The organism is Streptomyces cavernae (assembly GCF_004023625.1).
Lineage (GTDB): Bacteria > Actinomycetota > Actinomycetes > Streptomycetales > Streptomycetaceae > Streptomyces > Streptomyces cavernae.
On sequence record NZ_RPDJ01000002.1, the window covers coordinates 1 to 57,671 of the forward strand.

At 71.1% G+C, this 57,671-nt stretch carries 47 protein-coding genes and 5 pseudogenes (1 of these 52 running past the window's edge); 20 read left to right on the forward strand and 32 right to left on the reverse strand.

What is annotated here, in order from left to right; translation table 11 throughout:
• On the forward strand, window positions 1-1,085 hold a 1,085-nt coding region (locus EF387_RS12540), incomplete at its 5' end, for an FG-GAP repeat domain-containing protein (RefSeq protein WP_162467126.1).
• Between the two features lie 59 nt (window positions 1,086-1,144).
• Here EF387_RS12540 and EF387_RS12545 read toward each other — a convergent pair.
• Window positions 1,145-1,564, reverse strand: a pseudogene (locus tag EF387_RS12545) (transposase); the annotation flags it as partial.
• Between the two features lie 1,050 nt (window positions 1,565-2,614).
• Window positions 2,615-3,133, reverse strand: coding sequence for an HAD domain-containing protein (locus EF387_RS12550; RefSeq protein WP_128376625.1), 519 nt, complete (start codon window positions 3,131-3,133; stop codon window positions 2,615-2,617).
• A gap of 676 nt (window positions 3,134-3,809) precedes the next feature.
• Between EF387_RS12550 and EF387_RS12560 the strand changes: the two are divergent.
• Both EF387_RS12560 and EF387_RS12565 read left to right on the forward strand, forming a co-directional pair.
• Window positions 3,810-4,286 (forward strand): annotated as a pseudogene (locus EF387_RS12560) (transposase); the annotation flags it as partial.
• Window positions 4,287-4,398: 112 nt separating this feature from the next.
• Window positions 4,399-5,292: a LysR family transcriptional regulator gene (locus tag EF387_RS12565; protein ID WP_128376626.1), complete on the forward strand. Its 894-nt coding sequence runs from the start codon at window positions 4,399-4,401 to the stop codon at window positions 5,290-5,292.
• Between the two features lie 215 nt (window positions 5,293-5,507).
• Here the strand turns inward: EF387_RS12565 and EF387_RS49980 are convergent, their stop codons facing one another.
• Window positions 5,508-5,684: a hypothetical protein gene (locus EF387_RS49980; protein WP_202918227.1), complete on the reverse strand. Its 177-nt coding sequence runs from the start codon at window positions 5,682-5,684 to the stop codon at window positions 5,508-5,510.
• A gap of 68 nt (window positions 5,685-5,752) precedes the next feature.
• On the opposite strand from EF387_RS49980, the pseudogene EF387_RS12575 reads away from it, so the two are divergent.
• The 5 genes and pseudogenes from EF387_RS12575 to EF387_RS12590 all read left to right on the forward strand — a co-directional run.
• A pseudogene (locus EF387_RS12575) lies at window positions 5,753-6,443 on the forward strand (IS5 family transposase); the annotation flags it as partial.
• A gap of 222 nt (window positions 6,444-6,665) precedes the next feature.
• Window positions 6,666-6,812: pseudogene (locus EF387_RS49985) on the forward strand (hypothetical protein); the annotation flags it as partial.
• 37 nt (window positions 6,813-6,849) lie between these two features.
• A complete protein-coding gene (locus tag EF387_RS47435) occupies window positions 6,850-7,365 on the forward strand; it encodes an IS630 family transposase (RefSeq protein ID WP_202918228.1) in 516 nt (171 codons plus the stop codon).
• The gene (locus EF387_RS47440) at window positions 7,362-7,586 is read left to right on the forward strand and encodes a hypothetical protein (RefSeq protein ID WP_202918229.1); all 225 of its coding nucleotides are present in this window, start codon (window positions 7,362-7,364) and stop codon (window positions 7,584-7,586) included. Before EF387_RS47435 ends, EF387_RS47440 begins: the two co-directional genes overlap by 4 nt.
• A gap of 327 nt (window positions 7,587-7,913) precedes the next feature.
• Window positions 7,914-8,240, forward strand: coding sequence for a GYD domain-containing protein (locus EF387_RS12590; RefSeq protein WP_128376629.1), 327 nt, complete (start codon window positions 7,914-7,916; stop codon window positions 8,238-8,240).
• Window positions 8,241-8,564: 324 nt separating this feature from the next.
• On the opposite strand, the gene EF387_RS49990 is transcribed toward EF387_RS12590, so the two are convergent.
• Complete coding sequence (locus tag EF387_RS49990) at window positions 8,565-8,981, reverse strand: DUF6602 domain-containing protein (protein WP_420802566.1); 417 nt, start codon at window positions 8,979-8,981, stop codon at window positions 8,565-8,567.
• 368 nt (window positions 8,982-9,349) lie between these two features.
• Between EF387_RS49990 and ettA the strand changes: the two genes are divergently transcribed.
• The 3 genes from ettA to EF387_RS12605 are packed head-to-tail and all read left to right on the forward strand — an operon-like array spanning window position 9,350 to window position 12,272.
• Window positions 9,350-11,014, forward strand: coding sequence for an energy-dependent translational throttle protein EttA (gene ettA / locus EF387_RS12595; RefSeq protein WP_128376630.1), 1,665 nt, complete (start codon window positions 9,350-9,352; stop codon window positions 11,012-11,014).
• 2 nt (window positions 11,015-11,016) lie between these two features.
• Window positions 11,017-11,478: an acyl-CoA thioesterase gene (locus EF387_RS12600; protein WP_128376631.1), complete on the forward strand. Its 462-nt coding sequence runs from the start codon at window positions 11,017-11,019 to the stop codon at window positions 11,476-11,478.
• Window positions 11,475-12,272 (forward strand): DUF8185 domain-containing protein, encoded by a 798-nt coding sequence (locus tag EF387_RS12605; RefSeq protein ID WP_238431485.1) that lies wholly within the window; start codon window positions 11,475-11,477, stop codon window positions 12,270-12,272. The genes EF387_RS12600 and EF387_RS12605 overlap by 4 nt, the downstream gene beginning before the upstream one ends.
• 141 nt (window positions 12,273-12,413) lie before the next feature.
• On the opposite strand, the gene EF387_RS12610 is transcribed toward EF387_RS12605, so the two are convergent.
• Together EF387_RS12610 and EF387_RS12615 are read right to left on the reverse strand one after the other, a co-directional pair.
• Window positions 12,414-13,151, reverse strand: a complete 738-nt coding sequence (locus tag EF387_RS12610) for a DUF1963 domain-containing protein (protein ID WP_128376632.1) — start codon at window positions 13,149-13,151, stop codon at window positions 12,414-12,416.
• A gap of 227 nt (window positions 13,152-13,378) precedes the next feature.
• Window positions 13,379-13,645: a hypothetical protein gene (locus EF387_RS12615; protein ID WP_128376633.1), complete on the reverse strand. Its 267-nt coding sequence runs from the start codon at window positions 13,643-13,645 to the stop codon at window positions 13,379-13,381.
• On the opposite strand from EF387_RS12615, the gene EF387_RS12620 reads away from it, so the two are divergent.
• Complete coding sequence (locus EF387_RS12620) at window positions 13,620-14,039, forward strand: hypothetical protein (RefSeq protein ID WP_128376634.1); 420 nt, start codon at window positions 13,620-13,622, stop codon at window positions 14,037-14,039. The two genes, EF387_RS12615 and EF387_RS12620, sit on opposite strands and share 26 nt — an antisense overlap.
• A 246-nt stretch (window positions 14,040-14,285) precedes the next feature.
• Here the strand turns inward: EF387_RS12620 and EF387_RS12625 are convergent, their stop codons facing one another.
• The 3 genes from EF387_RS12625 to EF387_RS12640 form a co-directional block, all read right to left on the reverse strand.
• The gene (locus tag EF387_RS12625; RefSeq protein WP_128376635.1) at window positions 14,286-15,290 is read right to left on the reverse strand and encodes an ABC transporter ATP-binding protein; all 1,005 of its coding nucleotides are present in this window, start codon (window positions 15,288-15,290) and stop codon (window positions 14,286-14,288) included.
• Window positions 15,291-15,390: 100 nt separating this feature from the next.
• Complete coding sequence (locus EF387_RS12630) at window positions 15,391-18,114, reverse strand: FtsX-like permease family protein (RefSeq protein ID WP_420802567.1); 2,724 nt, start codon at window positions 18,112-18,114, stop codon at window positions 15,391-15,393.
• 862 nt (window positions 18,115-18,976) lie between these two features.
• Window positions 18,977-22,360 (reverse strand): ABC transporter permease, encoded by a 3,384-nt coding sequence (locus tag EF387_RS12640; protein WP_128376636.1) that lies wholly within the window; start codon window positions 22,358-22,360, stop codon window positions 18,977-18,979.
• A 372-nt stretch (window positions 22,361-22,732) separates the two neighbouring features.
• Between EF387_RS12640 and EF387_RS12645 the strand changes: the two genes are divergently transcribed.
• Together EF387_RS12645 and EF387_RS12650 are read left to right on the forward strand one after the other, a co-directional pair.
• Complete coding sequence (locus EF387_RS12645) at window positions 22,733-23,137, forward strand: globin (protein ID WP_128376637.1); 405 nt, start codon at window positions 22,733-22,735, stop codon at window positions 23,135-23,137.
• A 207-nt stretch (window positions 23,138-23,344) separates the two neighbouring features.
• Window positions 23,345-24,316 carry a methyltransferase domain-containing protein gene (locus tag EF387_RS12650; RefSeq protein WP_128376638.1) on the forward strand — a complete coding sequence of 324 codons (972 nt, stop codon included), beginning with the start codon at window positions 23,345-23,347 and terminating at the stop codon, window positions 24,314-24,316.
• 69 nt (window positions 24,317-24,385) lie between these two features.
• Here the strand turns inward: EF387_RS12650 and EF387_RS12655 are convergent, their stop codons facing one another.
• From EF387_RS12655 to EF387_RS12720, 14 genes are all read right to left on the reverse strand, one after another.
• Window positions 24,386-25,417, reverse strand: a complete 1,032-nt coding sequence (locus tag EF387_RS12655) for an FHA domain-containing protein (RefSeq protein ID WP_128376639.1) — start codon at window positions 25,415-25,417, stop codon at window positions 24,386-24,388.
• 171 nt (window positions 25,418-25,588) lie between these two features.
• A complete protein-coding gene (locus EF387_RS12660; protein ID WP_128376640.1) occupies window positions 25,589-26,938 on the reverse strand; it encodes a vWA domain-containing protein in 1,350 nt (449 codons plus the stop codon).
• Window positions 26,939-27,110: 172 nt separating this feature from the next.
• Window positions 27,111-28,406: a protein phosphatase 2C domain-containing protein gene (locus EF387_RS12665; protein WP_128376641.1), complete on the reverse strand. Its 1,296-nt coding sequence runs from the start codon at window positions 28,404-28,406 to the stop codon at window positions 27,111-27,113.
• 4 nt (window positions 28,407-28,410) lie between these two features.
• Window positions 28,411-30,963, reverse strand: coding sequence for a serine/threonine-protein kinase (locus tag EF387_RS12670; RefSeq protein ID WP_202918230.1), 2,553 nt, complete (start codon window positions 30,961-30,963; stop codon window positions 28,411-28,413).
• Entirely contained in the window at window positions 30,960-32,279 is a 1,320-nt protein-coding gene (locus tag EF387_RS12675) for a hypothetical protein (protein WP_128376642.1), read from the reverse strand. Before EF387_RS12675 ends, EF387_RS12670 begins: the two co-directional genes overlap by 4 nt.
• Window positions 32,280-32,444: 165 nt before the next feature.
• A complete protein-coding gene (locus EF387_RS12680; protein WP_238431486.1) occupies window positions 32,445-33,458 on the reverse strand; it encodes a glutamate ABC transporter substrate-binding protein in 1,014 nt (337 codons plus the stop codon).
• A 14-nt stretch (window positions 33,459-33,472) separates the two neighbouring features.
• Window positions 33,473-34,960 (reverse strand): hypothetical protein, encoded by a 1,488-nt coding sequence (locus tag EF387_RS12685; RefSeq protein WP_238431487.1) that lies wholly within the window; start codon window positions 34,958-34,960, stop codon window positions 33,473-33,475.
• Between the two features lie 340 nt (window positions 34,961-35,300).
• The gene (locus EF387_RS12690) at window positions 35,301-36,311 is read right to left on the reverse strand and encodes an N-acetylglucosamine kinase (RefSeq protein ID WP_128376644.1); all 1,011 of its coding nucleotides are present in this window, start codon (window positions 36,309-36,311) and stop codon (window positions 35,301-35,303) included.
• A complete protein-coding gene (locus EF387_RS12695) occupies window positions 36,308-37,573 on the reverse strand; it encodes a 6-phospho-beta-glucosidase (protein ID WP_128376645.1) in 1,266 nt (421 codons plus the stop codon). The genes EF387_RS12690 and EF387_RS12695 overlap by 4 nt, the downstream gene beginning before the upstream one ends.
• A gap of 7 nt (window positions 37,574-37,580) precedes the next feature.
• Window positions 37,581-38,471, reverse strand: coding sequence for a carbohydrate ABC transporter permease (locus EF387_RS12700; RefSeq protein ID WP_128376646.1), 891 nt, complete (start codon window positions 38,469-38,471; stop codon window positions 37,581-37,583).
• Between the two features lie 2 nt (window positions 38,472-38,473).
• On the reverse strand, window positions 38,474-39,415 hold the full coding sequence (locus EF387_RS12705; protein WP_128376937.1) for a carbohydrate ABC transporter permease: 942 nt from the start codon (window positions 39,413-39,415) through the stop codon (window positions 38,474-38,476).
• A 28-nt stretch (window positions 39,416-39,443) separates the two neighbouring features.
• Complete coding sequence (locus EF387_RS12710) at window positions 39,444-40,784, reverse strand: ABC transporter substrate-binding protein (RefSeq protein ID WP_128376647.1); 1,341 nt, start codon at window positions 40,782-40,784, stop codon at window positions 39,444-39,446.
• Window positions 40,785-40,950: 166 nt separating this feature from the next.
• Complete coding sequence (locus EF387_RS12715; protein WP_128376648.1) at window positions 40,951-42,162, reverse strand: ROK family transcriptional regulator; 1,212 nt, start codon at window positions 42,160-42,162, stop codon at window positions 40,951-40,953.
• A gap of 450 nt (window positions 42,163-42,612) precedes the next feature.
• Window positions 42,613-43,233 carry a Uma2 family endonuclease gene (locus EF387_RS12720; RefSeq protein ID WP_128376649.1) on the reverse strand — a complete coding sequence of 207 codons (621 nt, stop codon included), beginning with the start codon at window positions 43,231-43,233 and terminating at the stop codon, window positions 42,613-42,615.
• A gap of 217 nt (window positions 43,234-43,450) precedes the next feature.
• Between EF387_RS12720 and EF387_RS12725 the strand changes: the two genes are divergently transcribed.
• Window positions 43,451-44,971 (forward strand): histidine kinase, encoded by a 1,521-nt coding sequence (locus EF387_RS12725; protein WP_128376650.1) that lies wholly within the window; start codon window positions 43,451-43,453, stop codon window positions 44,969-44,971.
• A gap of 52 nt (window positions 44,972-45,023) precedes the next feature.
• Window positions 45,024-45,704: a response regulator gene (locus EF387_RS48275; RefSeq protein WP_128376651.1), complete on the forward strand. Its 681-nt coding sequence runs from the start codon at window positions 45,024-45,026 to the stop codon at window positions 45,702-45,704.
• On the opposite strand, the pseudogene EF387_RS48280 reads toward EF387_RS48275, so the two are convergent.
• The 3 genes and pseudogenes from EF387_RS48280 to EF387_RS12745 all read right to left on the reverse strand — a co-directional run.
• Window positions 45,696-46,394, reverse strand: a pseudogene (locus EF387_RS48280) (phosphatase PAP2 family protein); the annotation flags it as partial. The gene EF387_RS48275 and the pseudogene EF387_RS48280 overlap by 9 nt on opposite strands.
• Before the next feature lie 211 nt (window positions 46,395-46,605).
• Window positions 46,606-47,166, reverse strand: coding sequence for a hypothetical protein (locus tag EF387_RS12740; RefSeq protein WP_128376653.1), 561 nt, complete (start codon window positions 47,164-47,166; stop codon window positions 46,606-46,608).
• A gap of 137 nt (window positions 47,167-47,303) precedes the next feature.
• Window positions 47,304-47,645: a hypothetical protein gene (locus tag EF387_RS12745; RefSeq protein WP_128376654.1), complete on the reverse strand. Its 342-nt coding sequence runs from the start codon at window positions 47,643-47,645 to the stop codon at window positions 47,304-47,306.
• A gap of 797 nt (window positions 47,646-48,442) precedes the next feature.
• Between EF387_RS12745 and EF387_RS12755 the strand changes: the two genes are divergently transcribed.
• Window positions 48,443-49,228 (forward strand): endonuclease/exonuclease/phosphatase family protein, encoded by a 786-nt coding sequence (locus EF387_RS12755; RefSeq protein WP_202918231.1) that lies wholly within the window; start codon window positions 48,443-48,445, stop codon window positions 49,226-49,228.
• Window positions 49,229-49,479: 251 nt separating this feature from the next.
• On the opposite strand, the gene EF387_RS12760 is transcribed toward EF387_RS12755, so the two are convergent.
• On the reverse strand, window positions 49,480-50,589 hold the full coding sequence (locus EF387_RS12760) for a mechanosensitive ion channel family protein (protein WP_128376657.1): 1,110 nt from the start codon (window positions 50,587-50,589) through the stop codon (window positions 49,480-49,482).
• 291 nt (window positions 50,590-50,880) lie between these two features.
• Between EF387_RS12760 and EF387_RS12765 the strand changes: the two genes are divergently transcribed.
• Window positions 50,881-51,417, forward strand: coding sequence for an HNH endonuclease (locus tag EF387_RS12765; RefSeq protein WP_128376658.1), 537 nt, complete (start codon window positions 50,881-50,883; stop codon window positions 51,415-51,417).
• 177 nt (window positions 51,418-51,594) lie between these two features.
• Here the strand turns inward: EF387_RS12765 and EF387_RS12770 are convergent, their stop codons facing one another.
• From EF387_RS12770 to EF387_RS12800, 5 genes are all read right to left on the reverse strand, one after another.
• A complete protein-coding gene (locus EF387_RS12770; RefSeq protein WP_128376659.1) occupies window positions 51,595-52,206 on the reverse strand; it encodes a hypothetical protein in 612 nt (203 codons plus the stop codon).
• The gene (locus tag EF387_RS12775; protein ID WP_128376660.1) at window positions 52,203-53,537 is read right to left on the reverse strand and encodes a hypothetical protein; all 1,335 of its coding nucleotides are present in this window, start codon (window positions 53,535-53,537) and stop codon (window positions 52,203-52,205) included. Before EF387_RS12775 ends, EF387_RS12770 begins: the two co-directional genes overlap by 4 nt.
• Window positions 53,534-54,310: an ATP-binding cassette domain-containing protein gene (locus tag EF387_RS12780; RefSeq protein WP_128376938.1), complete on the reverse strand. Its 777-nt coding sequence runs from the start codon at window positions 54,308-54,310 to the stop codon at window positions 53,534-53,536. Before EF387_RS12780 ends, EF387_RS12775 begins: the two co-directional genes overlap by 4 nt.
• Before the next feature lie 116 nt (window positions 54,311-54,426).
• On the reverse strand, window positions 54,427-55,038 hold the full coding sequence (locus tag EF387_RS12785) for a hypothetical protein (RefSeq protein ID WP_238431488.1): 612 nt from the start codon (window positions 55,036-55,038) through the stop codon (window positions 54,427-54,429).
• Between the two features lie 839 nt (window positions 55,039-55,877).
• Complete coding sequence (locus EF387_RS12800) at window positions 55,878-56,510, reverse strand: RNA polymerase sigma factor (protein WP_128376661.1); 633 nt, start codon at window positions 56,508-56,510, stop codon at window positions 55,878-55,880.
• A gap of 237 nt (window positions 56,511-56,747) precedes the next feature.
• Here EF387_RS12800 and EF387_RS12805 point away from each other — a divergent pair, with 237 nt between their 5' ends.
• Together EF387_RS12805 and malQ are read left to right on the forward strand one after the other, a co-directional pair.
• A complete protein-coding gene (locus EF387_RS12805) occupies window positions 56,748-57,029 on the forward strand; it encodes a hypothetical protein (protein WP_128376662.1) in 282 nt (93 codons plus the stop codon).
• Window positions 57,030-57,671 carry the start of a 4-alpha-glucanotransferase gene (gene malQ / locus EF387_RS12810; RefSeq protein WP_128376663.1) on the forward strand. Its footprint extends 1,560 nt past the window's final position, so only the first 642 of its 2,202 coding nucleotides appear in the window; the start codon lies at window positions 57,030-57,032; its stop codon lies beyond the right edge, outside the window.

Genomic DNA, 57,671 nt, shown 5'->3' on the forward strand with positions numbered 1-57,671 from the left:
TCAACGGCACCACCGAACTCGTCGCCATCAACTCCCGCTCCTGGCAGGGGGGATGCCTCGGCAACGATCCCGCCGAAACCCGCACCGGCGCCATCGACACCCGTGTCGACGACCTGGGCAGCTGGGTGGCCTCCACCGTTGCCGTCCCCCGCGTCACCGACCACACCGGTGACGGCAGGTCCGACGTCGCGTACCTGTACAACTCCGGGACCAACGCCGACGGCACCAACCGCACGGCCCTGTGGCTGCAGACCTCCACCGGCAGCGGCTTCAATGGGCTAGCGAAATCGTGGGACTCCGCCACTGATTCCTGGAACTGGAACCTCAGCAAGACGGTGTCCGGCGACTTCAACGGTGACGGCCTCGCCGACGTGGGCGTCCTCTACAAGTACGCCAACACCTCCGACGGACGTGGCCACACCGCGCTGTGGACCTTCACGTCCACCGGTACCGGATTCCACGCACCGGTAAAGGTGTGGGACTCCGGCACCGGCTCTTGGAGCTGGGACAGTTCTGCCCCGGTGTCCGGCGACTTCAATGGTGACGGCCTCGCCGACGTGGGCGTCCTCTACAAGTACGCCAACACCTCCGACGGACGTGGCCACACCGCGCTGTGGACCTTCACCTCCACCGGTACCGGCATCAGCGCGCCGGTCAGAAAGTGGGATTCCGGCGACGGTTCGTGGACCTGGGACAACTCCGCGCTGGTGGCGGGTGACTTCAACGGTGACGGCAAGTCCGACGTTGGCGTGCTGTACAAGTACGCCAACACCTCCGACGGACGTGGCCACACCGCGCTGTGGACCTTCACCTCCACCGGTACCGGCATCAGCGCGCCGGTCAGAAAGTGGGATTCCGGCGACGGTTCGTGGACCTGGGACAACTCCGCGCTGGTGGCGGGTGACTTCAACGGTGACGGCAAGTCCGACGTTGGCGTGCTGTACAAGTACGCCAACACCTCCGACGGACGTGGCCACACCGCGCTGTGGACCTTCACCTCCACCGGTACCGGCATCAGCGCACCGGTCAGAAAGTGGGATTCCGGCACCGGCTCCTGGACCTGGGACCGGACTAAGGTCGCCTGATCTCAGGTAGAGGTACTGGTCAAGTCCATGGGTCATGTCCCTTGGCGTGGTGTAGCTGATCATTCGGCGGTGCCGGGCAGGCAGGTGGTGTCGTCTGGATAGAGGCTGTCCATGCTCTCGATGGAGAGGTAGCGGCGGGGGAAGGCGATCCATTCGTCGTGCTCGACGAGGACGGCGGTGGCCAGGCGGGTGACGGCAGCGGTGTTCGGGAAGACCTGGACGACGTCGGAGCGTCGCTTGATCTCCCGGTTCAGCCGCTCCAGAGGGCTCGTCGACTGCATCTTCTTCCAGTGCTGGTGAGGGAAGTCCGCAAACGCGGTCAGGTCCTCCTTCGCGTCGAGGAGCATGTCTTTGACCTTGGGGAATTGTTCGCCGAGCATGTCCGCGACGGTGTCGAGGTGGGCCCGGACCGCTTCTGCGGTGGGCTGGGCGAAGAGAGCGCGGATGGTCGCAGCGATCATCTCCGCGGCTCCCTTCGGGAACGTCACTAGGCCTAGGGCATCGCCAGCCGGAAGCGCAAGGGCCGCAACGGCGGGCACGCGCCAGCCTCCACTGCAAGCGGCGCGACACCGTCGAACGCTGCATCCCCGCCGGTCGAAGGCGCATCGAAGGCCGGTCGATGAGACGCCGAGGGCGGGAAGAGGAGCAGGTCAACCGACGTGCGTCACTCGACCCGCCAAGCGCCTTCCAAGCGCTTGGCCGCAGGTTCGAGTCCTGCCGGGGGCGCCCAGTCTCCGCCCTCCTTCGGGAGGGCGTTTTTACTGTTCAGAGCGGGTACCGCTGGCCGCGACGAATCCCCAGCCCTCTCTTGACGATCAAGGCAGGACTTCCGGGGCTGTCCGGCTCGTGGGCGGCCGACGGAAGGCGGCGTGCGCCCGCCGGCGGCCCAGCCGCCCTCGCCGACGAGGTGCACTGAATCGTTGGGCGACGTCTTGATCGGCGGAGGCTTGGGGGCAGCTTTGGGGGCTGTCTTCGGATTGACGGCTTTGGGGGAGCGTTACAGGCAGCGTCGTCTCCAACGCCTGGGCCTGTGGAGCGCGCCTTCCAGCGATCGTCCTGGAGGGGTCTAGGAGACTCCGGAGCCGTTTCAGTACAGCAGCGAACTACCCACCGAATACGCCGACCTCGGTGGCCGCTACTTCATCGAGTGCACCGGCCGGGCCCGGCAGGCGCGGCGCCTCGTCAGCCAGCTCAAACAACTCGGCTACCACGTGATCAGTTTCCGTCTCATTCGACGCCGTTCACCGTCGTTCAGACGAGCCCCGGAGCCGCTCCCGCCGTGATGGCCGACCGACCATGAACACAGGTGAACGCCCCCACACCCAGCCCATCACCAATCAACGCAGTTGAAAGCGTGTTGGCATTGGAGTTGGGCCACGGCACGCGGAGGACGGCGACGCGTGATCGACTTGGATGTGGAGACCATCATCGCCAGCGGTATAGCCGTCCTGGGGACGCTGCTGGGTTCGAGGATCACCCTGGCGTTCCAGCAGCGCACCGCCGACAGGAGCCACCAGCTAAATCGGTGCTCACTTGGGCGCGAGGGCACGAAGCCAACCGGCGAGTGCGGAGAAGTCGGCGTCTTCCAGGCCTTTAGCCGGGTCTACGTGATGGAGCAGCGACGGTCCAGGGTGGCTGGCGGCGACCCACTGACGATCCATCGCACTGATCTCGTCGTCGACCCAGATAAACGGCTGGCCATTGGCCCGCTCGACAAGGGGGCGGGTCTTCCAGTGCAGGCCGCGCGGGCCTTCTTCAGCGCAGACGTCCGGCCACTCCACGACGGGCAGCTTCGGCAGTCCGATGCGTGGGGCGACAGTCTCGTTCGCCTCCTCCATCCAGGTCGAGGCCCATATGAGGTGGCAGCCCAGAGCCATGAGGCGTGCCCCGACGCCCGGGTCAAGCCGCGTCAGCAGCGGGTTCCCCTGATTGACAGGCGTCGAGGCGTGGGCCGTAGAGGCCTGTGGGTGAACGGACGACGACCCGAACGGGATGAGTGGACCGTCGACGTCGAGGAAGAGGAGGGGGCGCTCCGCCGCGCTTGTCATGGCGGCACGATAGCCCGGCGCTCAGACCTGCTGAGCTGAGTGGCAGCACATTGGCGCTGCGGCAGCGACAAAATGACTGGGCCGGGGGCGGTCGGTCCGAGAGGCGGAACTGAATCATCGTCAGCTGGGCGAGTTTGCGATCTCTGGTCTGTCAGATGAGGGTAAATCGGTATGCAGATTGAAGGAGGGGCGTATATCGGCTCATCCTTGGCGCCATGAGTCTTGTCTTCGCCTCCTCCGACGTGCCCGCCATGGGCGGCTACGCGCACGACCCTCGAGCGGCTGCGGGGTGCACCGACCTTCGACCAGGTCGCCGGGCGGATCGGGGCGATGCTCCAGGACAGGGCCCTGGTCGCTCACAACGCCCAGTTCGACTACGACTTCGTGGCCCACGAGTTCGCGCGTGCGCGGATGTGGCTGCCGGTGTCGCAGCGGCTGTCCCTTCGACGAGGAGTCGGCACCGCCGAAGGGAACCGTCGATCAGGCCCTCGCCGGCCGTCGTGCGGAAGCCGACCAGTGGCTTGCGGCCTCGCAGTACGGCCATGGCGACAGGCTGTCTCCGGCCCGGAGCGCCGAAGGAGCAGCACCGGTGGGGACCCGTGTCCTGTGCGGTGAGGCGGATGTCGACCCCGTACGGGGAAAGTGGAGCTGGATCGTGCCGGACGGCCTGTGGGAGATGGCCGAGCCGCTGATCCCGGAGCAACAAGCACGGCCGCAGGGCGGCGGAACGGCGAACACCCGGATGAGACGCTGTTCGCGGCCATCGTCTACGTGCTGGTCAGCGGATGCGCCTGGCGGTCCCTGCCATCGTGCTTCGGTGTCTCGAAGTCAACGGCCCACCGTCGTTTTCTGATCTGGTCCAGAGCTGGGGTGTGGGCCGGCTGCACGAAGCCGTGCTGACTCGGCTCGACGACGCGCGCCTGATCGATGTTTCCCGGGGGATCCTCGACTCCGCCCAGGTCCGGGCTCAAAGGGGCGCGAACACACGGGTCCGAGCCCCGTGGGCCGGGGCGGCCCGGATGCCGGGATGCACGTCCTGCGGGACGCGGAGGGACTGCCCCTGGTCGTCGGTGTCTCAGCCGCCGACACACACACCGGCGAGGGTCTGCACCCCATGGCGGTGGGTGAGGAGTGGCGCCTCGACCGACGCCGGTCCTGGCGAGAGCCCTCGCAGTGGCGATTGATTGAGCCCGATACCGAATTGGCGTTACTTTGAGACGACTGGTGGATAACTGAGTAGGGCGGGCCGAGCCCGAGGAGTCGTCGTGGAGCTGCGTCATCTCACGGCCTTCGTCGCCGTGGCCGAGGAACTGCACTTCGGCCGGGCGGCCAAGCGGCTGCACATGGCCCAGCCGCCGCTCAGTCAGCAGATCCGCCAGCTGGAGAAGGAACTGGGCGTCCAGCTCTTCGAGCGCAGTACTCGGTCCGTGCGGCTCACCAGTGCGGGGGAGTCCTTCCTCGCACCGGTGCGCAAGGTGCTGGACGATCTGGACATCGCCGTACGGGTGGCCAAGTCCGCCGGGCGCGGTGAATTCGGACGGGTGAGCGTGGGGTTCGCCGGAGCCTCCAGCCACTCGGCCATTCCCCGGCTCGCCCGGGCCGTGCGGGCGGCGCATCCAGGGATCGAGCTCGTCATGCACGGCCAGACCTACGCCAACCGTGCCCTCGACCTGGTGGTGGACGGCTCGCTCGACCTCGGCTTCGTCCGGCTGCCGGTGACGCAGCCGCTCGTCGACACGCGGGTCATCTACGAGGAGGAGCTGGTCTGCGCGCTGCCCGCGGACCACCGCCTGGCGGGAGAGAAACGGATCGACGTCGCCGATCTGGCGGGCGAGCCGTTCGTCAGCTTCCCCGCGAACGCGGGCTCGAGTCTGCGGGACGCCATGATCGACGTCTGCGAGGCGGCGGGGCACTATCCGCGCGTGGTGCAGGAGGCGCCGGACTCGTACACGATCCTGGCCATGGTGGCGACGGGGGTCGGCGTTACCCTCACGCTGTCCTCCGTGATGCACATCCAGCAGCCGGATCTGGTCTACCGGCCACTGCTGGGCGAGCCCATCGTCCTGCGAACCGCTCTGGCCTGGCGCAGGGACAACCCGTCGGCCGCGCTGCGCAGTGTGCTCGCGGTGTCCGAAGCGGTGCTGCCATCGCCGCGGTGATCGAGTCCGCAAGAACCCGTGCGGCGAGTTCGGCGGCGGCGGGGTCGGCCGACATACGGGCGCCGAGTGGGCCGGGCCGACACGCGGGGGCCGAGTGGGCCGGCCGACACGCGGGGGCCGAGTGGGCCATCCGACACGCAACCCCGCCGTGTGCACAGCGGGGTTGTCGCGTTTCTCGATGCGGACCGTCTCCTTTGTCCGGTGCGGACCGTCCCTCAGCCCATGAAGACCTGCTGCAGCAGATAGATGTTGATCCCGGAGATCAGCAGCGCCGCCACCCACCCCAGGAACGTGGTCACCGGCCGGTTCACCAGATCCCCCATCAGGTCTCTCCGGCGGCTGATCAGAACGAGCGGGATCAGGGCGAACGGGATGCCGAACGAGAGCACCACCTGGGAGAGCAGGCTTAGTCGAGGCTTAGTCGCCGTTTCCTTTGGCTTGATCGTTCGTTGAGCGGTGCATGACGGGTCTGATTGAGCGGTTGGTGCCGGATGAGTTATGGACGCTGTTCCGGCGGGTGGTGCCGCCGACGGAGGTCATACGTCCGCAGGGCGGCGGCCGACGGCGGGCGGGTGACCGCGAATGCCTGGCGGCGATCATCTTCGTAGCGACCTCGGGTTGTACTTGGCGGCAGTTGCCCCCGGTGTTCGGCCCGGCCTGGCCCACGGTCTACCGGCGCTTCGCGCAGTGGAGCCGGGACCGGGTCTGGGCCAGGCTCCACAGAGTCGTCCTCGACGAGCTCGGCGCCCGCGGCGAGCTGGACTGGTCGCGGTGCGCGATCGACTCCGTCAGCCTCAGGGCCGCAAAAGGGGGCCCCGACCGGACCGAATCCGACCGACCGCGGCAAGAGCGGATCGAAAATCCACCTGATCACGGACCGGAACGGTCTGCCCCTGTCGTTGGGCATCTCCGGCGCCAACCTGCACGACAGCCTTGGCCTGAAGCCACTGGTACGCGGGATACCGCCGATCCGCTCCCGGCGCGGCCCGCGTCGCCGGCGACCGGCCAAGCTCCACGCCGACAAGGGATACGACTACGACCACCTGCGCCGATGCCTCCGCAAGCGGGGCATCCGTCATCGCATCGCCCGCAAAGGCATCGAGTCCTCGCAGCGGCTGGGCCGCCACCGTTGGGTCGCCGAGCGGACAGTGTGTGGCCAGCAGGTGGTCGTTCTCGGTGGTGGCCTGCTTGCGGCCGGGGACGGTGAGTCCGGCCTCGCGCAGCGCGGTCCGTGTGTGGAAGCGCCCGTACCAGGTCACCGGCACCGGCCACACGTCGTCGTGCGCGATCATCGACAGCACACGAAGCCCGTTTCGGGATCGTCGAAGTACCCCACGGTGTCCGCCAGCCAGTTCGGTTCGACGAACTACGAAGTGATCGTCATCGACAACAACACCACGGACGAAAGCCTCTGGCGGCCCGTGGAAGAGCATTGCGCCCGGCTGGGACCGCGTTTCCGGTTCCTGCACGTGGAGGGGATTACCGGCGCGAAGGCCGGCGCGCTGAACTGGGCACGGCCCCACATCGACCCTCGCGCGGAAGTGGTGGGCGTGGTCGATGCCGACTACAGGCTGGCGCCGGTCATGTCGAACAGTTCTGAAGCCGCACCGCTCGGGCACCTTCAAGATCTCGAAAGACCCGGCGTTCGCGGAGAAGGTCGCCGATGTCGTCGGTTTGTACCTGGCCCCGCCCGGTGGCGCCGTGGTGCTGTCGATCGACGAGAAGACGCAGGTGCAGGCCCTGGACCGGACCCAGCCAGTGCTGCCGGTGACTTTCGCGGCCACCGAGAAGCGCACCCACGACTATGTGCGGCACGGCACCACGAGCCTGTTCGCCGCGCTGAACGTCGCGACCGGTGAAGTGCTGGGCGAGTGCAGGCCGAACCGGAACGGCGCGACCTTCCTGGCGTTCCTGAAGAAGGCCGTCAAGCCACATACAGGGAAGGAAATCCATATCGTCCTGGACAACCTCTCCACGCACACCACTCCGGACGTGAAGGCGTGGCTGGCGAAGAACCCGCCCGTCCACTTCCACTTCACCCCCGTCGGGTCCCCGTCGGGTCCTCGTGGTTGAACCAGATCGAGATCTGGTTCGGGATCATCACCCGGCAGTCCATCCGCCGCGGCACGTTCGCGAGCGTCAACGTCCTGGTCAAACAGATCCGCGACTACATCGACTCCTGGAACGAGAACGCGAAACCCTTCACCTGGACCGCCACCACCGACGAGATCCTCGCCAAGGTCCGACTCGTCCAGACCGGCGTGAAGAAACTCGTCAATAACAACACGAAGTAACGCAATCAGGATCACGAGACACTAGCGCGTCTGTTGCAGGGCGCGGGGCCGAAACATCAAGAGGCCAGGTCAAAGTACAGAGGTGTTCCAGCTGCGGGCTCTGGGCGCGGTCCCATGCATTCCCCCAGCTCAGCGCCCAAACCGCCCGCAAATGATCGCAGCTTCCCAAGCTGAGGGCTTCGATGCTGTAGCCCTGGGGCGGTTGGGTCGCTCACCGGCAGTGGCCATGCCGGTCATCATCCCGGCCGTTCGGGGGATACGCGGGCGGCCTCAGAGACGTATCCCACCCTGCGGGGGCATCCCTTGCTGGGACGAAAGGGAGACATGATGCCGCTCTATCTATCGAGGTTCAGCTACACGCCGGAGACCTGGGCGAGACTCATCGGCCACCCAGAGGACCGTGCGAAGGCCGCTCAGTCGTACATCGAGTCCGTTGGCGGCAAGCTCCACGGCTTTTGGTACGCGTTCGGCGCCCGCGACGGTTACAACCTGTGGGAGGCCCCTGACAACGTCTCCATGGCTGCGGTCGCCCTGGCGATCAGCGGCGGCGGCGCACTCAGCTCGTTCGAGACGACCGTTCTCCTGACCGTCGACGAAACCATGGATGCCCTGCGCAAAGCCGGGCAAGTCCAGTACCGGGCTCCCGGCGCGTAGCGGTCCAGACGGCTGGCGGCTGCTGGGTTCAGGCATCGAGACGACAGCGAGGTACAGCAACCGTCCGCGTCCAGTAGTGGTCGACCTCCGTAGAGCAACAGATCAGAAGGCTCTGACATCTACAGCTGACATCAACGACACCGGACGGGGGCGTACACCAGCAACCCTGTCCGGCCGTCGTATCAGTCGCCGACAGCGTCCGAAGCGAGCGTGGATCGAACTCCTGGGTTCGCGATGCAGAGTAGGTCCAGGCTCTCTCGTGGGTGTTTCGCGTAAATGTTGTCCATATCCATGCAGAGGGCTTGCACGTTAGCCTTCTGGTGCTCACCCTTCCATGAATGAATGTGCGAGAAGTCCGACAGGGAAAGGTGAGGAGATTTCCTCTCGTGGACTGCCTATCCGTGGCTTGATCCCTCTTCGGATTCTGGCTACGCGATCAAAACCGTCTCGGATGCCGTCCTTGTTGAGTGTGAGTTTAACGCTAAAAGCGGCCGCGACACCGCTTGCCAGTACTTCTTCCCGGACGCGCAAGGCTTGCGGGTAACTGGGCTGGAAAATGATCAGATTCGTTTCGGATGTGTCATTTCCTTCCTCGGGGATGATGTATTTTCTTGTGGCCACCTCGTATGTTGGCGGTAGCCATTCGCTGAGAATTCTTGCCCAAGTTCCTTCTCCGCCGTGTCCAGCTCGTTGCGGATCTGAGCGGGCTGCAGCGTGAAGCCGGGTGTACTCGCGCTGTATGTCTTGTTCGACGGCTCGGAGTCACCTGTGATGAACGGCGCTCGTCTCGGGAGGGTTGGGCTGCGAAGCTCGCTCAGTCATGGCGTCATGCTGACGCTTCTCTGTGAGCCCGTACAGCTCTCTGGCCGCTCGGTCCTGAGGGGAGGGCGTCATCTCGCGAACGATCGTTCCTGGGCCGTCCATGGGCCGTACGAAGCCGCCCGAGGCTGACCACCGACGACCGACAGCGACAGACGAGCCACCGCCCCCAGCAGCGAAACCCCAGGTCACAGCCCCGCCACCAAACGGGTTTCCCCCCACGGGTGGCGGTCGGGCAAGATGGGGTGTATCTGCCCACTGCCTGATTCCAAGCTGCCGGACGGTTTCTCTTGGCTGAGTTCATTTACACCATGCGCAAGGCGCGTAAGGCGCACGGCGACAAGGTGATCCTCGACGACGTGACGACCAGCTTCTACCCGGGAGCGAAGATCGGCGTCGTCGGCCCGAACGGCGCCGGCAAGTCGACGATCCTCAAGATCATGGCGGGGCTGGAGCAGCCGTCGAACGGTGACGCCTTCCTCACGCCCGGGTACAGCGTCGGCATCCTCCTCCAGGAGCCCCCGCTGAACGAGGAGAAGACCGTCCTGGAGAACGTCCAGGAGGGTGTCGCCGAGATCAAGGGCAAGCTCGACCGGTTCAACGAGATCGCCGAGCAGATGGCCACCGACTACTCCGATGCGCTGCTCGAGGAGATGGGCAAGCTGCAGGAGGAGCTCGACCACGCGGAGGCCTGGGACCTCGACGCCCAGCTGGAGCAGGCGATGGACGCGCTGGGCTGCCCGCCCGGCGACTGGGCCGTCACCAACCTCTCCGGTGGTGAGAAGCGCCGCGTCGCGCTCTGCAAGCTCCTGCTGGAGCAGCCCGACCTGCTGCTGCTCGACGAGCCCACCAACCACCTCGACGCCGAGTCCGTGAACTGGCTGGAGCAGCACCTCGCCAAGTACTCGGGCACCGTCGTGGCCGTCACCCACGACCGCTACTTCCTCGACAACGTGGCCCAGTGGATCTGCGAGGTCGACCGCGGCCGTCTCTACCCGTACGAGGGCAACTACTCCAAGTACCTGGAGACCAAGGCCGCCCGCCTGAAGGTCGAGGGCCAGAAGGACGCCAAGCGGCAGAAGCGCCTCAAGGAAGAGCTGGAGTGGGTGCGCTCCAACGCCAAGGGGCGGCAGGCCAAGTCCAAGGCGCGTCTCGCCCGCTATGAGGAGATGGCGGCCGAGGCCGAGAAGATGCGGAAGCTGGACTTCGAGGAGATCCAGATCCCGCCGGGCCCGCGCCTGGGCAACGTCGTCGTCGAGGTCAACAACCTCGGCAAGGCGTTCGGCGAGAAGGTCCTCATCGACGACCTCAGCTTCACCCTCCCGCGCAACGGCATCGTGGGCATCATCGGTCCGAACGGCGCCGGCAAGACGACGCTGTTCAAGATGATCCAGGGGCTCGAGCAGCCGGACTCCGGCAGCATCAAGGTCGGCGACACCGTCAAGATCTCGTACGTGGACCAGAGCCGCGAGAACATCGACCCCAAGAAGACCCTGTGGGCCGTCGTCTCCGACGAGCTGGACTACATCAACGTGGGCCAGGTGGAGATGCCGTCGCGGGCGTACGTCTCCGCGTTCGGTTTCAAGGGCCCGGACCAGCAGAAGCCGGCCGGTGTGCTCTCCGGCGGTGAGCGCAACCGCCTGAACCTCGCGCTCACCCTCAAGCAGGGCGGCAACCTGCTGCTCCTCGACGAGCCGACCAACGACCTGGACGTCGAGACCCTCTCCAGCCTCGAGAACGCGCTCCTCGAGTTCCCGGGCTGCGCCGTCGTCGTCTCCCACGACCGGTGGTTCCTCGACCGCGTGGCGACGCACATCCTCGCGTACGAGGGCGAATCCAAGTGGTTCTGGTTCGAGGGCAACTTCGAGTCGTACGAGAAGAACAAGGTCGAGCGGCTCGGCCCGGACGCCGCCCGTCCGCACCGCGCCACCTACAAGAAGCTGACCCGGGGCTGATCTTGCGGCACGTCTACCGCTGTCCGCTGCGCTGGGCGGACATGGATGCGTACGGTCACATCAACAATGTGGTCTTCCTCCGCTATCTCGAGGAGGCGCGCATCGACTTCCTCTTCCGCCCGGAGAAGGACTTCCAGCAGGGGTCCGTGGTGGAGCGCCACGAGATCGTCTACAAGCAGCAGCTCGTCCACCGGCACACGCCGGTGGACATCGAGCTGTGGGTCACCGAGATCCGCGCCGCCTGGTTCACCGTCGCCTACGAGGTCAAGGACGGCGACACCGTCTACGCCACGGCGTCCACGCGGATCGTGCCGTACGACTTCGAGGCCCGGCGTCCGCGCCGGATCACCGCGGAGGAGCGCGCCTTCCTCCGGGAGTACACGGACGACGGCGACACCGACGGCACCGACGACCGGGCCGGCGGCAGGAACGAGGGCGACAGGGACGAGGCCGTCGCGGCATGAGCGGCGTCAGCGGGACCGGCGGGGCCGGCGGGACGAACGGCACCAGTGGGGCCGGCGGCACCAGTGGCACCAATGGCGGGCTCGGCACGAGTGGGGTGCAGGGCACGACCGTTCTGCACCTCGCCGACCCGGGTGAGGCGGCGGACCTCGCCGCCTTCCTCGGCCGGCTGCTCCACTACGACCGGGCGGCGGCGGTACGGATACAGGCGTCCGGGACCGCCCTGGCGGTGTTCGGCCGGCCCCCGTCGTTCGAGGTCCTCGCCGTCCGCACCGCACGCCTCGCCAAGCCCTACGAGAACGGCCTCGACGTCTCGCTCGACGTGACGGTCTCCGCGGGCGACCTCCTGGAGTCCGTGGACGAACCGGCCGCCACGGTCGGTGTGCCCGGCACCATCACCGGGCCGCCGTGGACCGGCGTGCTGCCGCCGCGCGGCGGCTGGCAGGGCGAGCCGGGACTGCCCGCGCCGGACGCGGTCCGCGCCATGGTGGCCGCGGCCGTCGGCGAATTCCGCACCCGCACCGAAGAGTTGGCGCCCGAGCGGCGCACCCGGGCGGAACTCGACCGGATCGGACGGGAGATCTGGTCCCGTCCCGTCGCGGACACCGGCCTGCCGATCCGGGCCGCCCACGCGGCCCAGTCACTGGGCTTCCTCCGCCCCGCCCGCGCGGGCGCGCCCGACGAGAGTCCGCTCGCGCTGTTCTCCTCGGGCGCATGGCTCAGACTGCGCACGCCGTACGGATCGATCGCCGTCCGCAGGGCGGGACTCGGGGCACTGGACGTCAGCGTCCGGTGAGCCAGTGCCCGGCAGGCAACGCTCGCCCCGTCGCGACGCCCGGCACGTGCTCTCGCCGCACCGGCCGAAAGCACAAGGGCCGAGGGCGCGGGTGGAGCCGAGCCGTGCGGCCTCCGCGAGGGTGTGTGCCTCGCCTGAGGCTCACACCATGTCGAAGCAGGCCCGGGCCCGGGTGAAGCGGCCGTCGGCCAGGTCGTCCCGGCGAATCACCCAGTAGACGATGCCCAGTTCGTATTCGGTCAGATCCTCTCCCCCGATTTCCGCGAGGAGTACCCAGTCGCCCGGGCCGTGGTCGTGCTCCGTGATGGGATCCGCGTTCCAGACCCAGGGGTAGCCGCCCATCTGCACCGGTGCGTCGCTCTGCATCTCGCCGCAGGTCTTCCACCACACCGAGCCCAGCTCGCTGCCGTGCGGGAACTCCTCGGTGTCCGAGCCGCGGTTGGGCAGCGAGGGCTCGATCGTCAGATGTAGATCTCGCGCCGGGTGGATCTGCGGCGACCACTCGCCGCCCGGACCGCGTTCGGAGACGGGCGTGCCGGCCGGGACGTAGACGAGCCGGGACCAGTCGTCGTCGCTCCACGGGTCCTCCGTGTCCGCGAAGAAGAGCAGCGTGCCGTCCTTCGGCAGCGGGAGGTCCGTCGCACCCGGTGGGATGGCCGCGAGGTTGACCGAGGCGAGGAACGGCAGGTCCGGAACGGGCTCGTCAGCGGGCAACGGCGGCAGCCCGCCGAGCCGTCCGGCCACCGGACCGTCGCACGGCGCCTGACCAGCGGGCCTCAGCATCGCGCAGAGACGGACGGTGCCGAGCCACCGCTCTACCTCGTCCTCCGGTAAACCACGGCTGCGGGCTTCGTCGCGGAACGGCTCCATCGATCTCATTTCCAGAGTATGTCAGGGGTGATCATGACCATTGCCAAGATGAAGTGAACCGGTCGCGGGCCTGTCGGCCGACGCCGCCCCGCCCCGGTCACGGACGGCGGCCCGACCGGATGTCCTGCCACCGACGAGACGTGGCAATGCCTCCGGCCGGGCCCCTGGCCGCCGGTCAGCACGCCCTGTCCGACAGGGTGTGCCCACCACGACCAAGTCGTACGACGCGACAGGCCTCAGCCGATGTTGAAGTCGAGGTTCGTCACGTACCAGGAGTTCTCGATCCTGCTGGACTCGATCTTGATGTCCAGCTGGTCCTGTGTCACCCCGGTGGAATGGGGCAGGACGATCTTGTCGAGGGCCTGGCCGTCGACGTTGATCTTGTCCGCGGGGACCGTGACCTTCTCACCGGCGGCGGGGGCCTGCGTGACCTCCACCTTCGGGTCGTCCGAAGGCGGGTCGGGGGTGAACGACTCCTTGAACTGTCCGAGCGTCTCCTCCATCCGCTTCCGCTCGGCCTATGTGGCCCACACTGTCCGCACCAACACCGAACGCTTCGCGCCATCGATCGACCTGCTCCTCTCGTCCGCGGCGAGCGACGAGAAGGCACGCGAGGTATGGGACTACGTCATCGCGCAGTACCGTCAGGCGCTCCGGGGCGCCGCGCAGCACTTGGTCGCGATCGGTGCCGTCGCTCCGCATCTGGACATCGACGCCGTAGCAGATCGCCTGTGGCTCTGCTTCGGACTGCGGGCATGGCGAGCCCTCGTGGTGGACTGTCACTGGAGCTACGACGCCGCCGAGCGCTTGCTCATCCGCCAGGCGATCACCCTGCTCGAGGACCCCGAGCCGCCAAGAGACGTCGATACGGCCCAAGCGCCTGGCGCGCGCCCCTGAGGGCCGTCGCAGCGCTCCTCCCCGGCCCCACCGCCCGAGCCTCGGCCGCTCGGGCAGTCGCTCCCGGGCGCCCGCAGGGCAGACGCTCACGCTCACGCCCTCCGACGAGGCCGTACGCCACCGGCCGGTACGGAGAGATGACAGGACCCCAGACAGCTACCTCGCCGGGCCTCCACCTGCGTGCCTTGATGGTCTGCATCAAAGACCTCACTCGGACCACCGATTGATCACGACTCGATACGTGCCCTAGTCGGCTCCGCTCCGCTCCGACGTTCCGGACGGCGTGCTGTCGTCCGGCCACACGCCGATGTGGTCGGACTCCAGCTCCAGGGCCACCCGGTCCCGCATGTCCAGGGCCCGGGTGTAGTCCGCGGGGAGCTGGAGGCGGCCGGCACGGTCGAGCATGGCGTACTCGCGGGCCACCACCGCCTCCTGGCCGGTGGCCTCGTCCACCTCTGTCCGCCGCAGCACCTCCGTGGAGGTGCGGCCGTCGCGGATGGCGACCGTGCGGCGGACCTCCCCGGCGACCGTCTGGTCATGGGTGACGATCACGATCGTGGTGCCGAGGGTTTCGTTGGCCGTGCGGAACGCGGCGAAGATGTCCTCCGCGGTGTGGGAGTCGAGCTCGCCGGTGGGTTCGTCGGCGAGGAGGACCGCGGGGGCGTTGGCGAGGGCCACGGCGATCGCCACGCGCTGCTGCTGCCCGCCGGACATCTGATCGGGGCGGCGGCCACGGCAGTCGGCCACCCCGAGCAGTTCCAGCAGCTCCAGCGCGCGCGTGCCGCGGGCCCGCCGGACCCGCTTTCCGGTGAACCAGCCCTGTCCGCCGCGCAGTTGCATGGGCAGGACGACGTTCTGGGCGGCCGTCAGGTAGGGGAGCAGGTTGCGGGCCGTCTGCTGCCACACGAACCCGACCGTCTCCCGGCGGTAGCGCAGGCGGTCCTTGGCGGTCATCGTCAGCAGGTCCGCGCCCGCGACGCGGGCGGAGCCCGCGGTGGGGGTGTCCAGTCCGGCGAGGATGTTCATCAGGGTGGACTTGCCGCTGCCCGACGCGCCGACCAGCGCCATCAACTCGCCCTCACGCACGAGCAGGTCCAGGCCCTGGAGCGCCTGTACCTCCACTCCCTCGGTGGAGAAGACCCTGACCACCCGGTCGCAGGTGATCAGCGCGTCGTGGCCGTAGGCCGGCTGGTCGCGGCGGGCGGCCGCACGCCGGGCGAGCTCGTCGAACGTCGGGTTCTGGATGGTCATCGGCCGTCCTCCCTGCCGGGACTTGACTCTCCGTGGGTGTCTGCGGCGGGCATAGTGCAAGGACCCCTTAGGGCCCTCATCAGAAGGGCCCTGGGCGCGGTCACCGGCCGTCCCCCGCCCTGAGCTCCCGCACCGAACCCCGCCGCCCCGTCCACCACGCCTGGATCACCGCCGCACCCACGGCGAGCGCGAGCACCAACAGCGCGGGCACCAGCAACGACATCGGTTCCGCCCGGAGTTGGCCGCCGACCGCACCCTCCGGCGGCGACGCGAGGGCGACGGCCGTCAGGTCGATACCGGGGGACAGCAGCCGGATCGCGGCCCAGCCCGTCAGCGCCCCGCCCGCCGCCGCCAGCAGCGCGCCCGGCAGCGACTCCAGGATCAGCAGCTGCCGGCCCTGACCGCGGGTCAGGCCCATGGTGCGCAGCCGGGCGAGCAGGGCGGACCGTTCCGGGGCAGCGCGGACCAGGGACAACAGCAGGGCCAGCGCGGCATAGCCCGCTCCGGCCGCCACCGCCACCGCGTAGACGCGCTCGGCGCCGGACTGCATCGGCGAATCGACGTACCGCGCCCGGTCCTCCGAACGCAGCCGTACGTCGACACCTCCGGCCCCGGCCCCGGCGGCCGTGGCGCGCAGTTCGGCCCCGCTCAGGCCGCTGCCGGTCAGCAGCAGGGTGGTCGGACGGAAGGGGGTCCCGAGTCCCGCCCGGTCCACGACCAGGAAGTCCGTGCCGAGGACCGCGGGCGTCGACTCCCTGACGAGGGCGATGCGCACGGTGACCCGTCGGCCGTCCGCCAGCCGGACGGGGAAGGGCCGGGTGCCGTACCGCCCGGCGACGGCGGGCGAGGCCAGCGCGCGCAGCGCCGAGGTGCCGCCCGCGGCGCCCGCGGCGCCTCCACGGGTCAGGGAGGCCGCCGGGAACGCGCCCATCCCGGCGCGCCCCGCCAGCCGTGCGTACCCGCCCGGCTCCACGCCCACCAGCGGAATCGTCTGGGCCTCGTCCCCGTGCTCGGGCTTCGCCAAGTAGTCGACGCGGACCGGGCTGACCTCCTCCACCCCGTCCAGTCGTCGCAGCCGGGGTGCGAGAGAGGCGGGGAGGGGCTCCATGGACTCCACTCGGGCGTCCGCGCCCGTCGCCAGCAGGGCCGCACGGTCCCGGACGTCCGCGACCCCGGAGAGCACCGAACCGCCGAACGCGGCCGTGGTCAGCGCGGTCAGCAGTGCCAGCAGGGGCAGGACGGCCGCGGCGGAGGTACGCCCCGCCCTGGCCAGCGACAGATGCGGGAGCGCACCACGCAGCCGGCCCGCGGGATGGGCCAGCCAGCGCAGCGGCAGCGGGTAGAGGCGGGCCAGCAGCAGCGCGGCGATGATCCCGGTCAGCACCGGTGCCAGCGCTGTCAGTTCGCCGCCGTCCGGGCCGCGCTGCCGCAGCAAGAGCACCGCCCCCGACGCCAGCGCCAGCACCGTCAGCTCGGCGACCGTGCGGCGCCGGGAGGGCCGCAGCGACGCCAGGTCGTCACGCGGCCCGTGCACCCGTACGACCCGGTGGGCGGCCCAGGCCCGCAGAGGAAGCGCCACGCAGGCCGACACGGTGACCACGGCGGCGGCGCCCAGCGCGTACGAGGTGCGGCCCTCCGGCACGGCGAGCAGGGCGACCGCCAGACCCAGCGCGCCCGCGGGCACCGCGACCACCGCCGTCTCGGCCAGCAGCCGGCCCATGACCCCGCGCAGGGAACCGCCCCGGGCGCGCAGCAGCGCGAGTTCACCGCGGCGGCGGTCGGCGGCGAGGCCGCCCGCCATCAGCAGGACGACGGCCGCGACCGTCCCGGTGCCGAAGGCGGCGACGGCGACGAGCGGCGCGATACCGGACCGCAGCTCCTCGAAGGAACGCAGGATGTCGTCGAGTCCGGTGCTCGCCTCGGTCTGCGCGGCGGTGATCGACCCCAGCGCCAGCTGGGTGGGACCTGCCTCCAGCGAGGCGATGGCGGCGGTCAGCCCGGGCAGCGCACGGGCGGTGAGGGCCGCGGGGTCCGGAGCGAGCTGCCAGTACCGCCCGGACTCCCCGGGGGTGCCGAGCAGCGCGGGGGCGGCGTCGGGGGCGAGGAGCAGGGCGCCGCGCCAGTACCGGTCCGCGTCCGCGCCGCCATCGGGCGGCCGGATCAACGACGGCCGGACCAGCAGGGGCTGGGCCGACCAGTAGGTGCCGGCCGGGCGCTTCGGGACGACGATCCCGGTGACGCGTACGGCGAGCGCGTCGCGGTGCAGGGCCGGGAGGTGGATCACCGAGCCCACCTTGATCCGCAGGGTGCGCGCGGTCTCCACCGTGACGGTGGCCTCGACCTCGGGCGTCGTGGCGGTCACCGTGCCGGACGCCCGCGGCAGCCGGCCGGTGCGCAGCCGCGCGTGGTCGGCGAGCCCGTGCTGAGCGACGAGCGCGAACTCCGCGGGCAGTCCGCTGGGGCGCGGCAGCCAGAGGTCGGCAGCCTGCAGAGGGACCCCGGTGCGCACGCCGTAGGTGGACTGGTCCCGGTCGAACGCCAGTGGGCGTTCGACGGCGGTCAGGACCTGCCGGTAGGTGTCCCGCAGCGCGTCCGGCCGCAGTTGATCCTCTGCGTTCGGCTGGGGGAACTGGGGGTCGGGCCGCTCGGCGAAGATCTGCAGCGCGGAGTTGCCGGGTTCGGCGTCGGTGACGGCACGCCGCAGACCGCGGTCCTCGTAGGAGTCGACCGCACGCGGGAAGACGGCGGCGAGACAGGAGGTAAGCGCGACCAGAAGTGCGAGGGCCCAGGCGGCACCGGGGGCGGCACGCAGCCGGGTGCGTATCCAGGGGGTGTCGGGGGTGTCGGGGGCTCCGGGTGCTCCGATGCCTTCGGGTCCGCCGGGTCCGCCGGGTCCACCGGGTCCGCCGGGTCCACCGGGTCCTCCGGGTCCTCCGGGTCCTCCGGCTCCTCCGGGGTTTCCGGGCCCCCCGGGTGCTCCGGGCCCGCCCGATGTTCCGGGGCCTCCGGGTCCCTCGGTGCCTTCGGGTCCGCCGGCTCCGGGTGCTCTATTGCCTCCCGGCCCGCCGGGGCCACCGGGTGTTCCGGGGCCTCCCGGCCCACCGGGGCCACCGCGTCTACTGGGTCCTCCGGGTCGACTGGGTCCTCCGGGTCGACTGGGTCCTCCGGGCCCACCGGATGCTTCGGTGCCTTCGGGTCCGCCGGCTCCGGGTGCTCTATTGCCTCCCGGCCCGCCGGGTCCACCGGGTGTTCCGGGGCCTCCCGGCCCACCGGGGCCACCGCGTCCACTGGGTCCTCCGGGTCGACTGGGTCCTCCGGGCCCACCGGATGCTTCGGTACCTTCGGGTCCACCGGCTCCGGGTGCTCTATTGCCTCCCGGCCTGCCGGGTCCACCGGGTGTTCCGGGTGTTCCGGAGTTTCCGGGTGCTTCGGGGCATTCGACTGCACCGGGGTTTCCGGGTGCTCCAGGGTTCCCGGGCCGACCGGGTCCACCGGGTCCACCGGGTGTTCCGGGTCCACCGGACCCACCGAGTGCTCCAGGGCCTCCGGCTGCACCGGACGTGCCCAGGTGTCCGCCGTCGGGTCCCCGCCTCCGCAGGCCCCTGTACGTGACTCTCCGGCCCGCCCCGCGTACCACCTCCGGCACCACCCTCCGCACTGACCTCCGCATCCCTTTCCGCACCGCCTCACTCACCGCCCGGTGCGCGCAGGGAGACCGTCGTGTCCACCCGCCGCAGCGACAGCACCGCCGTGATCAGCAGGGGCACGACGGCAACGGCCACCAGGAGCGGTGCCACCCGGGCGAGCGGGAGTTCGACGAGCACCTCGGGTTCGGGACGGGTGGCGCGCGAGGTCAGCACGACCAGCGGGATCACCGCCCGCGCCAGCACCGTGCCGAGCGCCACACCGACCAGCAGGGCCAGCCCCACCAGCACGCCCTGTTCGGCGGCGATCATGCGGACGAGCCGGCGGCGGGGCGTGCCGAGGGCCCGTAACACCGCGAACTCCGCGGCGCGTTCCCCCAGCGAACCCACCGTGCCGACCGCGAAGCCGACCGCCGCGAGGACCGCCGCCACGATCGCCGCGGCGGCGAACGCGGCCTCCGGGCCCGCCCCGAACGGATCGTCGCGCAGCCGGTCGGCGATCTCGTCGCGCACGACGACCTGCGCGCGGTCGACGTCCGGCCGGGCACGCAGGGCGGCCACGACATCGTCCGCGTGGCCCGGCTGAGTACGCAGCCACCACTCGGTGGGCGTGACGCCCACGCCGTAGCGTGCCGTCAGCACACGGTTGACGGTGCGCAGATCGACCAGCAGGCCGCCCCCGTCGGTGTCCGGTCCGGCGCTCTGGGCGCCGGAGCCGGCGGAGACGTTCGCGTTCGGGTCGCCGACCTCGGCGCCGGTCGTCGGCAGCGCCCGGACCTCGTCCACGATCCGCACCGGTACGTCCATCCCGCCGAAGGTCACGTCCACCCGCTGTCCCGGCCGGGCCCCGGACGAGCTCAGGAAACGCCCGGTGGCCACCGCCGTCACCTCCGGGACCTTGGGCCGGGCCGCCCGGACCCGCAGGGTGAGCGAGTGGGGTTGGGCGTAACCGTCGTACGCGATGACGAAGCCGGTGCCGTAGCCGACCGTCAGGGAGTCCGCGGTGGCGCTCTCCACCCGGGGACGGGTCGGACGGTTGGGGGACTCCGGCGGGGCGGAGGTGTCGGAGCTGCGGGAGAGGGCCTGCCACCGCCGGGGCAGCGGGACCCGCTCGTCGTCCGCCCGTAACTCCTCGAACACCAGCCGGTGCCGTTCCGCACGGTCCACCGGCAGTGGCAGATCCAGTTGCAGGGCGGTCAGCGCCAGCGGCCCGGAGTCCCGCACGGCGGGTGCCCCGGCGGTGCTGGTGAGATCGAGGGTGAGGTCGTGCGGGCGTCCGTCTGCGGGGAGCTCACCGACCTGGAAGAGGTACGGGATCCCGAACCGGTCCTCGAGGGTGACGGCGACATCGGCCGTGAGCTCGGAGCGGGGTGTGGCGAGGATACGGAGGGTGAGCCGCAACTTGCTCGTTCCGCCGGGGACTTGGGCACCCGCGGCGAGCGGTGTCGGCGCCTTCGCGCCGATCCTCGCCAGCAGCCGGTCCGCCGGCTCGTCCGCGAGGTCCTTCCGCAGCAGCAGCGCGTCCCTCGCCTGGGCGGTGTCCAGGGCCAGCACGGTGGCGGTCCGGCTGCCGGACAGCGGCAGCCCCGTACGGAACGCGGGCGCGACCTCCCGTACCCCCCGGAGCGTCGCCAGCGCCTCGGACTGGGCCGGCACGTCCGCGCCGTCACCGAGGACCCGGATCGGCGCGCCGGCCCGGAAGTCCGCCTGGTCGTCCTGCGAGCGGTTCCAGGAGGCGCCCTGGGCCACGGCCAGCATGCCCATCGCCACGGCGAGGACGAGCAGCAGCACCGGGCCCGCGCCGCGCATCGGGCGGCGGCTGAACTGCCAGCCCGCGAGGGCGAGGGCGATACCCCGGCCGGCCGCGGCACGGCGCTCGGCGAGACGGGCGACCGGCGGCAGCAGACGAAGCGTGAGGACCGTTCCGGCGAGCAGCGCCAGCGCGGGGGCCACGGCGAGCAGCGGGTCGACGCCGAGCGAACCGGCACCGGTCCCGTCCGCCGTGGCCGAACCGGTCGTGGAGCCGGTCGCCGGGGAGAGGGCGCCGCTCAGGGCGCCGTCCTGGCGCCCGAGCTGCCAGTACGCCACGGCCGCGATCACCAGCAGACCGATGTCGGCGCCCGCGCGGAGTGGAGCGGGCACGGCTCGGGGCCGTCCGGCGCGCTCGTCGTTCGCGGTGAGCGCGGGAACGGTGACGGCGAGGGCGCACCCCAGCGCGACGGCCACCGAGACGATCAGGACCGGGCCGCCGGCTGTCGGGGCGTCCAGCCGGAGCCCGATCCGGGACAGTGCGCCCTGTCCGGCCAGCACCCGGGTCAGCGGAGCCGCCAGCAGCGGTGCGCAGACCGCCGCGGGCGCCGCGAGCAGCAGCGCCTCCAGGGCCGCCAGCCCGGCGACCCGGGCCCGGGAACCGCCGCGGGCCCTGAGCAGTCGGCTCTCGCCCGCGCGTTCGGCGCTGAGCAGCCGGGCGACCAGCAGGAGCGCGTACCCGGCGAGCAGGATCAGCTGGAGCGCGACGATCAGCAGGGTGGAACGGGAGACGAACAGGGAGCGCTCGACGCGGTCGAGGACCTCGGGAAGGGAGGTGCGGACCGCGGTGGTGCCCGAGACGGCCTCCCCCCGCAGCCGTTCCGGACCGCCGAGGGAGGCCTCGCGCAGTGCGTCGATACGTCCGGTGGTGACCGAGGAGAAGTCGGCGGTGCCGATCCACGCGACCTGCGCCACCGCCACGGTCCCGGTGAAGACCTTCGCGTCGACGAGCAACGGACCGTACGTGGTGAAGTCGACCTTGTGCACCCCTCGCCCCCCCAGGTCGTCCAGCTGCCAGTACGGGGACGACGGCTGCGCCGGGCGGTACAGGCCGGTGATCCGGACGCGTACCGAGGGGCCGCGGAGACGGTCGGTGAGGGTGAGCCGGGTGCCGGGGCGGACGCCCAGCCGGTCGGCGGCCGAGACCGGCAGGGCCGCCTCGACCTCGCGGCCGGGAGCGGCGGCGCCCGCCGGGGGAGCGGGTGCGCGGCCGGTGGTGATCCGCACCTGGCCCCGGTCCAGGACCGCGAGCTGGGTCAGATCCGGGTCGCTCGACCGCGCGGACGGTGACTGCAGCTTCCGGGGCAGCGCGTACGGTCCCGACCGCACCAGGGTGCGTATCGCCACCGGCAGCCCGTCGAAGGTGCGGCGGGCTCCGGCCCGCACGGTCGCGTCGGCGGCGGCCCGCTCACTCGCCGGTGCGCTCGCCTTGACCACCAGCGCGGCCGCCGCCGCGTTGTCCGGCTCGCTCAGCGAGTGCCGCAGCGCCGCGTCACCGATCGCGCCCGAGTAGGCGGTGAGGGCCGTTAGGACCGAGGTGGTCAGCAGGACGGTGAGCAGCGCGGCAGCGAGCAGCAGCCGGTGCGCCCGCGCACGCAGCAGAACCAACCCCGTCACCTGGCCCCCGCCCCCCGTCCCCGTGATCCCGGGTTTCCCTGAAATGCTGTCAGAGACCAAGGACAGGGAGTAAGCGCTTGTGTAACTTCCTTGACCGGATCGTGACCGATTTCCGGAGAGTGCTGCCCGGAATGTGCGATACCGGCTTACCGTGGGCGCGTTGGGTGAACGACTGGAGTTCGCCACCGTAGGTGCGGATCGTCAGCGAGCTCACCGCGTTCACTGCGCCTCACCGCGTTCACCGTGCCTCACCGCGTTCACCGCGCTTCTCACCGAGCTCACCCCCGACCTGCGGGAGCGTGCGCCGCAGGCGGAGCCCGAGCCGGTCCTAGGCCTTGAGTCGTCCGCCGCTCCGTCTGAGACCATGGACCCGTGAATGAGATTCCGCACGGCACGCTTCAGGAGCAGTCCTTCTACGAGCAGGTCGGCGGCGAGGAGACCTTCCGGAAGCTGGTGCACCGCTTCTACGAGGGGGTCGCCGAGGACCCGCTGCTGCGGCCCATGTACCCGGAGGAGGACCTCGGCCCGGCCGAGGAGCGCCTCACGCTGTTCCTGATGCAGTACTGGGGCGGCCCGACGACGTACGGCGAACGCCGCGGCCACCCCCGGCTGCGCATGCGCCACGCACCCTTCCCGGTGGACCGAGCGGCGCACGACGCGTGGCTGAAGCACATGCGGGTGGCCGTGGACGAACTCGGACTGTCCGAGGAGCATGAGCGGACGCTGTGGAGCTACCTGACGTACGCGGCGGCGTCGATGGTCAACACCCCGGGCTGACAACCGCACCCCCGGAAACCCCGGAGCGCCCAAGGGGTCCTTGCACTATTGCCCGCCCGGGTCGCGCGGCCTGGCACCGCTCCCCCAAGCTCTCGGCTCCGCTCGAGCAGGGGGTAGTTCGCGGCGTCCCGGTGGACGCGGCGGTTCGTGCCGCCGCGAGGCGGCCCCCTGCTCGCCTCCCCGCCGTATTCGCAGCACAGTGGAGGCATGGGCGCGCACACGGCGGATGATGTGGGGGCGGAGGCGCGCGCCGCGCTGGTGGGGGAGATCGAGGCCGGCGGGGCCTGGGACAGTGATCCGGTCTGGCGTGAGGCCTTCGCGGCGGTTCCGCGTCATCTCTTCGTGCCGTACTACTTCGTGGGCGTGAGCGGCGGCTACGAGCGGCGCTGGGGTGAGCACCCCGACCCGCGGCAGCGCGCCAGGTGGCTCAGCGGCGCCTACGCCGACACTCCGCTCGCCACCCGGATGCGGGACGGCGAGCTGGTCTCCTCCAGCAGCCAGCCGTCGCTGATGGCGCAGATGCTCGCGGAACTGCGGGTGCGGGAGGGCGACCGGGTGCTGGAGATCGGTGCCGGGACGGGGTACAACGCGGCACTGCTCGCGCACCGGCTCGGCGACGACAACGTCACCACCGTCGACATCGACCCGGAGATCACCGAATCCGCGCGCCGGCATCTGGCCGCCGCCGGCTACCACCCCGCGGTCGTCACCGGTGACGGCACCCGCGGATGTCCCGAACGCGCCCCCTACGACCGGATCATCGCGACCTGCCGGCTCGCCTCGGTTCCGCGCCCCTGGCTCGCGCAGTGCCGTGCGGGCGCCCTGATCCTGGCGCCGCTGGCCACCGGGCTGATCGCGCTGCGGGTGCGGGACGCGGAGCACGCCGAGGGACACTTCCTGCACACGCCGGCGTACTTCGTGCCGCTGCGCGGCTGCGGGGACCGGCCGCTGCCCGACCCCGCCCACCTCCGTGGACTGCCCCGCCGGGCCGTCCACGACGAACTCTTCCGCTTCCTGCTGAACCTCACCGCGGGCGTCCTCGACCCGCGTGAGGCCCTCGCCGTCTGGCAGAGCGAGCGGCACCCCGCACGCGACCGCTTCGGGATCACCGTCAGCGCCGACCGCGCATGGGCGTGGCTGGACGATCCGCAGGGGCCGTACACCTGGCCCCTGCCCTGATCCTGCCCTGACCCTGCGGTGGTTCCGCGGTGGTTCCGCAGTGAGGGAGGGCGCCGCCTGCGGCGGGTGCTAGCCCCGGCGGATCGTGATCGTCGTCCACGCCCCCACGTGCACCCGGTCACCGTCCTGCAGCGGCACCGGAACGAACGGCTGGATCGGTTCTTCGCCGCCGTTGACCGTGGTGCCGTTGGTGGAGTTCTGGTCGACCACGGCCCAGGAGCCGTCCGGCTGCTGGACCAGGACCGCGTGCTGATGCGAGACGCCCGGGTCCTCCGGCGGGACGGACAGGTCGATGTCCGGGGACTCGCCCGTGGAATGGCGGCGGCGGCCGATGGTGATCTGGTTGCCGACGAGGGGTCGCTGCTGCTCCGGCGAGTACGCGGGCAGGTTGAGCCCCGTGGCCTCGGGCCCCGAGCGCTGCATCATCGCCATGAAGTAGTCACGGTCCGGGCCGATGGTCGCGGTCCAGGTGAGCGACTGCTGCTGCTGGGGATAGCCGGGCGGGGCCTGCCCCGACCCCTGCTGCGGGTAGCCGTAACCGCCGCCGGGGCCGCCGGCGGACGGCGGGGGGATCATCCAGTCGTCCTCGCCGAAGCCCTGCCCCGGGGCGGTCGGCTGCGGCTGGTGGGGCTGCTGCATCGGGCGCGAAGGGTCGCCGTAGCCCGACGGGTCGCCGTAGTGGCCGGGGATCGGCTCCGCGGGGCGGTTCACCTGGGAGGGCCGAGAGCCCTGGTAGTCGTAGCCGTCACCGCCCCCGTAGGACGGGCCGGGCTGCTGCTGGAAACGGTGCGCCGGATTCTGGCCGCCGGGGCCGGGCGGACGCTGTCCGGCCGGGGAGTACGAGGTCGCCGTGTTGGTCAGGAAGTTCCATCGGCACTCCTCGCAGAACGGCGCCCCGCCCTCGCGCGGGGTTCCGCACTGCGGGCACCGCTCGGCGCCCGGCATGCCGGACATGGGGGAGTGGCCGCCCGGTCCGGGCGGCGGATAACCGTAGCCGGCCCCGGGGGGCGGCGGGGGCGGAACGGCACCGGCCATGCGGTGACCGCACACCTCGCACCAGTCGTCGGAACCCGACTGGTGTCCGTTCGGGCAGGTCGGCATGTCGGCGCTTCCCCCTCTCCTTCTACCGGCCCGGGGGCCGGGGTTCTCCGGCCCCCTGAACGGGCCGGGCTCGCTGCTGTGTCACTCAACCGATACGTCGGAACGCTTCCCCGTGCTCCGACTATTTCAGAAGCCGTTTCGGTAGGAGCTCCGCACGTCTTGTGCTTCGGCTCACTTCTTCACACGAACCGTCTTCGTCGACCGCGTCTCCAGGGTCATCTCATCGGCCTCTTCCACCTTTGCTTTCAGTCGCACAGTACCTGCCGCAGCGTCGACCACGTCCACCACCTTCGAAAGCAGTTTCGCCGTATCGGCGTTGCCGGAGGCGCTGGCGAGCTGGACGGCACGGCCCAGCTTGGCCGTGGCGCCGTCGATATCTCCCGCTTTGCGGGCATCCAGTCCCTGCTGGATGACCTGTGCCAGTTCGGCCTGACCCGTGTAGTGCGCGACCTGCGGGTTGATGGAGGTGGAGGCGGCCATGTCGTCCGTCCACACGGCCCGTACGAGCCCCTGGGCGCCCGGCAGCGCCTGGCTCCCGCCGTCCGCCTGCGGGATCACGAGCGAGACCCGCGCGGCGAGCATCTCCTGGCCGAGACCGGCCGCCGGGACCTCCACACAGACGTGGTAGTCGCGGGACTCGTCCCCCCAGGAGCCGGTCGGGTAGTCCCCGGCGCGCGGCCCGGCCTCCGTACGGCGGTCGGTCAGCTCCTCGACGGTGGGCGCAACCTGCTTGACGAACTTGATCTCCGTGCCGACCGGGGTCCACAGCCGCAGCGCGACGTCCGCGACCTCCTTGCCCATCGCCGCCTCCATCATCTGCGTGAAGTCGGCGGCGAGACCGGCCGGGTCGGCGACGATGTCGGCGGTGCCGAGCAGCGCGGAGGCGATCCCGGTGACCTCCTTGACCTCCCAGTCGGTGCCCACACCGCGCGCGTCACACGTGAACCGCCCGGCGCAGGAGTCGAGGGCTGCCTTGAGGTCCTCCGGCGACTCGTGCTCGTTGCGGCCGTCGGTGAGCAGGATGCCGTGCCGGATCGCCACCTCCGCCGAGGACAGCAGCCGGTCGGCGAGCCGCAGCCAGGTGCCGATCGCGGTGCCGCCGCCCGCGTTGAGCTTGCGCAGCGCCTGCTTGGCCGCCTCGCGGGTGGTGGCGTCGGCGACGGCGAGCCGGCCGTCGCCCGGGTAGACCTCCTTGGCGACGTGCGTGCCGCCGATCACCGCGAAGTGCACCCCGTCGCGCAGGGTGTCGATCGCGGCGGCCGTGGCGTCACGGGCGTTGCGCATCTTGGTCGGCGGGTAATCCATCGAACCCGAGCAGTCGACCATGATCGCCACGGCCGCGTTCGGGCCCTGGCCGGCCGAGTACACGTGCGGCGCGGAGACCGCGCTGCCGACGGTGCCGCCACCGGTCGAGGTGACCGTGACGATCGCGTTGACCTCCCGGCCGCCCTCCGGCAGGTACTCGTTCTGGTAAACGTCCACCGAGAACTGCGGCACGTTGGACTTCGAGAAGTTGGCCATGGCTGCTGGTGCTCCCCCTAAGGCGTCCGCCGCGCACCGGCGGGGCCGGGCGCGGGCGCTGGCTTTGGTACGGACCGGTCCCCTCCGGTCCGGGCCGCCCCGTGCGGCCCCCGCCGGCGTCCCGTGGGGGACGGCCCGGACGGCCCGCGCCGATGTCCCCCGTGAGACGCCGTCAGGCCGATCCTGCCCCCCGCAACGTCGCGGGGAACGGCAGGACCGCCACTGTTACGTTGTCGTGGCCCCCTCCGTCGAGGGCGTGGCCGACCAGGACCCGGGCGCTGTGCAGCGGCCGCTCGGCGGCGTCCACCGGAACGGCCTCCGCCATCTCGTGGGCCGCCTCCGCGTAGTTCCACAGTCCGTCGGTGCACACCACCACTACACCCGGCCGGTCCGGCTTGAAGGAAGCGGTGTGCGGTTCCAGTTCGTACGCGTCGGCGCCGAGCCAGCCCGTGATGGCGTGGGCCCGTTCGTCCGCGTACGCCTCGGCCTCGTTCATCAGGCCCGCGGCGACCATCTGCGCCGCCCAGGAGTCGTCCTCGGTGAGCCGGGCCGGCGGCGTCGAACGGTCGTTGGGCACCCAGTAGGCGCGGCTGTCGCCGACCCAGCCGACGATCAGCAGGGTGCTGGTGACGACCGCGCCGACGAAGGTGCAGGCGGGCGCGTTCTGGTGCGGGGCCTGCTCCTGGGCGGTCCGGGGCTCCTGCGCCAGGCTGGTGACCGCGTCGGCGGCGGCCACGATCGCCTCGTGCATCGCCTGCTGCGGGTGGGTGCCGCGCGGCAGGGTCGCCAGCAGCGTCTCGTTGGCCGTGCGGGAGGCCGCGAGCGAGGCGTCGTCGGGGCGGGTCGCCGAGGAGACGCCGTCGCAGACGATGGCCACCACCGCGGGCGAGCCGTCGGGCAGCGTGGTGGAGGACACCGCGAAGGCGTCCTCGTTGCGGTGGTGGCGCAGCCCGCGGTCGCTGACCGCGGCGACCGCGCCGAGTTCCTGCTCCATGTGGTCCCGCTCCCGGGGTTGTGCGTGCCCGCAGTTCTCGCAGTAGCCGTCCGGATCCACCTGGCCCGCCCGGCAGGCCACACACACCTTGGCGGCCTCCGCGGACGCGGGGACGCCGGACGGCGGCGGCGCCAGGGGGTACTGGGGCGCCGCCAGGGGGTACTCGTCGGGCTCGGCCGGCCGGTCGAACCGTACACCCGCCGACAGGGCACCGCCGCCGGAGTCGGTGCCCTGGATGTCCGTCGGCAGATGCACCGGGCCGGACGGGGCGGACGCTTCCGCCGCCGAGGGGACCGGCCAGTCCACGCCGACGGCCGGGGCGCCGTTCATGGTGAGCGTGGGGTTGTCCGTCGGCGGCGGGGGGACGACCGACAGGTCGTATCCACACGCGCCGCAGTACCGGTCGCCGGACTCCAGCGGCTCCTCGCAGCTGGGGCACCTCGACAAGGCCGGCAGTTGGGGGGTCTGCGCCATCAATTCACACCCACGTCCGAGGGCGGTAGCGGTTGGCTCGCTCCACCAGGTCGATCCTCTCCTCGCCACCCTGGGCGAGCCTGGCCAGTGTCCGGTACGAACGCTCCAGGCCGAAACGCAGCCCGCGCTCGTCCAGGTCACTGCCGAGCAGTTTGGCGCTCGGTGTGCCCTGACTGCCGGAGAGTACCCAGTCAAGGGCGCAGCCCAGCACTTCTGTGGACAACTGCTCGCGGCGCACCGCGTCCAGACCGTACTCGTCCAGGGCCTCCACCTGCCCCGCCGCGGCGGTCAGGTCGTCCAGGAACCGCGCCGCGGCCGCCTCCTCGGCGACGCGCTGCCGCAGCCGCGCCCGCACGGCAGCCACCCGCGCCGCGGTGTAGTGGATCGACGCCTCCGGAACCGACTCCAGGGTCGCCACGGCACCGCGCCGGTCGCCCGTCGCCAGCTGCACACGGGCCAGGCCGAACGCCGCGCTCACATAGCTCGGGTCGGTCGCCCACACCAGACGGTAGTACTCGGCCGCGTTGTCCAACTGGCCGAGGACCTCCGCGCACAGGCCCAGCGCCAGCTTCGGGGCGGGCTCGCCCGGGAAGGCGTCGTAGATCGCGTCGAAGGAGAGCGCCGCGAGCTCGTGGTCCCCGGTGGCCAGGGCCGTGACCCCGCGGTACCACACCACCCGCCAGTCGTCCGGGTGCTGGGCCTCGAGCTCGTCCAGCGCCCGGGCGGCCGGGGCGTGTTCGCCCATCTCCAGCCGGGCGCGCAGCTCGCGCAGGCGCAGCTCCAGGGAGTCCGAGGGGGCCGCCTTCAGCGCGGTGACGAGTTCGGCGGGGGCGGAGGTCATCAGACCCGCCAGGAAGCCCGCGTTGACGTCGTCCGGGTCGACACGTGGCACCGGCAGCGCGAGCGCAGTGGCGGCGCCCTGGACGGGCTTCACGAGGGCGCCGTCGCCGGCCGCGCCAAGCGCCCCGGGAGTGCCGCCGGTCAGGATGGCCCTCATCTCGGACGCGGTGGCACCCGCCCGTACGGTGAGGGCGCGCTGCTTCTTCGTGAGGACCTCCCGTGCGCCCAGCCGCGACACCTCCCCGTCCGGCTTCGCGAACAACTCGGTGTCCGTGACCTTCACCTCGGGCCCGAACAGCGTCGACATCGCCGGCCGTGGCTTGCCCGTCTGCAGGGCGACCACCTCGCGCAGCACGCCCGTCAGCTGCTCCGCCATCTCCTGCGCGGAGGCGAACCGGCGCGCCGGGTCCGGGTCGGTCGCGCGGACCAGCAGCCGGTAGAAGGACTCGTACTGGTGGAAGACCTCAATGTTGTCCGGGTCGGGCAGGGAGTCGACGTAGACGTTGGTGTAGCCCTGGAAGTCGAAGGTGAGGACGGCCAGGGTACGGGCCACCGTGTACAGGTCGGAGGCGACCGACGGGCCGACGTCCGCTACCTCCGGCGCCTGGTAGCCGACCGTGCCGTAGATGGCCGACTCGTCGTCGTCCATCCTGCGCACCGCGCCCATGTCGATCAGCTTCAGCTGGTCCTCGGTCTGGATCGCGTTGTCGACCTTGAAGTCGCAGTACAGCAGGTTGCGGCTGTGCAGATGGCCGAGGGCCTCCAACGCCTCGATGCCGTACGCGCAGGCCTGTTCCACCGGCAGCGGATCGCGTTTGCCGTCCGCGCCGCGGCGGCCGTTGGCGATCTCCTTCAGGGACTTGCCGCCGACGTACTCCATGACGATGTACCCGTCGAGCGAGCCGGTGCGCTGGTCCAGGTGCTCCACGAAATTGTAGATGCGCACGATGTTGGCGTGCTCGATCTCGGCGAGGAAGCGGCGCTCGGAGATCGCGGCGGCCATCGCGTCCTGGTCACCGGTGTCGAGGAGGCCCTTGAGGACCACCCAGCGGTCGGAGACCGCGCGGTCCACGGCCAGGTAGATCCAGCCGAGACCGCCGTGCGCCAGACAGCCCACCACCTCGTACTGGCCGTGCACCACGTCGCCCGCCTGCAGCTTCGGCACGAACGAATACGGGTGACCGCACTTGGTGCAGAAGCCCTCGGTGCGCCCGGCCCGCTCGCCGCGTGAACGCCCCACCGGCGCCCCGCAGTCGGAGCGGGAGCAGAACCGCTTGCGCTCGGGCACCTCCGGGTTCTCCAGCACCATCGCGCGCGGGTCGGGCCGCGGCACCTCCGGCACCTGCACCAGGCCGGCACCCAGCCGGCCGCGCCCGGACGAGCCCGCCGTGGAGCCCGAGCTGCGCACCGACACCGAACGGCCCGTCGACTTCCCCGACAGCGAGCGCGACAGCCGCCCGGAGACCGACCGGCGGGACTGCGAGGACCGCGACGACGTACGGGAACTCGCCCGTGAACTGCCGCGCACGCTGCTGCTGCCGGAACTCCGCGACCCCTTGCCGGACCCGTTCGCCGCGGAACTCGACAAGCCCGCCGCGCCGCCGGCCGACACCACCGGCGCCAGACCGCACGTGTCGCAGTACAGCTCGCCGCCGCCCATGTCCTCGTACGACCCCGAGCATCCTGGCCGCTGGCACTTCCGCTGCTCCTGACTCACGACCACTCCCCCCTCCGGTCCTGCGGAACGCTCCGCTCGCCGCTCGGCGACAGCAGTTCGGCCGCCGCACGCTGATAGCGCAGCACCGCCTGCTCGGCGACCCTGAGATCGCAGGGCGCGCTCCACAGCATCCGGCGTGCCGCGTCGTACCGCTCGACCAGCAGCGGGTCCTCCGCCAGGCCGTGCCGGGCGACCTTCGCCTTGTAGGCGTCGAGGCGGCCGCGCAGTTCGGCGCGGACCGCCAGTGGCGCGGTGACCGCCGTCAACGACTCGCGGGCCCGCAGCAGTTCGTCCTCCGCCTTCTGTTCCAGCGACTCCAGCAGCGGCGACAGCCGGTGCCACTGGGCGTGCCTGCGGTACTCGGCGGCCGTCGCCAGCTGCTCCTGGAGCGCGGTCGGCGGCCCGCTGACCGCGGGGACCTCGGAGGCGGCGATCTTCGCCAGCACCTCGCCGCGAGCGCTCCTGGCCTCGGCGAGCGTACGGTCCGCGCGGCTCAGCACGTCGCGCAGCTTCACCAGCCGGGCCTCCGCGTCCTGCCGGACGGTGAGCACCGCGTCGATCTCCCGCCGCACCTCCTCCAGGGCCCGCGCCTCGCGGTCGTAGCGGCTGGTGTCGGGACGGCCGCCGCCGGGCGCCGAACTGCCCCCGGCGGACACCCAGAAGGCCAGCGGATCCGACACCACCTGCTCGCGCAGCCGGGTCAGCGTCCGGGTGATCCGCTCCAGGTCGTCACCCGACGGATGTTCGCCGGGGCGCACCCCCACCGAGTGCGCGAGCTGCCGGGTGCGCTGCAACTCCGCGGAGAGCAGATCGATCCGGGCGGGCAGCGCCGACCACACCGCGTCCGCCGCTACCACCATGTCCAGTGAGGTCGCGTACAACTCGTTCATCCGGTCGACGAGTTCGGAGAGCGAGTACTGCTCGCTGAGCTTGGTGCCGGTGAGCGTCGGCGCGTTGGCCATCGCGCTGGCGCTGCCCGCGACCGTCACGCTCGTGCCCCGCAGCAGTTCCGTTAGCTCGACCAGGTCCTCACGGCTGGACCAGCGTCTGCGCGCGCGGATCTCACGGGCCTGGCGCAGGGCGCCCGAGTAGGCGTCGAAGTACGCCCACAGCAGCGTGATCTGGGCATCCGCGGCGATCCAGCGCTCCTTGGTGGTGCCGGTGAGCTCGGCGCCTTCGAGGAGTCTGCGGCCCGCGTGGTCCTGCAGGGCGAGGAGCGAGGTCTCGATGGCCTCGTGCTCCGCGCCGAGACGCGCCAGCGCACGGTCCACCTCGTCCCGGTCCATCACCGGCCCGGGGGGCCCCGTGACGCCCATCGATCACCTCTCGCCTCTCGGTCGTTTCCCCGCGCGGGATGCGCTCGGGCAACTCTCCAGTCGTATCAGGTCGGTTGCTGCTGCTTCAGGTCGGTTTTCTCGTACTGCGGTACCTCGGTCACGTGTACGTGCGGGCATCGGTCATGGAACGTCGTGGTGGGCGGGTCACTTGTACTTCGGAGCGGGCGGGCCCGACGACGGGCCCAGATCCGCGGCGAGCCACTTGTTGTACGACTCCTGCCAGCCCCCGCTGTTCCGGTAGTCCACCAGCACCTGGTTCACCCGGCGTACCAGATCGTCGGAACCCTTCTTCATCGCCACGCCGTAGTACTCCTCGGTGAACGGATCGCCCTTGAGTTCCACGGTCGGGTCCTGCGCGGCCTGGCCCGCGGCGAGCGCGCCGTCGGTGACCACCGCGTCGGCCATGCCCAGTTGCAGCCTGACCAGGCAGTCGAGTTGGTTGGGCACGGTGAAGACGCGCGCCGAGCCGGGGAGGTCGCCCTTGGTCTTGCCCGCGGTGAGGGTGTCGTAGGCCGTGGAGGTCGCCGCGGTGCAGATCCTCTTGTCCGCCAGCGACTTGTCGTACCCGCGGATCGTGGACTTCTTGGGGGCCAGGACCTGCTGTCCGGTCTGGAAGTACGGCGCGGAGAACGCCACTTCGTCCAGGCGCTTGCAGGTGATCGTCATGGTGCGGACCACCATGTCGACATCGCCGTTCTGGATCGCCGGGATGCGCTGGTTGGTGGGGATGGCACGGAAGACGACGGCGTCCTTGTCGCCGAGGATCTCCTCCGCGATCCGGTGCGCGAGGTCGATGTCGAAGCCCTCGAGCTCGCTCGTCTTCTTGGTGCTGTTCGGGTCGCGGTAGCCCCAGCGGTAGCTGTTCTGGTCCACGCCGATGACCAGCTTGCGCTTGTCGCCCACGCGGTTCTTGATGGCCGTGATCGTCGGGCCGTCCGCCCCGGACGGGGGCGGGCTCTGGTCCTCGGGAGCGGTGCACTTCTCGGCCTTGGTCTGCAGGCCCGTGGCCACACCGGGCCCGCCGACGCCCGTGCTGCCGTCCTGGGCCGCGTGGGTCAGCGGCGGCAGCGCGATCACCGCGGTCAGTGTGCAGGCGACCGCCATCGCCCCTACGCCGCCCCAGCCCTTGAGGCTGGCCTTCAGGCGTCGTGTCGTCACGGATGCGCCCCCTCTCACCGGTACTCCGAAAGCCTGCGGCCTATGCCCAGCACGGCGCCCGCCGCGCCCAGCACGGCGAACGCGGCCGCGCCGACGGGCAGTCCGTTCATGGCACTGCGACCGTCACCGGCCGCCTCCCGGAACTCCTTGCCCTCCTGCACGAGCGCCGCGTCCAGCTCCTCGTCGACGCTGTCGAAGCACTCGCGGGTGGGCTTGTCGGCCTTGGCACCGATGACCTTGTTCAGCGCGCCCTGGTAGTCGCCGGAGTCGTCGGCCTTGCGGGCCTCCTGGTGGCGCGACTGCCACACCTCCATGCTGCCCGCGGCCACCGCGACGGGCTTGCTGCCCGCCTGGTCGTCCGCGAGACGCTTGGCCTCGGTCAGCCTCGTGTCCAGGACGGCCATCTGCTTCTGGAACTCGACGTCGTAGGCGTCCTTGGTCCTGCCGTCCTGCTGAACCGTCTCCGCGCCCCGGCTGACCAGCGTGAGGTTCTCGTTGCCGCGCGCCTTCAGGGAGGCTATGCGGGCGGCGTGGAGCACGTTCAGCGAGCGGACACCGTGGTCGTACGACGAGTCCAGCTCGGCGCGCGCGACGGTGTGCCCGACCGTCACCCAGAGCAGGACGACCGTGGAGGCGGCGGTGGCGGCCACCATGCCGCGGTTCAGCACGCGGTTGGTGCGCCGGTAGTTGCGCCGCTGCGCCCAGCCGAGGGCGCCGAGCGCTACGACACCGAGCCCGATCGCCGCCCACGGGTACGGGGTCGCCCGGTCGTAGTCCGCGAGCAGCCGGCCGTTCTCCTTGAGGTAGAGCCGCTCGGCCTCAGGGAGCATCTCTTCCTGCATCTTGTTGTTCGCGTACCGCAGATAGGCGCCGCCCAGCGGGAAGCCCTGCCGGTTGTTGGCCCGGGCCCGCTCGATCAGGCCCTTGTACTCCGGCAGCAGCTTGTTGAGCTTCGCGATGGAGTCCGCGGAGGGGGAGCCCGGCTCGGAGTTCGCGGCGGCCGTGACGAGCAGGGATGCGGCCGTCCTGATGTCCCGCTCGTAGCGGGCGCGGGTCTCGGCCGGCTCCTCGCCGCCGGCCAGGAAGCCGCTGGAGGCAGTGGTGTTGGCGTCGGCGAGCGAGCGGTAGATGTTCGCGGCGTCGTCGGACAGCGGCTGGCTGCTGTGCAGGACGTCGTCGGCGGCGGCCGAGCGGTCCGCCATCTGCCAGGCGGTGACCGCGCCGAACGCGACGACGAGCAGGGCGAGGGCGGCGCCGATGATGCGCAGCCGGCCGGGCTCCGTCGTCGCGGCCGCCCTCAGCTGGTCGACGCCCTCCGCGAACGCCGTGCGCCGCGGCGGCTCCGTCTCCGGCCTGCCCGGCGGCGCGGGCGCCGCGGCCGGCGTGGGCGTCGCGACGGGGCCCGGCTGTGACGGCACCGCCGGCACCGTGGGCGTGGGCGGTCCCGGCGGAGCCGCGCTGCCTTTCGTCGGGTATGTCACTTGACCTCCCCCATAGGTCATCCGTCGGTCACCTCCCTTCCGCGCCGGAACGCGAAACGAGGTGCACGGCGGCAAGTATCGCCGCAGGGACTGACATCCGCACAGGCCTTGATGCGATCTTGTTCCGAACCGTGTGCCGGACCGTGTCCGACAGCGGGCCCGGGAAGATCCCGTACCGCCCCCTTGCCCTTGAACACGTGTGCGTGGGGGGTTCGGTTCCCAGGGGGCGGTACGGGAGAGCGCGGGGTGTGTTTTTCGCCCCCGGACAGGCCCTGGGGGACCGGTAGGGGCGGATGGGTGCGGAGAGGACGAAGGACAGCCCGGGGACGGACCGCCCCTGGCCGGACGGCGTGACCCGCGGTCACACTTCGTAATGCGCCCGCACGCGTGCCTGTACCTCGTCGGAGACGCCCAGGTGATCGAGGCCCAGCAGCGCCGCGCCGAGGACCGGGCGGACGGCCACCACACGGGGCACCGCCTTGGGCGCGCGGGTGGCCAGCAACTCCCGGATCCGGTCGTCGAGCTGGGGGTGGCGGGCGGCCAGCACGCCCCCGCCGAGCAGCACCGGCGTCTCCTCGTCGAGGAGTTCGAGCCGGGTCAGAGCCACCGTCGCCATGGTCACCACCTCCTCCGCGAGCCGGTCGACGATGGCACGGGCCACCGGGTCGCCGTCCTCGGCGGTCGCGAACAGGACCGGGGTCAGCTCATGGCGCCGGCTGTCCTCCAGACGCCCGAGGTGCACGGCCTCGATCAGCTCGTACACGGAGGCCAGGCCGAAGTGCGCGGGGAGCGTGCGGACCAGCTCGGTCGGACCGCCCCGGCCGTCCTCCGCGCGCGCCGCGTGCCACACCGCCTCCTCCGCCAGCCCCCAGCCACCGCCCCAGTCACCGGAGATGCGGCCCAGCGCGGGAAAGCGTGCGACGCGCCCGTCCGGTCGCATGCCCACGCAGTTGATGCCCGCGCCGCACACCACCGCGACCCCGAGCGGTTCGGCGACCCCGGCGCGCAGGATCGCGAAGGTGTCGTTGCGCACCGTCACGCTCGCGCCCCAGCCGCGGTCCCGCAGGGCCACCGCCAACTGCACCTCCTCCACGGGGAGATCGGCATTGGCGAGGCAGGCCGAGACGTGCGCCACGGAGTGGACCCCGGCCTGCTCGAAGGCGTGCGCCACGGCGTCCGCGATCTCGTCGACGGCCGTCTCGACCCCGACCACGGGCGGCCGGAAGCCGCCCCCGCGCGCGGTACCGACGACCGTTCCGTCGTCCGCGACCACCGCGACGTCGGTCTTGCTGTTCCCGGCGTCGACGGCCAGCAGGGCGGCGACCGCGGTCCCGGTGGCGGGGGTGCCCGTGCCGGGTGCCGATGACGTCATGCCCACGCGAGGTGCTCCCGGTTGTGCGCGATCAACTGGTCGGTGAGGGTCTCGGCATAGGCGTACTGGCCGATGAGCGGGTGGGCGAGGAGGGCGCGGAAGACCCGGTCGCGGCCGCCGCGCAGGGCGGCTTCCAGAGCGAGGTCCTCGTACGTCGTCACGGCCGCGGTCAGGCCCGCGTACAGCGGATCGACCGGCGGCACGGCCAGCGGCGCGGCGCCCTGGCGGCCGACCGCCGCCTGCACCTCGATCACCGCGTCGTCCGGGAGGAACGGCAGGGTGCCGTTGTTGTAGGTGTTCACCACCTGGTACGGGCTTCCGCCCGCGCCGAGCAGCGAGGCGGCCAGGTCCACCGCGGCCTCCGAGTAGAACGCCCCGCCGCGCTTGCCGAGCAGCGCCGGCTTCTCGTCCAGCGCCGGGTCGCCGTACATGTCCAGCAGCCGCTCCTCCATCGCGGCGACCTCCGAGGCCCGCGACGGCCTGGTCCGCAGTTCCTCGACCACCTCGTCGTGCGCGTAGTAGTAGCGCAGGTAGTACGACGGGACGACGCCGAGGCGGTCGAGCAGGCGACGGGGGAGGTGCAGGTTCGCGGCGATGGCCTCACCGTGCTCGCCGAGCAGCTTGGGCAGCACGTCCTCACCCTCCGGACCGCCCAGCCGTACACCTGTCTCCCAGGTGAGGTGGTTCAGGCCGAGGTGATCGAGGTGGACGTCCGCCGGCTCGACACCCAGCAGAGCGGCGAACTTGCGCTGGAAACCGATGGCCACGTTGCACAGGCCGACCGCCTTGTGGCCGGCCTGGAGCAGCGCCCGGGTCACGATCCCCACGGGGTTGGTGAAGTCGATGATCCATGCCCCGGGGTTGGCGCGGCGGACCCGCTCGGCGATGTCCAGGACCACCGGCACGGTCCGCAGCGCCTTGGCGAGCCCGCCCGCGCCGGTCGTCTCCTGCCCGACGCAGCCGCACTCCAGCGGCCAGGTCTCGTCCTGCTGCCGTGCGGCCTGTCCGCCGACGCGCAGTTGCAGCAGCACGGCGTCGGCTCCCTCGACCGCCTGGTCAAGGTCGTCCGTCGTGACGACGCGCCCCGGATGGCCCTGCTTGGCGAAGATCCGCCGGGCGAGCCCCCCGACCAGCTCCAGCCGTCCGACGGCCGGGTCGACGAGCACCAGCTCCTCGATGGGCAGGGTGTCCCGCAGACGCGCGAACCCGTCGATGAGTTCGGGTGTGTAGGTCGATCCTCCGCCGACCACGGTGAGTTTCATATGTGGATCAACCCTTTACTCCGGTGAGAGTGACGCCCTCGACGAAAGCCTTCTGCGCGAAGAAGAACACGAGGATCACGGGCGCCATGACCAGGACGGTCGCGGCCATGGTGAGGTTCCAGTCGGTGTGGTGCGCGCCCTTGAAGGACTCCAGGCCGTAACTCAGCGTCCACGCGCCCGGGTTCTCGGAGGCGTAGATCTGCGGACCGAAGTAGTCGTTCCAGGCGTAGAAGAACTGGAAGAGCGCGACGGCCGCGATGCCCGGCTTGGCCATCGGCAGGACGACCCGCAGCAGGGTCCGCAACTCGCCGCAGCCGTCGACCTTCGCCGCGTCCAGGTACTCGTTCGGGATCGTCGTCAGGAACTGCCGCAGCAGGAAGATGGAGAACGCGTCACCGAACGCCATCGGGATGATCAGCGGCCACAGTGACCCCGACAGGTCCAGCTGCTTCGCCCAGAACAGGTACATCGGGATGATGACCACCTGTGGCGGCAGCATCATCATCGAGATCACCAGCATCAGTGCGAGATTACGCCCGCGGAAGCGGAACTTGGCGAGGGCATACGCCACCGGGACGGACGACACGACGGTCAGGACGGTACCCAGGCCCGCGTAGACCAGCGTGTTCCTCCACCAGGTGAGGAAGCCCGGGGTGTCGAAGACCTTCGCGAAGTTGCCCCATTCCCAGGTGTCAGGGACCAGGTCGCGGGTGAGCGCCTGCTGGTCGCTCATCAGCGAGGTCAGGACGACGAACACGAAGGGCAGCGTGAAGAAGAGGGCGGCCGCGACGCCGAGGGAGTGGACGGCGATCCACTCCAGCAGCGCCCGGCGGCGGGCCGTGCGCTCGGCGGTGGTCGGGGTGGCCAACTCCACCGGCTTGTCCAGTACTTGGGTCATGGTCAGTCACCTGCCTGGATCAGTCCGCCCCGGCGCCGCATCAGCAGCGCGGTGAACACCATGGCCAGGGCGAACAGCACCAGCGCGACCACGCAGGCCGAGCCGTAGTCGAAGCGCTGGAAGCCGAGGTTGTAGACGAGCTGGGGCAGCGTCAGGGTCGACTTGTCCGGGTAGCCCGGCTCGAACTGCTGGCCGGAGCCGCCGATGATGCCGGAGGCGACCTTCCCGGCCACCAGCGGCTGTGTGTAGTACTGCATCGTCTGGATCACTCCCGTGACGACGGCGAACATCACGATCGGCGAGATGTTCGGCAGCGTCACGAACCGGAACCGCTGCCAGGCCGACGTGCCGTCCAGCTCGGCGGCCTCGTACTGCTCCTTCGGAACGTCGAGCAGCGCGGCCATGAAGATGACCATGAGATCGCCCACGCCCCACAGCGCGAGCGCGGTGAGGGCCGGCTTGGACCAGGCGGGATCCGTGAACCAGCCGGGTGTCGGCAGGCCGAGGTCGCCCAGGACGGAGTTGACCGGGCCCGTACCGGGGTTGAGGAGGAAGACGAAGGCCAGCGTCGCGGCGACGGGCGGGGCGAGGTAGGGCAGGTAGAAGAGGGTGCGGAAGACACCCGTGCCGGTCTTGATCTTCGTGATCAGCAGGCCGACGCCGAGCCCGAACAGCACCCGGCAGGTCACCATCACCAGCACCAGCCAGAGCGTGTTGCCCAGCGCCGGCCAGAACATCGGGTAGTCGTTGAAGACGTAGGACCAGTTGCCGAGGCCCCGGAACTCCGGCACGCCGAAGCCGTCGTACTTCATGAACGAGAAGTACACGGTGGACACCAGCGGATAGGCGAAGAAGACGCCGAACCCGATGAGCCACGGTGACAGGAAGGCCACCGTCCGAAGCGCCGCGGCGCGGCGCTTCGAACGGAGCGTGCGTGTGGACACGCGCAGGGTCTGCGAGGACATCGGAGGGTTACTTCGCCTGCTCGATGTCGCGGTCGATCTGCGCGGCGGTCTTCTCCAGACCGGCCTTCAGGTCCTTCACCTTGCCGGACTCGTACTGGTAGCCGAAGTCCTGGAGCGTCGTCTGGTACGTGGAGCCGTTGACGGAGGCCGGCGGGGTGTTGGACTTCGGGTGCTGCGCGATGTCGATGAACGTCTTGAAGGCGGGGTCCACCTCCAGGTCGGGCGACTTCAGGGCCTCGAACGTGGACGGCACGTTGTGGATGGCGTTGGCGAAGGAGACGACGGCCTCGGTGTCGGTCGTCAGGTACTTCACCAGCTCCCAGGCCGCGTTCTGCTTCTTGCTCTGCGGGGCGATGCCGATGATCGTGCCGGAGAGGAAGCCCTTGCCGTACTCGTCGACCTCGTCGTCGGCGACGGGCAGCGGAGCGGTGCCGATCTCGAAGTCGTTCCCCACGGCCTCCTTGGCCATGCCCAGCCGCCACTCGCCATCGAGCTGCATGGCCACCTGGCCCTTGTGGAAGGGGTGCTCGGCGCCCCACTCGTCACCGAAGGTGTTGCGGTACTTCTCCAGCTTCGCGAAGCCGCCGAGGTCGTCGACGAGCTTCTTCTGGTAGGTGAACATCTCGGCGAAGGCCGGGTCCTTGGCGATGCTGGACTTGCCGTCGGCGCCGAAGTAGGCGTGGTCCCACTGGGACATGTAGTGGTCCACGACCGTCTCGTAACCGTGGTAGGTCGGCATGAAACCGAGCTGCTCGTAGCTGTCGCCCTTGGTCTTCGTCAGCTTCTTCGCGACCTTCGCGAACTCCGACCACGTCTTCGGCGGGGACTTGATGCCCGCCTTCTCGAAGGCGTCCTTGTTGTAGTAGAGGCCGTAGGCGTCGCCCAGCAGCGGCAGGGCGCAGCGCGTGCCCTCGAACTGGGTGTAGTCCAGCATCGGCTTCGGGATGATCGTGTCGAGGTCGAGCTTCGACTTCTCGATGAAGGGCTTCAGGTCGAGGAAGGCCCCGGAGGAGCAGAACTTGCCGACATTGGCGGTCGTGAACGACGACACCACGTCGGGCCCGTTCGAACCGCCCGCCCGCAGCGCCTGGTTGAGCTTGTCGTCATTGATGTTGCCGACGACCTTCACCTTGATGTTGGGGTGCGCCTTCTCGAAGTTGGCGACGTTCGCCTCGATCGCCTTGGCCTCGGCGGGCGCGCTCCAGCCGTGCCAGAAGGTGATGGTCGTCTTGGCGTCGGGGTCGTCGTTGGCGCCGGACTGCGACTGGCCGGTGCAGGCGGTGGCGAAGAGGGCGATGGAGGCGGACACGGCGAGCGCGATGGCCGCCTTCCGGGACATTCCGGACATGGCAGGGTCTCCCTGAGACAGGTAAGGGCAGGGCGGGAACGGAACGGGGGGTGGGAGTCTGGGCGGGTACGGGTACGGGTACGGCGTACGGGTAATGGCGAATGGGTGCGCGGGTACGTGGGTGGTTCGCGGTTGCGCGGCTGTACGGGTGTGCGGTCGTGCGCGGTCAGCGCGAGGTGTCGAAGACCTCGTCGCGCGTGGCCGCGAGGGCGCTCTCCAGCGCGCCCCGCAGCACGGGGTGTTCCTGGACGTCACCGACGACGAGCCGTGGCCGGGACGGCGCCAGTTCCTCCAGCTCGGCCTGTACCAGCGCGCGCAGCGGTTCCCCGCCGGCGGTGAGTGAGGCGCCGCTGAGGACGACGAGTTCGGGGTCGAGCACGGAGACCAGCGAGGCGAGACCCGTGGCGAGGCCCGTCGCGTAGGTCTGCAGGAGCTGCCGGTGGGCTCCTTCGTTCACGGCCGCGGCCCGTTCGACGAGCGTGGCGGCCACTTCGGCGTACGGGCCCTGGGGTACGGGGCCGATGCCGAGTTCGAGGGCGAGCGCGGGGATGGCCTGGGAGCCCGCGAGTTCCTGGAATCCGCCGCTGTTGGCCCTGGTGACCTGGCGGACGAGCGGTGTGCCGGGCACCGGCAGGAAGCCGACCTCGCCGGCACCCCCGGTCCAGCCGCGGTGCAGCCGGCCGCCGAGGACGAGTGCGGCGCCGAGGCCGCCCTCGTTCCACAGCAGGACGAAGTCCCCGTGTCCGCGGGCCGCTCCCAGTCGCTGCTCGGCGATGGCGACGAGGTTGACGTCGTTCTCGTACTCGACCGGTATCGGGAGTGCGGCGGCGAGTTCGTCGAGCAGGGAGGGGGAGTGCCAGCCGGGCAGGTGCGAGGCGTAGCGCAGCCGGCCGGTGTTGGGGTCGAAGGCGCCCGGGGTGCCGATGACGAGCCGGTGGACGTCGTCCCGGGCGAGTCCGGCGGCCTTCACCGCTCCGTCGAGGGCGTCGGTGACCTGGCGTACCACGGCGCCGTGGGTCTGGCGGCCGGGGGTCGGCAGTTCGAACCGGCCGACGGTGCGTCCGGTGATGTCGGCGACTCCCGCGAGGATGCGTTCGGGGGTGACGTCGAGCCCCGCGGCGTAAGCGGCGGCCGAATTCACCGCGTACAGCTGGGCGTTCGGCCCGGGGCGCCCCTCGCTGGTGCCGGTGGCGAGGACCAGCCCCGCCGCCTCCAGCCGGGCGAGGAGTTGCGAGGCGGTCGGCTTCGACAGGCCGGTGAGCTTGCCGATCCGGGTCCGGGAGAGCGGGCCGTGCTCCAGGAGCAGGTCCAGGGCGGCCCGGTCGTTCATGGCGCGCAGGACGCGTGGGGTGCCGGGGGTACCGGCGTTGCCTGCCATCTCCGTCGCCACCTGCCTTTCAGCGGCCCAGCCTCTCAGTGATGCCGCGAGGACGTCCACTCCGGGTGTGCCGGTCGGGAGCCTTGCTCGAGGATCACTGTTAGGAAAGTTTCCTATCGGTTGAGGAGGAAGGTAGGCGTCCGTTCGGCCAGTCGTCAATAGCGGTTATGGCGGGAAATGAACTCGTTACGTCGAGGTGATCGCACTGCTTGTCATGGCTACGCTGAACAGAGGTCCTCGCCGCCTGCGGTTGCCCCGCCGGATGCCTCGCCCCGTACTCGTCGCGCTCACTTCTTCGGTCCTGCTCGTGGCCGCGTCCGCCTTCGTCAGATCGAGGAGGCCTATCGCCGGGCGGTGGCGGAAGGCCGCTGCGAGGCATCGGAGGCGCGGTGGCGGAAGTGGCTGGGTTGAGCGCGTGGGCCGTTTGACCGGGGCGCGGTTCATGCGCCCTCAGCGCTCCAGGAAGGGGGCCGTGTCCAAGTCGGGGTACGGCGCCGGGAGGGGGAGCGGGTCGCCGAGGTCGACCTTGGAGTCGTTGGCGTAATACGCCTTGGTGGGGTCGTCGCCGGGAAGGATGGGGTGTGTGTGGCAGTGGGCCGTCTTCGTGTCCCGGTTGATCAGGACGTATGCGGGGATGCCTACGGCTGCGTACGTGGCCAGCTTGGCGCCGGTGTCCATGGCGTGGTTGGTGGACGTGACCTCACCGACCAGGGCGATCATGTTGATGGGGTACCAGCCCTTGTGGGCCCGGAGGTACGAGACATCGAGTTCGGTGGGTTCACGGTGCAGGACGTAGAAGTCGGGAATGACCAGGGCCATCGTGCTGCCGTCATGGTGGGAGGCACGGAACCCCATGCCCATGCCCGCCAGTTCGTAGCCGGCGGTGTGGAACTGGACCGTGAGCCCGACGGCGCCCTTGCTGTGGTTGTAGTCCGGCTGCGGCGGCACGATGACCGTCCCCTCGACGTACTCGGGTCGAATCGGCGCCAAGGACGCCTCTTCGATCGCGATCAACAGATCGATGGGGTCCTGATGCATCATGACCGGCTCCGTGATGGGTTCGGCGCTCATCGCTGTTCTCCTCGCCACGTCGACGCCAGGCTACGCCCGTGCTGGGTGCCCCGGAGGAACGATGAGGCGTGCGGACGGCGGGTGAGGTCGGAATGCTGACGCCCTTCACTCGAACGAGCGTGCCGAACCGTTTCGGCCGTCGCCTCGCGCCCTCGCCCCGGAAGACCTTGACTTTCGGCAGTGTCCCGGCGGGTGTCGGCGTCCGTACCGTCGCCCCATGGGCAGCATGACGATCAACGGTGTGACCAGGAACGGGATCGGGACCAGTAGCAGGACCACGGCGGCCGGACCGTGGGCGTGGGCTTGCGATCCAGGGAACCTGCTGACCGCGGGTGCAGTGGCGGCCGCCGGACTGAGCATGGTCGCCCCATGGTGGATCCTCCCGACCGCGGCCGCCGCGTTCCTGGCGGGGCGGCGGCCCGGCCGGACCGGGCCGATGGTGCTCGCCCTGGTCGCGCTGCTCGCCGGTGGTGTGGTGACGCTGTTCGTCGTACCGGCCTCGCTGCCCCTGGGAAGCCGGTTCGTGACCGTGGTGGTCGCCGCGCTGATGCTGCCCTGGTTCGGGGGCCGGTTCTGGCGCCAGTACCAGGACCTCGTCCGGGTCGGCTGGGAGCGCGCCGAGCAACTGCGGCGCGAGCAGCGGCTCGTCGCGGAGCAGGCGCGGCTGCGGGAGCGGGCGCGTATCGCCCAGGACATGCACGACGTACTCGGCCACGACCTGAGCCTGATCGCCCTGTCGGCCGGCGCGCTGAAACTCGCGCCGGGCCTGGACGAACACCACCGAGTGGCCGCGGCCGACATCAGGGCCAGGGCGGCGGCCGCCGTGGAGCGGCTCGGGGAGGTGATCGGGGTGCTGCGGGAGGAGACCGACGGGGTTCCGACCGGTCCCGGTCGCTCCGGTCTCGCGGAGCTGGTCGCGGAGGCGTCCGCGTCCGGGCTCGCCGTCGAGTTGTGCGTCGACGGGGACGCGGACGACCTGCCCCCGGTCGTCGAACGGGCCGCGCACCGGGTGGTGCGGGAGGCCCTGACGAACGTCGCCAAGCACGCGCCCGGAGCGACGGCGGCCGTGCGGGTGACGCACACGGCGGCGGAGACGACGGTGGTGGTGGAGAACGGTCCGCCGTCGTCCGCGGCCGGCTCGCGGGCCCCGGGCGGCGGGCGGGGCCTCATCGGTCTCGACGAACGGGTGAGGCTGGCGGGCGGCTCCTTCGAGCACGGCCCGCGCGGCACGGGCTTCGCGGTGGTCGCACGGCTCCCGCATACATCCGCAGCACTCTCGGCACCCTCTGCACCCTCAGCACTCTCGGCACCCTCTGCACCATCAGGACCCTCGGCACGCACCGCCCTCGGGCCAGGCCGTCACCTGCCGCAGGAACACCACCAGGCCCGTCGCCGTACCGGCCGGGCTCTGATCGTCGCCGTCATGGTTCCCCTGGTGACGGGCGCGGTACTGATCGGCGTACTCACGACGTTGGAGACGCTGTCGGCGTCACGGTCGGTCCTGGACCCGGGCGACTACGCCCGCCTGCGCGTGGGGCAGGATCGGTCCGAGGTGGAGCGTTTCCTGCCGGACCGGCAGACGAGCCACCGGCCGCAGGACGCCGAACCCAGGGAGCCCGGCACCACGTGCGAGTACTACGCGATGACGGCGGACCGGTTCGACGACCGGTCCGGGGACACCTACCGGCTTTGCTTCCGGGGGGACACGCTGGTGTCCCTGGACGCCCTCACGCCGTGAGCGTCCGGTGCTTCCGGCGCCTCGGGTGCCTCGGGCGCGTCGGGTGCGTCCGGTGATCCGGGTCCTGGTCGCCGACGACGAGGCGATGATCCGTGCCGGGGTTCGCGCCGTCCTCACCACCGATCCTGGGATCGAGGTGGTCGCCGAGGCGGGCGACGGGCACGACGCCGTGGAACTGGCCCGGCGCCACCGACCCGCAGTGGCCGTGCTGGACATCCGGATGCCGCGGATGAACGGCCTCGAAGCGGCGACGGAGATTCGCTCCGCGGTCCCGGAGACGGGCGTCATCATGCTGACGACCTTCGGCGAGGACGACTACATCCTGCAGGCGCTCGGCGGCGGCGCGGCCGGCTTCCTGATCAAGTCGGGCGAGCCCGAGGAACTGATCACCGGGGTCCGCGCGGTCGCCGAGGGCGCGGCCTACCTGTCACCGAAGGTCGCCGCCCGAGTCGTCGCGCACCTCGCCGCGACGGGCGCGGGCACCCTGGCCGGCCGGCGCTCCGCCGCCCGGGACCGGGTCGGCACTCTCACTGCCCGTGAGCGGGATGTACTGGCGTTCCTCGGCAGTGGGCTGTCGAACGGGCAGATCGCCCGACGGCTGCACGTGGTGGAGGGGACGGTCAAGGCCCATGTCAGCTCCATCCTGGCGAGGCTGGGCGTGGACAACCGGGCCGCTGCCGCGGTCGTGGCCCACGAGGCCGGGATCGTTCCGCCGACGCCGCCACAGCAGTGAGACCGCGCGCTCGGCGATCGGCAGGAAGGCGAGCAGCAGGGCCGCCACCACCGTGCCGCCGAGCACCGCACCGGCGAGCACGTCGTGCGGGTAGTGCACCCCTACGAGGACACGCAGCAGCGCCGCGGCTCCCGCGAGCGGCAGGGTTACGGCGGCGAGCCGGGGCCGCAAGAGGGTCAGCCCGACCGCCAGCCCCGCGGCGAGGGTGGCGTGGTTGCTCGGAAACGACCAGTCACCCACCTCGGGGCACTCCGCGACCACCTCGACGGCCCGCGCCCCCGCGCCCAGCGCTCGACAGGGCCGCTCCTCGTCCACGACCAGCTTCACGGCTTCGCTGACCGCGTAGGCGGCAACGGTGCCGAGACCGGTGAGCAGGGAACCGGCGACCGTTCGGACATCGTGGCGGCGAATGCCCATCCACCCCATCCAGCCCAGCAACAGCCCGAGGACCACCAGGGTGCCCTCGGAGGCCACCTCCAGAAGGCGGCCCAGCCACGCCGGCGCGTTCGCCACCGCCCCGGTCAGGGACCGGTACGCGGACACCGAGACTCCGTCGGTGACCCGGACCGCACCGGCGTCCCCCAGCCCACCGGGGGACAACCAGGCGACCACGCCCGCACCTATCCCCACCAGCGCCAAAGCGGCCACCAGCCGGCCGACCCGTAACCTGCCATGCACTTCTCGTTCCATGAGGAGGAACGTAGGAGCGGTGACGGCCGTGAACCCGGGCCGGAAGTCAGTACCGGACCATGACGATCGTCAGGGTTGACCCCATGGACCCCTTGCCCGTGCGGGCAGGGGTCTCACGTCATGCCGATTGCCCGCCGGGACGTGGACGGAGCGAGCGCGAAGGCTGACCCAGGCGCATCGGCGGTGACCGACGAACGGGGCCTCAGATGTCTCACATGTACTCGAAGTACCGGTCGCGCCAGTCCGACTTTCCCAGCTCCTCGTCGTCCTCCTCGGCCTCGGCCGAGCCCGCGGCCACGAGCACTGCCGCCACCTCCACGTCCCCTGCCGCCAACAGGACCGACGGCCCGTCGTACGGCTCACGGAGCAGCTCGTACGGGACGAAGGTGCACCCTGCCGCCGTACAGACGCCGTCGAGCCACGTCACGAACTCCTCGGTCAGGCCGGCCTCGCCGCTGGGGACCTCCTCACCGGCCACCATGCGCGCGGTCACGAAATAGCTCCCGAAGTTGCTCATCGTGACGCGCAGGGGCCGGCCGAGGCCCGTCGTGTTCGCTCGGACCTCGCTGACACCGTAGAAACTGGCGTCCTGGCCCAGGCCACTCGAGCAGGACGGCCCGAAACGTTCCTCAAGGGCGCTCACCAGCCGGGCGAAACAGTTCCGCGATGTCTCCAGGTCGAAGTCCGCGGGGCGTTCCAGATGCTGGGGATCGTCGAACTCTCTCAGCAACGCCCGGATCCGGTCCGTGGGAAGCATGTCGATCTCAGCCATACCCAAGACGCTACTGCCGCCAGACATCACTGAAGCCCCACCAGGACATATCCGGTGGGGCTTCGGACTCACCCGTCGCACTACGCCGAACTCGCCGCAGGTGAGCCGAAGCGCGCGCGTACAGCCCAAGGTTGGTATCAGTGGTCGATCAGCGATTGGGCGACCTCATTACCCGCAGCGGTATTGGCGATCCAGGCGCGACTGCCCAGCTTGGGTTCCCAGGAAAGGCGCTCAAGGTCGTCGAGGACGAGCTGGACCACTTGGTCCGCCTCGCCCCTCCAGGGCGCGAACCCCTCTGCGGCGAGTTCACCGATCTGGATCAAGTCCCTTTCGAGCAAGAAGCGGAGAAGTTCGGCGAAGTACCCCTTCCACGGGCGCCCCTCCGCTTCTTGCTGCGCAGCCCGAATGAGCTGATCGATGGGGACCCAATCGTCCATACCTTCGATCAATACGTCCGCGAAGACACGACTGTCGATCATGGGAGGTGAACCTTCAATGGCTTTCCACCGTTACCGGGCTGGATGTCTATTGTGGCTCCGCCAGACGCAGACGCTGTTCTCCACTGGATCACGGTGCCATCCTCGAGTCGATACACATCGGGGATCTTGGGACCTCGTGCCGGGAGTCGCTCAGCTCGGCAGTCCAGCGCTCGAAAGCGGCACGCACGGCCTGCTCGTCGGGCATCTCCCGAACGTGCCCCTGCCTTCCCTTCGGCAGGTTGTTGGACTCGGACTGCAGCAGCGTGTGCTTGCGTGCCGGCCGATTAGCTACTTCCGAGTAACTTTCTGGTCGCGCGGGCGGGGAATGCCCTCAGCGCCGCCGTTGCGAGCGCCACACCAGGTAGATCGCCGAGAGCGCCGCCGCACCGCGGATCACCCAGGGCCAGGTCTCGGCGATCGCGTCGCTCATGTGCCCCTGCATGATCGGGTCACCCCACCGCCAGGTGGAGCGCCCCCACAGCCATGCCATCCCCGCCGCCGGCGCCGGGCTCCCAGCCGTCCCCAAAGCCTCCACCGCCTCCACCCCGGGAACCGGCTCCGCCGCGCATCACGTTGCAGCCATCGGCAGGGAGATCCAATAGGACGGACTCCAGCGCATGAGCGTGAACGCGTCACCGCGCTCCATGCCGTCGAGATCCGGCACCGCATGTGTTGCTCACAGCTTCGCCACATAACCTCAAGCTGAAGACGGCAGATGCCGTGGGGAGCGACTTGAGGAGGCGGCAGTGCTCGGTAGGGGCACGCGGTTATTCGCGAGCGCCTTGATCGTGGCCTGCATGGTGCTCGTCGGGTCCAGTGCGCCAAGCGGAGCCCCCTTCGCCAGGTCGCTGCCCGTCGAAGCCGTCAGGGATGTCGTACCGAACCGGGTCATGACGTGGAACATCTGCAACCCCTGCGACGTGAGCAACGTTCACCGGGCAGCGGAGATCGCCACGTATGCGCCCCAGGTCATCGGCCTGCAAGAAGCGTGTGTGCGTGACGTCGAGCGGATCCGGGACTATCTGGAGAACCTCCACGGGCTGGTTTACCACGTCGAGTACGGGACGGTTCTTCAGGACTGGGGCCGCTGCGGGGGAGCGCCGTGGAGTCCGGGGGCCTACGGCCAGGCCATTCTCTCGGCGGCACCGATGACGGACCTCGTCAGGGTGGAATACCCCGACGGCGGATCCGAAGACCGTGGGTACATGGCAGTCACCACCACTGTGGGCGACCGGCCCGTCCGGGTCTTCAACACACACCTCGCCCAGCGACGTCAAGAAGCAGTGCGAGAAGGCCAGATCGGCGTACTCGCCGCAGACGTCACCCGGCACGACCGCGCGATCCTTCTCGGTGACTTCAACGCCGTGCCGGAGGCCCCCGAGCTAGCCCGGATATGGGCACTGGCCGCGGACACGGACCCCCAGTGCCGTCCCTCGGCCACCGGCGACTGCAAGGTGACCACCGACTGGCAGAGCAAATTCGACTACGTCTTCCTGCGCGGCATCGTCCCGCTGAAGCACCGTGTGATTCCCTCCCCGTACTCGGACCACCATCTGCTGCACACCGACCTGGACACAGCCTGAGCGGCGGGCGACGGCGGTCGCCTGTGTGAGGGGTGTGGCGGTCGAGTGGCCGGGTCGGGCCGATGCGGTGCCGGTCCTGGACGAGACGGGGTTCTGGGCGGAAACGAGCTGGGCGGAAACGAGCTGGCTGGGCGGAAACGAGCTGGCTGGGCGGAAACGAGCTGGACGGAAACGAGCTGGCTGGGCGGAAACGAGCTGGGCGGAAACGAGTAGGGGGCGCCCGGATACTTCGGGCGCCCCCTACCCAGCGCTTACCTGGGTACGGCCGCGGGTGCGCCCGCCGCGGGTGCGCCTGCCGCCGGTGCGCCCGCCGCCGGGATCGGGGCCGCCGCTTCCGACTGCGGGGACGTACTGGAGCCGTAGGCCGAGGGAGCGGCGACGCCCGCCGTGCGGTCGGTGGCCGGCTGCTCCTCCGGCTGGGCCGGGATGCCGCCGACGATGAGGATGCCGGCCTCGTCGAGCGCGCGCTTGATGCGCCAGCGCAGTTCGCGTTCGACCAGGAGGGCCTTGCCCGGCATGGTCTTGGCCGAGACGCGGACCACCACCGAGTCCAGCAGCATGCTGTCCAGGCCCAGGATCTCGACCGGGCCCCACAGGCGCTCGTTCCACGGCTCGTCCTTGGCCATGTCCTCGCCGACCCGGGTCAGCAGCGCCTTCAGCCGGTCCAGGTCCTCGGTCGGCCGCACGGTGACGTCCACTCCGGCCGTGGCCCAGCCCTGCGAGAGGTTGCCGATCCGCTTGACCTCGCCGTTGCGCACGTACCAGATCTCGCCGTTGTCACCGCGCAGCTTGGTCACCCGCAGGCCGACCTCGATGACCTCGCCGGCGGCGACGCCCGCGTCCACGGTGTCACCGACCCCGTACTGGTCCTCCAGGATCATGAAGACACCGGAGAGGAAGTCCGTGACCAGGTTGCGGGCGCCGAAACCGATGGCCACACCAGCCACACCCGCGGATGCCAGCAACGGCGCCAGATTGATGTCGAAGGTGGCCAGCACCATCAGTCCGGCCGTGCCCATGATCAGGAACGACGCCACCGAGCGGAGCACGGAGCCGATGGCCTGGGAGCGCTGACGCCGCCGCTCCGCGTTGACCAGCAGCCCACCCAGCGCGGTGCCGTCCACCGCCTGCACGGTGCGGTTCATCCGGTCGATGAGCTTGGTGATCGCCCTGCGCACCACGAACCGCAGCACACCGGCGATGATCACGATCAGCAGGACGCGCAGCCCGATGGCCAGCCAGGTGGACCAGTTCTGCTCCACCCAGCTCGCGGCGTTCGTGGCGCTCTCCTGGGCGTCCTGGAGCGTTGGCGTCGTCGGTTCGTCAGAAGGGTCGGCGGCCGACAGCACGGACAGAAACACGGCAGGTACCTCCAGGCGTAGCGGTCTGCCCGGCGGCGGCGGGGGGACACACGAGGGGCACCGGTCGGGCAGAGACACCACACTATCGGGGCATCTTGTGCGGATCGTTGCAATGTTCGGGGGAGAGACCGTGCTCACCTGGGGATGAACCGGGGGATGAAATCAGGTGTGGTCGAAAACACTCCCAGCCCGTTACCGGGACATGGTGGCGCTTCCACCAGGCATGAGGGGAGACTGACTGCAGATCGTCCCGGCGCGAGCCACGCGCCGCCGGCGTACAAGGAGGCATCCGTGCCGCATGTCCTGGTCCTCAACGCGTCGTACGAGCCACTGGGCGTCGTACCGCTCCGCCGCGCGCTTGTCCTAGTCCTCGAGAACAAGGCCATCTGCCTCGAGGAGTCCGGCGCCTTTATGCATAGCGCGACCGTTACTGTCCCCGCACCCAGCGTGGTCCGGCTCAAGCGATTCGTCCGGGTTCCCTATCGGGGGCCCGTTCCTCTTACCCGTCGGGCGCTGTTCGCCCGCGACGGGGGCCGGTGCATGTATTGCGGTGGCGTCGCAACCAGCGTCGACCACGTCATTCCGCGCAGCCGCGGTGGTCAGCACGTCTGGGACAACGTGGTGGCGTCCTGCCGCCGCTGCAATCACGTCAAGGCCGACCGCCATCTCTTCGAGATCGGCTGGCGGCTGCGCCACAAACCCGCCCCGCCGACGGGCCTGGCCTGGCGCATCATCGGAACCGGCCATAGGGACCCGCGCTGGCTGCCATACCTGCAGCCGTACGGCGCGGACGACGCCTTGGCCCGGATCGACGGCATCTCCGCCTGAGGATCCGGGCTTTTGTGTACGCGTATGTAGGACGTCGTATGCATGTGCGTATGCGTATGAAGGCCGTCGTACGCGTGTGTGCGCCGTGCTGCGCGCGTGTACGCCGCCTTGCGCGCATGTACGCCGTCGTCCCGTCCCGGAGTACCCCTGTGCCCCCGGGACGGGACGACGGCGAGCTCAGACGGGGAGCCGCTCCGGGCGGGCCCCGCGCAGGGCGTACAGGACGGCGCCGGCCGCGAAGACGGTGAGCGCCGCCGCCCAGGACCCGGGCTGTGCGCCCGGCTGGAGCGGCCAGGCCCACACGGTGGCCGCCCGGCCGTGGGCGCCCTGGACCGCGACGTACACGGCGCTGAGGTAGCCGAACGCCGGCAGCCAGCTCAGCCGGGCGCCGACCAGCACGGCGGCGACCGCTGTGACCCCGACGCTGCCGAGGGTGTTGCGGACTACGGCGGCAGCGCCGAACCCCTCGGCGTCCCCGATCACCGTGAGCGCCGGCACGACGGCGGCCAGGGCGGTGAGGCCGAGCAGGTGGGCCAGCCGAGGCGGCCACCAGGGGCGTACGGCGGTGCGGTCCAGTTCGTCGGCCGCGGCGTACAGGCTGGATCCGATCACCGCCGCGGCGAAGACGGGCGCGAGCACCACGACAGGCGCACGCCGCTGTGGATCGAGGAAGACGTCGACGCTGTGCGCGCCGTACGCCGCGAAAGCCATGATCGCCGCGAGCCGGCCGAGGGTGAGCGGCACAGCGCGTGAGCGGACGTAGAGGACGAGACCGTTCGCGGTGGTCACAGTGTCGGCACCGCTTCCTGGTCGCAGTCACCGGCTGCCGCGAAGTAGGCCGACAGCCACGCGCGGCGCTCTTCGTCGCCCATCGACGCCAGGCGTGCCCGGGCCTTTCGGAGAGCCTCGAGTTCGGCGCGGTCGGCGCGTGAGCCCTTGGCCATGAGTTCGTCGAAGTGCTGCTCCGCCGGGCTGGGCGCCAGCCAGTGCGTGACGGCGTCGTCCGTCCTGGCCAGACGCGCGTCGGTCCTGTCGCACTCGCGGTGCACCATCAGCATCAGAGCCTCCCAGGCGTACCGATCGGGGTCGGTGAGCCGCCCGCGGACGACGTAGTTTCTTGGGCCGAGCGGTACGAGCATGGGCAGCTGTGCCTCGTCCGGGCGTGGCTCACCGGGCCCGTCCTCGAAGCGCACCGGCAGGTTCTCCACGCCCTCCAGCCGGTCGGTGAGACCGGACAGCGCGTTCCTGACCTGCGGCAGGAGGCCCTCGTAGCGGGCGCTGACGCAGATGTCGGGGGTGGTGGAGGTATCGCACACCTGGCGGTCGTCGAGCGGGTTGTCATGCCACAGACCGCTTCCCGTGTGGACGAGGAGAGCGGCGGCGGTGGCCGAGGCGGCCAGGGGCAGCAGTGCTGTGTACCGACGGCGGGCGGCGTACGCGAGCACCGCGGTCACGCCCAGCCCGCCCACCCACACCATCGTGGCCAGGGGCTGCCACCACACGGGGACATCGCCCAGGACGGACACCGAGGGGACCAGATGCCGGACCGCGCCGGGGTCCCCGTACTGGGGGGCGCCGAGGCCGATGTACCCGCACACGCCCAGCAGGGGAGCCGCCAGCCGCCAGGCCACCAGGCGGCCCACGACATGACCGGCCACGGTGCAGGCCGCGAGGAAGACGGCGTCGGCCGGGAGCGAGAAGAGACGGGGCCGGTCGCCGGTCGCGTACGGCCAGGTGGCGAGGAGGGCCAGACCGGCTGTGGCGGCGTACCCGGCCACCACCCACGCGGCGGTGGGCAGGGCGGCCGCCAGGAACCGCGCCAGCGGACCGCGCGACGCCGTGGCCCCCAGGTCCTCGGTGCGTCTCCTGCGTTCCCGGCCCCCCTGCCAGCATCCCGCGGCGAGCGCGAGCGGCCCGCCGAGCATGACGGAGGCGCTGTGCAGGGAACCCCGCGTCTCGGCCCAACCGCCCTGCCACGTGTCGGCGGTGAGGGCGAGCCCCACGCCGAGCGTCAGCAGGACGGCGACCCCGGCCCAGGGGGCGGATCCGCGGGAGAACTCGGCGTGCAGCGGGTGGGTCGCGGGGCGTGCGGGGTCGCGGGTTTCTTGGAGGAGGGTCATCGAGCCGCCCCCTCGAGGGCGCGTTCGCGGTGCGCCCGCAGTGCCGTCGTGTAACCGCGTTCGATCGCGTTGTCGCCGAGGGCCGGCCCCGGCTCGGCCACGGACTCGGCGTCCCCCAGTGCCACCAGGGAATCCGGGGTGCCGCGGTAGGCGACCCGGCCGGAGTCGATCAACGTCACCCCCGTGCAGGCCGCGGCCACGTCCTCCACCAGGTGGGTGGAGACGACGACGGTGCACCGCTCGCCCAGCTCGCGCAGCAGCCGGCGGAACTCCACCCGCTGCTCGGGATCGAGCCCGGCCGTCGGCTCGTCGAGCAGCAGTACCTTCGGGTCGTTGACGATGGCCTGGGCTATGCCGACCCGGCGGATCATGCCGCCGGACAGCGTCCGCAGCTTGGTGTCGATGCGGTCGTGGAGCCCGACGCGCTCCACCGCCCGTTCCACGGCGGCCGGGCTGTCCTCGGCCGGCATCTCCTTCAGCCAGGCCACGTACGCCACGAACTCCCGCACCGTGAAGCCCGGGTAGTAGCCGAACTCCTGCGGCAGGTAGCCCAGTTCGCGGCGGATGGCGGCGAGCTCCCGGTGTCCGCGCGGTTCCCGGCCGAGGATCTCCACGCGTCCGGACGCGGGAGGCGCGACCGTCGCGAGTACGCGGATGAGGGAGGTCTTGCCCGCGCCGTTGGGACCGAGCAGACCGTGCACCCCGGTGCCGAAGTCCAGACCGACGCCGTTGAGGGCGGTGGTCCTGCGGTGCCGGACGGTCAGATCGGTCACCCGTACGGTCGGATCGGTGACATTTTTCAGGGCCGGATCGGTCACCTGCGGGGCCGCATCGGTCACCTGGCCCGTGGGGTCTGCCGTCCGGTCGGCTTCAGGGTTGTTCACATCGTTCACAACGTCTCCAGGCGGTCGTACGCGGAGCGGCGGAGGGCGACGAGCGCCGCGCAGCAGGCGGCCGCCGCGGCCCAGGACGCCTGCGGCGCCGTGCCGGTGAGGTAGAGGGACAGCTGGTGGGTGAGGCGGGCCGTGAGCCCGGGGGCGGAGGACGCGAGCACCGGGGCCGCCACGGCGAGCAGCCAGCCGGCGCCGACCACGGCCGTGGCCGTGCGGCAGCCGACGAAGGCGGACAGCGCCAGGGAGGCGAGCGTCAGTGCGAGACCGGGCAGCAGCCAGGCCGCCGCTCCTGGCGCGCCAGAGCCCGGCACCAGCAGCCCCGCGACGGTCAGCAACGGCATGCTCGCCGCCAGTACGGCCACCGTCCGGGTCAGCACCAGCCGCAGTCCGCCGGACGTGGTGGCCGCGGCGATCTCGTGGACGGGATCGGCGTGCGCCCCGTACGACAGGGCGACCCCGGCCACGGGGACGACGGGCGCGACGGCGAGCAGGACCGTCCGGGCGCCGTCGAACCCGGCGCCGCGGGCGAGCCCGACGGCTCCGACCGCCACGGCCACCACGGCCAGCGCCCATGCCCCGGCGAGCGCGGGCCCCGCGGCCCACACCATCCGTCCGAGCCGCCCCCCGACGGCTCGGACGCGACTGGGGGACTGCCACCGGGCCGCCCGGGACGACGGCCGACTCCGGCCGGTCACGGCCGGCACCGCGTGCCCGGCGGCCCACGGCACCGGTCCGCGCCGGGCGACTGCCGGTCGGGGACGCCGTCCGCGCCGGGCGCCTGCCGGTCCGGGACGCCGTCCGCGGCGGGCGCCGGTGGGCCCGGGGAGCCGTCCGCTCCGGCCACCCGTTTCTTCGGCCGGGTGTCCGTCGCTGTGGTCAGCCGTTTCTTCGGCCGGGTGTCCGTCGCTGCGGCCACCCCCCGATCCGGCCAGGCGTCCGCTCCCGCCACCCGCCGATCCGGGTAGCCGTCCGGCCCGGGCGTCGGTGGGTCCGGGCTCTGGGACGGTCCGGGCGTCGGTGGGTCCGGGCTCTGGGACGGTCCGGGCGTCGGTGGGTCCGGGGAGGGGGCCGATCCGGCCACCCGCCGAACCGAGTAGTCCGCTCCGGTCGTCCGCCGGTTCCGGCACGCCTCCGCTCCGGGCACCCGCTGGTCCCGGTAGGCCTCCGGCCCCGGCGTCCGCCGGTTGCGGCCGTGGGACGTCGCAGCGGACGGTCTGTGGCGCGGTTCGCAGGATCGACGCGCGGACGGTCTCCGGCGCCGCTCGCAGGATCGACGCGCGGACGTCCGCCAGGACCGCCCCGGCCGCTCCCTCGCGTGCGGCCCGGGACACCCGGGTCGCGCACGCCGCGCAGTCCTCCACGTGCTTCTCCAGCGACCACGCGTCCGCATCGGGCAGGGAACCGGTGGCGTAGCGGGTCACTATGGCGTCGCTGGCGTGCCAGGCGGTCATGCCGGACCTCCCATCGGGGACGGCTGGGACGGGTTCAGATGGGCGAGCGCGGTGCGCAGCTCGGCACGGGCCCGCATCGCGCGGGTCTTGACCGTGCCCTCCGGGATGCCGAGCAGCTGCGCGGCCTCGCGGGTGGTCAGCCCGTCGACGACCGTCGCCTGCAGCACCGCCCGCAGCTCCGGTGAGATGCGGTCGAGCGCGGAGCCCACGTCGCCGTACTCCAGGCCCGCCAGCACCCGCTCCTCCGCGGACGGAGCGGCCGGGGCCGGCTCGTGACCGGCTCCCGGGTCCGCCAGCGCTGACGTCTCGACCCGTCCGGCCCGCTCCTGCGCCCGTCGTGCGTCCACCAGCCGCCGTGCGGCGATGGTCCACAGCCAGCCGCCGATCCGGTCACCGCGGTGCGCCGCGGCCGAGCGCCACACGGTCACGAACGTGTCCTGCAGCACTTCGCGGACGACCTCGGCGTCGGCACACCGGCGGCTCAGCCGTACGTGCAGCCATCCCGCGTGCCGGTCGTACAGCTCGGCCATGGCCGTCGAGTCCCCCGCCGCCACGGACCGCAGCAGCGCCGCGTCCGTGTCGCTCTCGTGGCCCTCGTCGCCCTCGAGGTCCTTGCTGTGGCCCCCCATGGGGCGGAACAGTCTCACACCCCGTCTATCGAGCCGCTGGGGACCGCCGGTTCATCCGGCCGTCGTCCGTGTGTTCCTTCCTCGATCACAGACCGGACTCCGGGTAACTTCTTCGCCCACGGTCCGGGGAACGGAAGGTGACCAATGCCACGTTGGCCGGTCCGACACGTCTGCCCGCGTGTCCGCTGGGTAGGGCTCCGGCTACCCGCATGCCGCACTTCGACGAAGGAGGCTTTCGTGGCCGCATCGGCACACCTTCTGCTTTCGGCCCTCTCCAAACGTCCGGCGGACCTCTCCGCCGACTTCGAGCACGACTACGACCCCGACCCCTACTCCGACGCGCACCTCTGCGCCCTCAGCGCCGAGGGCAGCTGCGCCGAGGCCCCGCTGACCAGCGAGCCCCCGTTGCCCGACGCCGCCCCCCTCACCAGTGAGCCCCCGCTGGCCGACGCCGCCCCCATGACCAGCGAGTCCGCCTTCGTCGACACCGGCGCGGACCTAGACCTTTCGGTGGTGTAGATGCCTCTTGCCCGGCTGGCCGAGCTGCACGGCGTCGCCACGTCCTACAGCCCCTCGCCGGGCCGTACGGTCGCGGCATCGGACGCCGCGATCACCGCGGCGCTGGCCGCGCTGGGCGTCGACGCCCGCACCCCGGAGGCCGCGCGCCGGGCCCTCGAAGCCCGCGAACGCGAGCTGGCCGAACGACTGCTGCCGCCCACGGTGGTGTGGTGGCGACCGGAGGGGACCGCCGCCCCCGCCGGACCACGTCCGGGCCCCGAGGGCACCGCCGGACCACGCCCGGGCCTCATCGGACCACGCCCGGACGACGCCGAGCCGCCCCCGGACGACGCCGGACCACCCCCGCAGTTCGCCGAGCTGCCGCCCGGCACCCGTCTGCGGGTCGAGACCGAGCAGGGTGAGGAGCGCACCGGCGTCGAGGGCCTGCCGCTCGGGGTGCACCTCGTCGAGGCGACCGCCCCGGACGGCCGCACCGCCCGCGCCCACCTCGTCGTCGCCCCCGCCCGGCTCCGGACACCCGCCACCCGCTCCTACGGGCTCCTCGTCCAGCTCTACTCCCTGCTGTCCCGGCACTCCTGGGGCATGGGCGACCTCGGTGACCTCGCCGAGCTGACGTCCTGGGCGGGGCGGGCCCTGGGAGCC

Bases quoted from the DNA above. Each gene is read 5' to 3' on its own strand.
- EF387_RS12650 (WP_128376638.1), top strand. From the start codon at position 23,345: ATGGGCGCGCACACGGCGGATGATGTGGGGGCGGAGGCGCGCGCCGCG.
- EF387_RS12550 (WP_128376625.1), bottom strand. From the start codon at position 3,133: ATGACAAGCGCGGCGGAGCGCCCCCTCCTCTTCCTCGACGTCGACGGT.
- EF387_RS12660 (WP_128376640.1), bottom strand. From the start codon at position 26,938: ATGGCCAACTTCTCGAAGTCCAACGTGCCGCAGTTCTCGGTGGACGTT.
- EF387_RS12775 (WP_128376660.1), bottom strand. From the start codon at position 53,537: ATGACCCTCCTCCAAGAAACCCGCGACCCCGCACGCCCCGCGACCCAC.
- EF387_RS12700 (WP_128376646.1), bottom strand. From the start codon at position 38,471: ATGACCCAAGTACTGGACAAGCCGGTGGAGTTGGCCACCCCGACCACC.
- EF387_RS12745 (WP_128376654.1), bottom strand. From the start codon at position 47,645: ATGATCGACAGTCGTGTCTTCGCGGACGTATTGATCGAAGGTATGGAC.
- EF387_RS12690 (WP_128376644.1), bottom strand. From the start codon at position 36,311: ATGACGTCATCGGCACCCGGCACGGGCACCCCCGCCACCGGGACCGCG.
- EF387_RS12685 (WP_238431487.1), bottom strand. From the start codon at position 34,960: ATGACCTATGGGGGAGGTCAAGTGACATACCCGACGAAAGGCAGCGCG.
- EF387_RS12800 (WP_128376661.1), bottom strand. From the start codon at position 56,510: ATGGGGGGCCACAGCAAGGACCTCGAGGGCGACGAGGGCCACGAGAGC.
- EF387_RS12625 (WP_128376635.1), bottom strand. From the start codon at position 15,290: ATGACCATCCAGAACCCGACGTTCGACGAGCTCGCCCGGCGTGCGGCC.
- EF387_RS12610 (WP_128376632.1), bottom strand. From the start codon at position 13,151: ATGAGATCGATGGAGCCGTTCCGCGACGAAGCCCGCAGCCGTGGTTTA.
- EF387_RS12720 (WP_128376649.1), bottom strand. From the start codon at position 43,233: ATGAGCGCCGAACCCATCACGGAGCCGGTCATGATGCATCAGGACCCC.
- EF387_RS12590 (WP_128376629.1), top strand. From the start codon at position 7,914: ATGCCGCTCTATCTATCGAGGTTCAGCTACACGCCGGAGACCTGGGCG.
- EF387_RS12715 (WP_128376648.1), bottom strand. From the start codon at position 42,162: ATGGCAGGCAACGCCGGTACCCCCGGCACCCCACGCGTCCTGCGCGCC.
- EF387_RS12710 (WP_128376647.1), bottom strand. From the start codon at position 40,784: ATGTCCGGAATGTCCCGGAAGGCGGCCATCGCGCTCGCCGTGTCCGCC.
- EF387_RS12615 (WP_128376633.1), bottom strand. From the start codon at position 13,645: ATGGAGGAGACGCTCGGACAGTTCAAGGAGTCGTTCACCCCCGACCCG.
- EF387_RS47435 (WP_202918228.1), top strand. From the start codon at position 6,850: ATGCCGACTACAGGCTGGCGCCGGTCATGTCGAACAGTTCTGAAGCCG.
- EF387_RS12740 (WP_128376653.1), bottom strand. From the start codon at position 47,166: ATGGCTGAGATCGACATGCTTCCCACGGACCGGATCCGGGCGTTGCTG.
- EF387_RS12755 (WP_202918231.1), top strand. From the start codon at position 48,443: ATGGTGCTCGTCGGGTCCAGTGCGCCAAGCGGAGCCCCCTTCGCCAGG.
- EF387_RS12605 (WP_238431485.1), top strand. From the start codon at position 11,475: ATGAGCGGCGTCAGCGGGACCGGCGGGGCCGGCGGGACGAACGGCACC.
- EF387_RS12655 (WP_128376639.1), bottom strand. From the start codon at position 25,417: ATGCCGACCTGCCCGAACGGACACCAGTCGGGTTCCGACGACTGGTGC.
- EF387_RS12725 (WP_128376650.1), top strand. From the start codon at position 43,451: ATGGGCAGCATGACGATCAACGGTGTGACCAGGAACGGGATCGGGACC.
- EF387_RS12675 (WP_128376642.1), bottom strand. From the start codon at position 32,279: ATGGGCGTCACGGGGCCCCCCGGGCCGGTGATGGACCGGGACGAGGTG.
- EF387_RS12665 (WP_128376641.1), bottom strand. From the start codon at position 28,406: ATGGCGCAGACCCCCCAACTGCCGGCCTTGTCGAGGTGCCCCAGCTGC.
- EF387_RS12695 (WP_128376645.1), bottom strand. From the start codon at position 37,573: ATGAAACTCACCGTGGTCGGCGGAGGATCGACCTACACACCCGAACTC.
- EF387_RS12785 (WP_238431488.1), bottom strand. From the start codon at position 55,038: ATGGTGTGGGCCGCGGGGCCCGCGCTCGCCGGGGCATGGGCGCTGGCC.